58 protein-coding genes and 1 tRNA gene (2 of these 59 cut by a window edge) are annotated in these 55,650 nt (G+C 67.1%); 21 read left to right on the top strand and 38 right to left on the bottom strand.

What is annotated here, in order from left to right; all coding sequences use genetic code 11:
• Positions 1–115 carry the start of a TetR/AcrR family transcriptional regulator gene (locus tag FEK34_RS06140; protein ID WP_138446838.1) on the bottom strand. The gene continues 605 nt to the left of window position 1, outside the view, so the window shows 115 of its 720 coding nt (coding positions 1–115); the start codon lies at positions 113–115; the stop codon falls past the left edge of the window.
• Positions 116–207: 92 nt separating this feature from the next.
• Here FEK34_RS06140 and FEK34_RS06135 point away from each other — a divergent pair, with 92 nt between their 5' ends.
• Positions 208–885, top strand: a complete 678-nt coding sequence (locus FEK34_RS06135) for an NAD(P)-dependent oxidoreductase (protein WP_138446837.1) — start codon at positions 208–210, stop codon at positions 883–885.
• Positions 886–966: 81 nt separating this feature from the next.
• On the opposite strand, the gene rpsA is transcribed toward FEK34_RS06135, so the two are convergent.
• A complete protein-coding gene (rpsA, locus tag FEK34_RS06130) occupies positions 967–2,433 on the bottom strand; it encodes a 30S ribosomal protein S1 (RefSeq protein WP_014350347.1) in 1,467 nt (488 codons plus the stop codon).
• 167 nt (positions 2,434–2,600) lie between these two features.
• Here rpsA and FEK34_RS06125 point away from each other — a divergent pair, with 167 nt between their 5' ends.
• Positions 2,601–3,485: a class I SAM-dependent methyltransferase gene (locus tag FEK34_RS06125; RefSeq protein WP_138446836.1), complete on the top strand. Its 885-nt coding sequence runs from the start codon at positions 2,601–2,603 to the stop codon at positions 3,483–3,485.
• A gap of 17 nt (positions 3,486–3,502) precedes the next feature.
• Here the strand turns inward: FEK34_RS06125 and FEK34_RS06120 are convergent, their stop codons facing one another.
• The 3 genes from FEK34_RS06120 to FEK34_RS06110 all read right to left on the bottom strand — a co-directional run bounded on the left by FEK34_RS06120 (position 3,503) and on the right by FEK34_RS06110 (position 6,046).
• Positions 3,503–3,685, bottom strand: coding sequence for a hypothetical protein (locus FEK34_RS06120; RefSeq protein WP_138446835.1), 183 nt, complete (start codon positions 3,683–3,685; stop codon positions 3,503–3,505).
• A gap of 11 nt (positions 3,686–3,696) precedes the next feature.
• Entirely contained in the window at positions 3,697–4,581 is an 885-nt protein-coding gene (locus FEK34_RS06115) for an SPFH domain-containing protein (RefSeq protein WP_138446834.1), read from the bottom strand.
• Between the two features lie 76 nt (positions 4,582–4,657).
• Positions 4,658–6,046 carry an FAD-binding oxidoreductase gene (locus FEK34_RS06110; protein WP_138446833.1) on the bottom strand — a complete coding sequence of 463 codons (1,389 nt, stop codon included), beginning with the start codon at positions 6,044–6,046 and terminating at the stop codon, positions 4,658–4,660.
• A 71-nt stretch (positions 6,047–6,117) separates the two neighbouring features.
• Between FEK34_RS06110 and FEK34_RS06105 the strand changes: the two genes are divergently transcribed.
• A complete protein-coding gene (locus FEK34_RS06105) occupies positions 6,118–7,020 on the top strand; it encodes a LysR family transcriptional regulator (RefSeq protein WP_138446832.1) in 903 nt (300 codons plus the stop codon).
• A 20-nt stretch (positions 7,021–7,040) separates the two neighbouring features.
• Here the strand turns inward: FEK34_RS06105 and FEK34_RS06100 are convergent, their stop codons facing one another.
• From FEK34_RS06100 to FEK34_RS06085, 4 genes are all read right to left on the bottom strand, one after another.
• On the bottom strand, positions 7,041–7,793 hold the full coding sequence (locus tag FEK34_RS06100; RefSeq protein ID WP_138446982.1) for an amino acid ABC transporter ATP-binding protein: 753 nt from the start codon (positions 7,791–7,793) through the stop codon (positions 7,041–7,043).
• A 41-nt stretch (positions 7,794–7,834) separates the two neighbouring features.
• Positions 7,835–8,746, bottom strand: coding sequence for an amino acid ABC transporter permease (locus FEK34_RS06095; RefSeq protein ID WP_138446831.1), 912 nt, complete (start codon positions 8,744–8,746; stop codon positions 7,835–7,837).
• A gap of 1 nt (position 8,747) precedes the next feature.
• Positions 8,748–9,662 carry an ABC transporter substrate-binding protein gene (locus tag FEK34_RS06090; protein WP_432760928.1) on the bottom strand — a complete coding sequence of 305 codons (915 nt, stop codon included), beginning with the start codon at positions 9,660–9,662 and terminating at the stop codon, positions 8,748–8,750.
• Positions 9,663–9,818: 156 nt separating this feature from the next.
• Positions 9,819–10,835 carry an isocitrate/isopropylmalate dehydrogenase family protein gene (locus FEK34_RS06085; RefSeq protein ID WP_249358810.1) on the bottom strand — a complete coding sequence of 339 codons (1,017 nt, stop codon included), beginning with the start codon at positions 10,833–10,835 and terminating at the stop codon, positions 9,819–9,821.
• Positions 10,836–10,978: 143 nt separating this feature from the next.
• Between FEK34_RS06085 and FEK34_RS06080 the strand changes: the two genes are divergently transcribed.
• Positions 10,979–11,509, top strand: a complete 531-nt coding sequence (locus FEK34_RS06080; RefSeq protein ID WP_138446830.1) for a 2'-5' RNA ligase family protein — start codon at positions 10,979–10,981, stop codon at positions 11,507–11,509.
• Positions 11,510–11,557: 48 nt separating this feature from the next.
• Positions 11,558–11,929, top strand: a complete 372-nt coding sequence (gene trxA / locus FEK34_RS06075) for a thioredoxin (RefSeq protein WP_138446829.1) — start codon at positions 11,558–11,560, stop codon at positions 11,927–11,929.
• A 65-nt stretch (positions 11,930–11,994) separates the two neighbouring features.
• Here the strand turns inward: trxA and FEK34_RS06070 are convergent, their stop codons facing one another.
• From FEK34_RS06070 to FEK34_RS06030, 9 genes are all read right to left on the bottom strand, one after another.
• Entirely contained in the window at positions 11,995–12,423 is a 429-nt protein-coding gene (locus FEK34_RS06070; RefSeq protein ID WP_138446980.1) for an alpha-isopropylmalate synthase regulatory domain-containing protein, read from the bottom strand.
• Positions 12,424–12,929: 506 nt separating this feature from the next.
• Positions 12,930–13,409, bottom strand: coding sequence for a hypothetical protein (locus FEK34_RS06065; protein WP_138446828.1), 480 nt, complete (start codon positions 13,407–13,409; stop codon positions 12,930–12,932).
• A 373-nt stretch (positions 13,410–13,782) separates the two neighbouring features.
• Positions 13,783–16,554, bottom strand: a complete 2,772-nt coding sequence (gene polA / locus FEK34_RS06060; RefSeq protein WP_138446827.1) for a DNA polymerase I — start codon at positions 16,552–16,554, stop codon at positions 13,783–13,785.
• Positions 16,555–16,615: 61 nt separating this feature from the next.
• Complete coding sequence (locus FEK34_RS06055) at positions 16,616–17,347, bottom strand: ABC transporter ATP-binding protein (RefSeq protein ID WP_249358809.1); 732 nt, start codon at positions 17,345–17,347, stop codon at positions 16,616–16,618.
• The gene (locus FEK34_RS06050; RefSeq protein ID WP_138446826.1) at positions 17,344–18,312 is read right to left on the bottom strand and encodes an ABC transporter ATP-binding protein; all 969 of its coding nucleotides are present in this window, start codon (positions 18,310–18,312) and stop codon (positions 17,344–17,346) included. The genes FEK34_RS06055 and FEK34_RS06050 overlap by 4 nt, the downstream gene beginning before the upstream one ends.
• Positions 18,309–19,736: a branched-chain amino acid ABC transporter permease gene (locus FEK34_RS06045; protein ID WP_138446825.1), complete on the bottom strand. Its 1,428-nt coding sequence runs from the start codon at positions 19,734–19,736 to the stop codon at positions 18,309–18,311. The genes FEK34_RS06050 and FEK34_RS06045 overlap by 4 nt, the downstream gene beginning before the upstream one ends.
• Positions 19,733–20,770 (bottom strand): branched-chain amino acid ABC transporter permease, encoded by a 1,038-nt coding sequence (locus tag FEK34_RS06040; protein ID WP_104359446.1) that lies wholly within the window; start codon positions 20,768–20,770, stop codon positions 19,733–19,735. The genes FEK34_RS06045 and FEK34_RS06040 overlap by 4 nt, the downstream gene beginning before the upstream one ends.
• Before the next feature lie 93 nt (positions 20,771–20,863).
• Positions 20,864–22,060, bottom strand: coding sequence for a branched-chain amino acid ABC transporter substrate-binding protein (locus tag FEK34_RS06035; protein ID WP_138446978.1), 1,197 nt, complete (start codon positions 22,058–22,060; stop codon positions 20,864–20,866).
• Positions 22,061–22,287: 227 nt separating this feature from the next.
• On the bottom strand, positions 22,288–22,902 hold the full coding sequence (locus FEK34_RS06030) for an ANTAR domain-containing response regulator (protein WP_138446824.1): 615 nt from the start codon (positions 22,900–22,902) through the stop codon (positions 22,288–22,290).
• Positions 22,903–23,126: 224 nt separating this feature from the next.
• Here FEK34_RS06030 and FEK34_RS06025 point away from each other — a divergent pair.
• Positions 23,127–23,213: transfer RNA gene (locus FEK34_RS06025), tRNA-Leu, on the top strand.
• Between the two features lie 1,521 nt (positions 23,214–24,734).
• Positions 24,735–25,205: a hypothetical protein gene (locus FEK34_RS06015; RefSeq protein ID WP_138446822.1), complete on the top strand. Its 471-nt coding sequence runs from the start codon at positions 24,735–24,737 to the stop codon at positions 25,203–25,205.
• A 209-nt stretch (positions 25,206–25,414) separates the two neighbouring features.
• Here FEK34_RS06015 and FEK34_RS06010 read toward each other — a convergent pair whose 3' ends face one another.
• Positions 25,415–26,263: an SDR family NAD(P)-dependent oxidoreductase gene (locus tag FEK34_RS06010; RefSeq protein ID WP_138446821.1), complete on the bottom strand. Its 849-nt coding sequence runs from the start codon at positions 26,261–26,263 to the stop codon at positions 25,415–25,417.
• Between the two features lie 414 nt (positions 26,264–26,677).
• Between FEK34_RS06010 and FEK34_RS06005 the strand changes: the two genes are divergently transcribed.
• A complete protein-coding gene (locus FEK34_RS06005) occupies positions 26,678–27,580 on the top strand; it encodes an RNA polymerase sigma-70 factor (RefSeq protein WP_138446977.1) in 903 nt (300 codons plus the stop codon).
• A gap of 105 nt (positions 27,581–27,685) precedes the next feature.
• Entirely contained in the window at positions 27,686–28,033 is a 348-nt protein-coding gene (locus tag FEK34_RS31355; protein ID WP_138446820.1) for a Na+/H+ antiporter NhaA, read from the top strand.
• A 167-nt stretch (positions 28,034–28,200) separates the two neighbouring features.
• On the opposite strand, the gene FEK34_RS05995 is transcribed toward FEK34_RS31355, so the two are convergent.
• Together FEK34_RS05995 and qcrB are read right to left on the bottom strand one after the other, a co-directional pair.
• The gene (locus tag FEK34_RS05995; RefSeq protein WP_138446819.1) at positions 28,201–28,446 is read right to left on the bottom strand and encodes a hypothetical protein; all 246 of its coding nucleotides are present in this window, start codon (positions 28,444–28,446) and stop codon (positions 28,201–28,203) included.
• Positions 28,446–30,062 (bottom strand): cytochrome bc1 complex cytochrome b subunit, encoded by a 1,617-nt coding sequence (gene qcrB / locus FEK34_RS05990; protein WP_138446818.1) that lies wholly within the window; start codon positions 30,060–30,062, stop codon positions 28,446–28,448. Before qcrB ends, FEK34_RS05995 begins: the two co-directional genes overlap by 1 nt.
• A 425-nt stretch (positions 30,063–30,487) precedes the next feature.
• Between qcrB and FEK34_RS05985 the strand changes: the two genes are divergently transcribed.
• The 3 genes from FEK34_RS05985 to FEK34_RS30375 all read left to right on the top strand — a co-directional run bounded on the left by FEK34_RS05985 (position 30,488) and on the right by FEK34_RS30375 (position 32,652).
• Positions 30,488–31,678: an NAD(P)/FAD-dependent oxidoreductase gene (locus tag FEK34_RS05985; RefSeq protein ID WP_138446817.1), complete on the top strand. Its 1,191-nt coding sequence runs from the start codon at positions 30,488–30,490 to the stop codon at positions 31,676–31,678.
• A gap of 285 nt (positions 31,679–31,963) precedes the next feature.
• Positions 31,964–32,245, top strand: a complete 282-nt coding sequence (locus FEK34_RS30380; RefSeq protein ID WP_212748706.1) for a hypothetical protein — start codon at positions 31,964–31,966, stop codon at positions 32,243–32,245.
• 26 nt (positions 32,246–32,271) lie between these two features.
• Positions 32,272–32,652, top strand: coding sequence for a hypothetical protein (locus tag FEK34_RS30375; RefSeq protein WP_212748705.1), 381 nt, complete (start codon positions 32,272–32,274; stop codon positions 32,650–32,652).
• 129 nt (positions 32,653–32,781) lie between these two features.
• Here FEK34_RS30375 and FEK34_RS05975 read toward each other — a convergent pair whose 3' ends face one another.
• Positions 32,782–33,162 (bottom strand): DoxX family protein, encoded by a 381-nt coding sequence (locus tag FEK34_RS05975; RefSeq protein ID WP_138446816.1) that lies wholly within the window; start codon positions 33,160–33,162, stop codon positions 32,782–32,784.
• A 74-nt stretch (positions 33,163–33,236) separates the two neighbouring features.
• Between FEK34_RS05975 and FEK34_RS05970 the strand changes: the two genes are divergently transcribed.
• Entirely contained in the window at positions 33,237–34,100 is an 864-nt protein-coding gene (locus tag FEK34_RS05970; protein WP_138446815.1) for a sigma-70 family RNA polymerase sigma factor, read from the top strand.
• A gap of 543 nt (positions 34,101–34,643) precedes the next feature.
• On the opposite strand, the gene FEK34_RS05965 is transcribed toward FEK34_RS05970, so the two are convergent.
• Positions 34,644–34,892, bottom strand: a complete 249-nt coding sequence (locus tag FEK34_RS05965; RefSeq protein WP_138446814.1) for a hypothetical protein — start codon at positions 34,890–34,892, stop codon at positions 34,644–34,646.
• Here FEK34_RS05965 and FEK34_RS05960 point away from each other — a divergent pair.
• Both FEK34_RS05960 and FEK34_RS31100 read left to right on the top strand, forming a co-directional pair.
• Positions 34,803–35,084 carry a DUF4254 domain-containing protein gene (locus tag FEK34_RS05960; RefSeq protein ID WP_138446813.1) on the top strand — a complete coding sequence of 94 codons (282 nt, stop codon included), beginning with the start codon at positions 34,803–34,805 and terminating at the stop codon, positions 35,082–35,084. The two genes, FEK34_RS05965 and FEK34_RS05960, sit on opposite strands and share 90 nt — an antisense overlap.
• Before the next feature lie 698 nt (positions 35,085–35,782).
• Positions 35,783–36,538 carry a class I SAM-dependent methyltransferase gene (locus tag FEK34_RS31100; protein WP_349292410.1) on the top strand — a complete coding sequence of 252 codons (756 nt, stop codon included), beginning with the start codon at positions 35,783–35,785 and terminating at the stop codon, positions 36,536–36,538.
• Positions 36,539–36,715: 177 nt separating this feature from the next.
• Here FEK34_RS31100 and FEK34_RS05950 read toward each other — a convergent pair whose 3' ends face one another.
• From FEK34_RS05950 to FEK34_RS05940, 3 genes are all read right to left on the bottom strand, one after another.
• Entirely contained in the window at positions 36,716–37,300 is a 585-nt protein-coding gene (locus FEK34_RS05950) for a nuclear transport factor 2 family protein (RefSeq protein WP_138446811.1), read from the bottom strand.
• A 66-nt stretch (positions 37,301–37,366) separates the two neighbouring features.
• A complete protein-coding gene (locus FEK34_RS05945) occupies positions 37,367–38,374 on the bottom strand; it encodes an NAD-dependent epimerase/dehydratase family protein (RefSeq protein WP_138446810.1) in 1,008 nt (335 codons plus the stop codon).
• 205 nt (positions 38,375–38,579) lie between these two features.
• Positions 38,580–39,152, bottom strand: a complete 573-nt coding sequence (locus tag FEK34_RS05940) for a TetR/AcrR family transcriptional regulator (RefSeq protein WP_138446809.1) — start codon at positions 39,150–39,152, stop codon at positions 38,580–38,582.
• Positions 39,153–39,293: 141 nt separating this feature from the next.
• Here FEK34_RS05940 and FEK34_RS05935 point away from each other — a divergent pair, with 141 nt between their 5' ends.
• Positions 39,294–40,421, top strand: a complete 1,128-nt coding sequence (locus FEK34_RS05935) for an NDMA-dependent alcohol dehydrogenase (RefSeq protein WP_138446808.1) — start codon at positions 39,294–39,296, stop codon at positions 40,419–40,421.
• Positions 40,422–40,474: 53 nt separating this feature from the next.
• Here the strand turns inward: FEK34_RS05935 and FEK34_RS05930 are convergent, their stop codons facing one another.
• The gene (locus FEK34_RS05930) at positions 40,475–41,809 is read right to left on the bottom strand and encodes a hypothetical protein (RefSeq protein WP_212748704.1); all 1,335 of its coding nucleotides are present in this window, start codon (positions 41,807–41,809) and stop codon (positions 40,475–40,477) included.
• Between FEK34_RS05930 and FEK34_RS05925 the strand changes: the two genes are divergently transcribed.
• The gene (locus FEK34_RS05925; RefSeq protein WP_138446807.1) at positions 41,808–42,515 is read left to right on the top strand and encodes a TetR/AcrR family transcriptional regulator; all 708 of its coding nucleotides are present in this window, start codon (positions 41,808–41,810) and stop codon (positions 42,513–42,515) included. The two genes, FEK34_RS05930 and FEK34_RS05925, sit on opposite strands and share 2 nt — an antisense overlap.
• Positions 42,516–42,648: 133 nt before the next feature.
• Here FEK34_RS05925 and FEK34_RS05920 read toward each other — a convergent pair whose 3' ends face one another.
• The 5 genes from FEK34_RS05920 to FEK34_RS05900 form a co-directional block, all read right to left on the bottom strand.
• Positions 42,649–43,986: a lipase family protein gene (locus FEK34_RS05920; RefSeq protein WP_138446975.1), complete on the bottom strand. Its 1,338-nt coding sequence runs from the start codon at positions 43,984–43,986 to the stop codon at positions 42,649–42,651.
• Positions 43,987–44,120: 134 nt separating this feature from the next.
• Positions 44,121–45,626 (bottom strand): flavin-containing monooxygenase, encoded by a 1,506-nt coding sequence (locus FEK34_RS05915; RefSeq protein WP_138446806.1) that lies wholly within the window; start codon positions 45,624–45,626, stop codon positions 44,121–44,123.
• A gap of 30 nt (positions 45,627–45,656) precedes the next feature.
• Positions 45,657–47,309: an AMP-binding protein gene (locus tag FEK34_RS05910; protein WP_138446805.1), complete on the bottom strand. Its 1,653-nt coding sequence runs from the start codon at positions 47,307–47,309 to the stop codon at positions 45,657–45,659.
• Complete coding sequence (locus FEK34_RS05905) at positions 47,299–48,303, bottom strand: SDR family NAD(P)-dependent oxidoreductase (protein WP_138446804.1); 1,005 nt, start codon at positions 48,301–48,303, stop codon at positions 47,299–47,301. Before FEK34_RS05905 ends, FEK34_RS05910 begins: the two co-directional genes overlap by 11 nt.
• Positions 48,304–48,309: 6 nt before the next feature.
• On the bottom strand, positions 48,310–48,981 hold the full coding sequence (locus tag FEK34_RS05900) for a TetR/AcrR family transcriptional regulator (RefSeq protein ID WP_171048062.1): 672 nt from the start codon (positions 48,979–48,981) through the stop codon (positions 48,310–48,312).
• Between the two features lie 73 nt (positions 48,982–49,054).
• Here FEK34_RS05900 and FEK34_RS05895 point away from each other — a divergent pair, with 73 nt between their 5' ends.
• On the top strand, positions 49,055–49,279 hold the full coding sequence (locus tag FEK34_RS05895; protein WP_138446802.1) for a helix-turn-helix domain-containing protein: 225 nt from the start codon (positions 49,055–49,057) through the stop codon (positions 49,277–49,279).
• A gap of 134 nt (positions 49,280–49,413) precedes the next feature.
• Here the strand turns inward: FEK34_RS05895 and FEK34_RS05890 are convergent, their stop codons facing one another.
• Positions 49,414–49,875, bottom strand: a complete 462-nt coding sequence (locus tag FEK34_RS05890) for a VOC family protein (protein WP_138446801.1) — start codon at positions 49,873–49,875, stop codon at positions 49,414–49,416.
• 62 nt (positions 49,876–49,937) lie between these two features.
• On the opposite strand from FEK34_RS05890, the gene FEK34_RS30370 reads away from it, so the two are divergent.
• From FEK34_RS30370 to FEK34_RS05875, 3 genes are all read left to right on the top strand, one after another.
• The gene (locus FEK34_RS30370) at positions 49,938–50,582 is read left to right on the top strand and encodes a TetR/AcrR family transcriptional regulator (RefSeq protein ID WP_212748703.1); all 645 of its coding nucleotides are present in this window, start codon (positions 49,938–49,940) and stop codon (positions 50,580–50,582) included.
• Positions 50,583–50,730: 148 nt separating this feature from the next.
• Positions 50,731–51,321: a DUF1707 SHOCT-like domain-containing protein gene (locus FEK34_RS05880; RefSeq protein ID WP_138446799.1), complete on the top strand. Its 591-nt coding sequence runs from the start codon at positions 50,731–50,733 to the stop codon at positions 51,319–51,321.
• A gap of 53 nt (positions 51,322–51,374) precedes the next feature.
• A complete protein-coding gene (locus tag FEK34_RS05875; RefSeq protein WP_138446798.1) occupies positions 51,375–51,809 on the top strand; it encodes a hypothetical protein in 435 nt (144 codons plus the stop codon).
• 37 nt (positions 51,810–51,846) lie between these two features.
• Here FEK34_RS05875 and FEK34_RS05870 read toward each other — a convergent pair whose 3' ends face one another.
• The 5 genes from FEK34_RS05870 to FEK34_RS05850 form a co-directional block, all read right to left on the bottom strand.
• Positions 51,847–52,827 carry a thermonuclease family protein gene (locus FEK34_RS05870; protein WP_138446797.1) on the bottom strand — a complete coding sequence of 327 codons (981 nt, stop codon included), beginning with the start codon at positions 52,825–52,827 and terminating at the stop codon, positions 51,847–51,849.
• Positions 52,828–53,106, bottom strand: coding sequence for a hypothetical protein (locus FEK34_RS05865; protein ID WP_138446796.1), 279 nt, complete (start codon positions 53,104–53,106; stop codon positions 52,828–52,830).
• Between the two features lie 63 nt (positions 53,107–53,169).
• Positions 53,170–54,129, bottom strand: a complete 960-nt coding sequence (locus FEK34_RS05860) for an ABC transporter substrate-binding protein (protein WP_138446795.1) — start codon at positions 54,127–54,129, stop codon at positions 53,170–53,172.
• Positions 54,130–54,146: 17 nt separating this feature from the next.
• A complete protein-coding gene (locus tag FEK34_RS05855; RefSeq protein ID WP_138446794.1) occupies positions 54,147–54,854 on the bottom strand; it encodes a class II aldolase/adducin family protein in 708 nt (235 codons plus the stop codon).
• Positions 54,855–54,866: 12 nt separating this feature from the next.
• Positions 54,867–55,650, bottom strand: partial view of an LLM class flavin-dependent oxidoreductase gene (locus FEK34_RS05850; protein WP_138446793.1) — the 3' portion only. The gene runs 386 nt beyond the window's last position; 784 of the gene's 1,170 nt are visible here — the last part of the coding sequence; the start codon falls outside the window, past its right edge; the stop codon is at positions 54,867–54,869.

Raw genomic sequence — 55,650 nt, 5'->3', positions numbered from 1 at the left:
GCAGCGTCACGGCGTCCGGGCCACCCTCGTCGAGCAATCGCAGCGCGACCGTCTTGATCTCCTGCGCCGTCTGCGCGCGCAGCCGCTCTCGCCGACTCGTCGCTGCTTCCACCACGGTTGACACTCTACAGCGTGTGAGTACTATCTGGCGTGCAGTCACTGAACGCCGTGTAGTAATTGCACGGCATGTAGAGCGTGGGAGTCGGGATGGAAATCGGAGTGTTCGGCGCGACCGGGGTCATCGGTTCGCGGGTGGTCGAGGAGGCGCGGCGGCGCGGCCATGCGGTGCGGGCGTTCGCCGGTGACGCGGCCCGGATTCCCGCGGGGTCCGAGGGCGTCGACTGGCGAGTGGCGGATTGGCGCGATGCCGACAGTGTCGCGGACGCGATCGCAGGCCTGGATGTGGTGGTCAGCGCGGTGAACGCGGGGCACGGGATCGAGGACACCATCGCCAAAGCCGGCGATTTCGTGGTCGGCGCGCGGGCGATGGTGCGGGCGATGACCCGGCATCCGGAGATTCGGGTGATCGCGGTGGGTGGTGGCGGCAGTCTGGAGGTCGCCCCCGGCCTGCAACTGGTGGATCAGCCGGGGTTCGCCGAGGGGCTTCCGGACAATCTCGGGGTGCCGGTGGAGTATCACCGGGTGATCCTTGCGTTGCGGGAGGCGTTGAACGTGTATCGCCTGTCGGACCGGCAGTGGACGTATCTGAGCCCGTCGTCGGGGCGGATCGATCCCGGCACGCGCACCGGGCGCTACCGGGTGGGCGGGGATCAGCTACTCGACGCCGAAGCCGATATCAGTGCCGAGGATCTGGCGGTGGCGCTGCTGGACGAGGCCGAGGCGGCACGGTTCGTGCAGCGCCGCTTCACTGTCGCCGCAGCGTAACCCGCACCGAGAACGCCCCCTGAACAGCCCGAAGGCCCCGGTCCATGCAGGACCGGGGCCTTCGGTGTTGCTCTACCCGTATCAGGCGTTGCCGGAGAGCTTCTCCCGCAGAGCCGCGAGCTGGGCGTCACTGGCGAGCGAGCCGCCGGCGGACTCGGGCTGGCTGGAGGTGGACTGCGAACCGCTCTCGGAGGAGTAGTTCGACGAGCCGCCACCGTTCGCGGCCTCGGCCGCGGCGTCGGCCGCCATCTTCTCCATCTGCGCGGTGTGCATCTTGTGGCGACGCTCCGCCTCGGCGTAGCGGCCTTCCCACTCCTCGCGCTGCTTGTCGAAGCCCTCGAGCCATTCGTTGGTCTCGGGATCGAAGCCCTCGGGGAAGATGTAGTTGCCCTGCTCGTCGTAGCTGTCGGCCATGCCGTACTTCGACGGGTCGAACTCGGCGTGGTAGTCCTCGTTCGCCTGCTTCAGCGACAGCGAGATCCGGCGACGCTCCAGGTCGATGTCGATGACCTTGACCATCGCGTCGTCGCCGACGGCAACGACCTGGTCCGGGACCTCGACGTGGCGCTCGGCCAGCTCGGAGATGTGCACCAGGCCCTCGATGCCCTCTTCGACGCGCACGAACGCACCGAACGGAACCAGCTTGGTGACCTTGCCCGGCACGATCTGGCCGATCGCGTGGGTGCGGGCGAACTGACGCCACGGGTCTTCCTGGGTGGCCTTCAGCGACAGCGAGACGCGCTCGCGGTCCAGGTCGACGTCGAGCACCTCGACGGTGACCTCGGTGCCCACCTCGACGACCTCGGACGGGTGGTCGATGTGCTTCCAGGACAGCTCGGACACGTGCACCAGACCGTCGACGCCGCCCAGGTCCACGAAGGCACCGAAGTTGACGATCGAGGAGACCACACCCTTGCGGACCTGGCCCTTCTGCAGCTGGTGCAGGAACTCGCTGCGGACCTCGGACTGGGTCTGCTCCAGCCAGGCGCGACGCGACAGAACCACGTTGTTGCGGTTCTTGTCGAGCTCGATGATCTTGGCCTCGATCTCCTTGCCGACGTACGGCTGAAGGTCGCGGACGCGACGCATCTCGACCAGCGAGGCGGGCAGGAAGCCGCGCAGCCCGATGTCGAGGATCAGGCCACCCTTGACGACCTCGATGACGGTGCCCTTGACGGCCTCGTCCTTCTCCTTGAGCTCCTCGATCGTGCCCCACGCGCGCTCGTACTGCGCCCGCTTCTTCGACAGGATCAGGCGGCCTTCCTTGTCCTCCTTGGTGAGAACCAGGGCCTCGACCTCATCACCCACGGAAACGACCTCGTTGGGGTCGACATCGTGTTTGATGGAGAGCTCACGGGAGGGGATGACGCCTTCGGTCTTGTAACCGATGTCGAGCAGGACCTCGTCACGATCGACCTTGACGATGGTTCCCTCGACGATGTCGCCATCGTTGAAGTACTTGATCGTGGCGTCGATGGCGGCGAGGAAATCCTCGGCGGAGCCGATGTCGTTGACGGCTACCTGCGGCGAGGTGACGGTGGTGGGCATATGTGGATTTGCTCCGGACGGATTGTGGTCGGTTGCGGACATTGGATCTTTCGGTACTGTGCGACACACCGAAATTGGGCGCGGTGTGATCACTCGCGCGTTCAGCGTACGCGACCTGCATCGGGCCGGGCAAACCGGTCCCGTCGCCACGCCGATACTCTTACGGCGTGTCGGACGATCGCCATGCGCAAGCAAACGAACTGCTCGGAACCGTCGGTCCGGCACGTGCCCGAATCGATTCCACGGACAGTGAACGTGCCAGCAGGCGTTGGTGGGATGCCGACGCCGGCCAATACCACGATACCCATGCCGATTTCCTCGGTGTCGACTCCCCCGGCGGCGAATTCGTCTGGTGTCCCGAGGGACTACACGAGGGTGATTGGCATCTGCTCGGTGATATTGCGGGACAGCGCATTCTGGAGATCGGGTGCGGTTCGGCGCCGTGTTCGCGCTGGCTGGCCAGCAACGGCGCGTTTCCGGTCGGCCTGGATCTGTCGGCGGGCATGCTGGCGCACGGGCTGGCCGCGATGGCGCGCGGCGGGCCGCGGGTGCCGCTCGTGCAGGCCGGGGCCGAGGCGCTGCCCTTCGCCGGCGAGTCCTTCGACGCCGCCTGCTCGGCGTTCGGCGCGATCCCGTTCGTCGCCGATTCGGCGCAGGTCATGCGCGAGGTCGAGCGGGTGCTGCGCCCCGGCGGGCGCTGGGTGTTCTCGGTGAACCACCCGATGCGCTGGATCTTCCCCGATGATCCGGGGCCGGCGGGCCTGGTCGCGACCACGCCCTATTTCGACCGCACTCCCTATATAGAGGTCGACGCCGACGGCGAGCCCACCTATGTCGAGCACCACCGCACCATCGGCGACCGAGTCCGCGAGATCGTGGCGGCGGGCCTGATCCTGGAGGACATCATCGAACCGGACTGGCCGGAATGGCTGGAGCGGGAGTGGGGCCAGTGGAGCCCGTTGCGCGGCGCGCTGTTCCCCGGCACCGCGATCTTCGTCGCCCGCAAACCGGGCGGCACGCACGGAAATGACCGGACCACACGCTCATCGTGAGCGTGCGGTCCGGTCGTTCATTCGCCGTCGTCGGCCGCCGATCTGCCCGGCCGGGGTTTGCGCCCGGCGTTGTCCAGGGCCAGCCGCAGTGCGTATTCGATCTGCGCGTTGACGCTGCGCAGGTCGTCGGAGGCCCACCGGGCCACCGCTTCGTACACCGCCGGGTCGAGCCGGAGCAGGATCTTCTTACGTTCGGCCATCGGCTCGCCGGTCAGGAGTAGAGCGATCCGGCGTTGACCACGGGCTGAGTCGGTCGATCACCGCACAGGACCACCAGCAGGTTCGACACCATGCTCGCCTTGCGTTCCTCGTCGAGTTCGACCATGCCCTGGGCGGCCAGCTGCTCGAGCGCGAGGCCGACCATGCCGACCGCGCCCTCCACGATCCGGGTGCGGGCCGCGACCACCTGCGCCGCCTGCTGGCGCACCAGCATGGCCTGGGCGATCTCGGGGGCGTAGGCGAGGTGGGTGATGCGGGCTTCGAGGACTTCGATCCCGGCGAGTTCGGTGCGTTCGCGCAGTTCGACGGTGAGTTCCTCGGCGATCTCGGTGCCGTCGCGCAGGCTGGTGCGTTCGTCGTCGTGGGCGTCGTAGGGGTGGGTGGTGGCCAGATGCCGGACCGCGGCCTCGGACTGGGTCTCCACGTACTCCTCGTAGTCGTCGACGGCGAAGGCGGCCTTGTAGCTGTCGACCACTCGGTAGACGACCACCGCGGCGATCTCGACCGGGTTGCCGTCGGCGTCGTTGACCTTCAGCTTCTGGGTCTCGAAGTTGCGCACCCGCAGCGAGATGCTGCGCCGGTCGGTCAGCGGCAGCACCGAGTAGAAGCCGGGTTCGCTCACCGAGCCGATGTAGCGGCCGAAGAACTGCACCACCTTCGCCTCGTTCGGGTTGACCACGATCAGCCCGGTGATCGAGAGCAGCAGCACGACCAGCACGACCGCCCCGGCGATGCCGGCTCCGACTGCGGCGCCGTTACCGTCCCTGGCGCCGACGACGAAGGCGAGCACGGTGGCGCCGCCGACGGCGATGGTCAGCACCAGCCACGTCAGTAGCACCACGAACCCGTTGGCGTGGACAGCGGCACGAAGCTTCATGACATCCTCCCAGTATCAAAGTGATATCACGACAATAGCATGGTGCCGCCGTCGCAGACCTGGTTCGACCGGTATTTCAGCTCGCCGGACGGATATTGCGGTTGAAGCGGAACATGTTGCGCGGGTCGTAGGTCGCCTTCAGCGCGGCCAGCCGCCGGTAGGTGGCGGCCCGGTAGCCGCCCCGGGTCTGCGCTTCGTCGGCCACATCGCCGGCGCCGTAGAGGAAGTTGAGGCTGTGGCCGATCGTCCATGGCGCCAGCGCGGCGCGCACCGGTGCGCCGGGCTCGACCGGCCCCGCCGACGGATCCGGCAGGGTGATGACCCGCACCACGTAACGGGCCTCGCGGTGGTCGAGTGCCAGATCTTCGCCGCCCGCGCTCAACGCGCCGCCCAGATGCCGGATGTCGATGACGGCGCCGAGCCCGGAATCGGGTCCGGCCACCGCGAGCAACGCCTCCAGCGCTTCGGGCGTGAGGTCGTCCAGCAGGGCGTTGGTGGCGGCGTAGGCGTGCGGCTCGGCCGGATCGGAGTGGATGGTGTGCGATTCGGTGTAGGGCATGACGCGCAGGTCGTCCTTCAGCGGTGTGCCGATCGCGCGCAGCGGCGCGACCAGGCGGTCACCTTCCTCGGCGTCGCCGGTGATCGCTATCCGGATGGAGGCGACGAACCGGCCGCGCAGTGGCTGCGGCACCGGTGGGGTGTCCGGGAAGGCGAGCATGGCGACGGTGGAGGTCACCGTGTCGGGCACGGTCGCGGTCCATTCCCGCCACACCTCGAGCGCCCGCGACACCTGGGCGGTGTCGAACATCAGCTGGCCGCCGTAGACGCTGGTCACCGGCACCAGGCCCAGTTCCAGCGCCGTCACGACACCGAAATTGCCGCCGCTGCCGAGGACGGCGCCGAACAGTTCGTCGCCGGGGCGCAGTGTGCGCACGCGGCCGTCGGCGGTGACCAGTTCGATGGCGCGGACGTGGTCGGCGGCGTATCCGTAGGTGCGGCCGAGCAGCCCGAGCCCGCCGCCGAGGACATAGCCGATCACGCCGACCGACGGCGACGACCCGTTGAGTGGTGCCAGACCGTGCCGTGCCGCCGCCCCGATCAACGCGCCGGCCTGCACGCCCGCGCCGATGCGCGCGGTCGCCGCGCCGGCATCGATGTCGATGCCGGTCATGCGGCGGGTGCTGATGAGCACACCGCCGTCGGCGGCGACCGACAGGCCGTGCCCGGTGGCCTGCACCGCCACCGGCAGTTCGTGCCTGGCGGCGAATTCGACGGCGGCGCGCACGTCTTCGGTGTGCCGGGCGGCGACGACCACGGCGGGACGGTGCTGGTAGGCGGTCTGGAATCCGGAGACTTCGGTGACGTAATCCGGGTCTGCGGGACGGAGCACCGGCGCGGAGAACGACGCCAATTCCGCCTCGGCGGCCGGCGTGAGAGCGGTGTATTCGGCTGCGATGTTTCCCATGCCTTCGACGATGCCGCGCGGCGTCCGATAAGTGAAACAACTAGTTTGTCTTACTGACATAATCAACAGTTATGGAACTGCGGCAGCTGCGCTACTTCGTCACCGTGGTCGACGAAGGTGGCTTCACCCGCGCCGCGCAACGGCTGCATCTGACCCAGCCGGGACTCAGCGCACAGATCCGTCAGCTGGAACGTGAGCTCGGACAGCCGCTGCTCGAACGAGGCGTCCGTAAGGTCACACCGACGGAGGTGGGTGCCGCGGTGCTCGCCGATGCCCGCGCCGCGCTGGCCGCCGCCGAACGCATCGCGCACACCGTCGACGAGTTCACCGGACTACTGCGCGGCCAGGTGCGCGTCGGGCTCATCTCCGGCGCCGCGACCGAGGAATTCGACGTGCCCGCCGCGCTCGCCGCATTCCACGACGACCACCCGCAGGTCGGCATCGTCCTCACCGAGGACACCTCGGAGAACATGCTGGCCGCGGTGGGGCGGGGCGAGCTCGATATCGCGCTGATCGGATTGACCGGCGCGGAGCTGGATCCCGGAATCGCCATCGACGTCATCCTCGATACCGGAGTGGTCGCCGCGGTGGCGGGCGACGACGATGTCTCCGGCGCGGTCATGCCGCTGCGCGACCTGCGCGAGCGGCCGCTGATCTGCCTGCCGCCGGGCACGGGTCTGCACGGTGTGCTCCAGCGGGCCTGCGCCGCAGCGGGTTTCACCCCGGACATTGCCTTCGAGGCCGCCGCGCCACCGCTGCTGCTGCGCCTGGCCGCGCACGGGCTCGGCGTGGCCGTGGTCCCGGAACTCACCGACGCGGAGGCAGCGGCGTTCGGCGTGCGGACCCTGCCGATCGTGGAGCCGGAACTGCGCGGACAACTGGCCATCGCCTGGCGTACCGATCGGCCCGCCGCACCGGCCGCGAAGGTCCTGCTCGGCCAGCTGCGCATCGCGCTGGGGCGGCCGACGGGCTGAGCAGCACCAGCGCCGTTCGGTCAGAGCAGCCGCGACAGAAACGCCTTGGTGCGTTCGTGTTTCGGCTGCGCGAGCACCTCACGCGGCGGTCCGGCCTCGACCACCACTCCCCCGTCCATGAACACCAGCTGGTCGGCGACCTCGCGGGCGAAACCCATCTCATGCGTCACCACGACCATGGTCATGCCGTCGTCGGCGAGCTCACGCATGACGGTGAGCACCTCGCCGACCAGTTCCGGGTCCAGCGCTGAGGTCGGTTCGTCGAACAGCATCAGTTTCGGATCCATCGCCAGTGCCCGGGCGATCGCCACCCGCTGCTGCTGCCCGCCGGACAGTTGCGCCGGATACGCATTGGCCTTGTCCGCCAAACCGACCCGGTCCAGCAGTTCCTTGGCCCGCTCGACGGCCTCGGACTTGCGGATCTTCTTGACCTGCGTCGGCGCCTCGATGATGTTGGCGAGCGCGGTGCGGTGCGGGAACAGGTTGAAATGCTGGAAGACCATGCCGATATCGCGGCGCTGCCTGGCCGCTTCGCGCGGATGCAGCTCGTAGAGCTTGTCGCCCTTCTCGCGGTAGCCGACCAGCTCGCCGTCGACGTAGAGCCGCCCGGCATTGACCTGCTCGAGGTGGTTGATGCAGCGCAGGAATGTCGACTTGCCCGAGCCGGAGGGGCCGACCAGGCACAGCACCTGTCCGCGCTGCACCTCGAGCGAGATCCCCTTGAGCACCTGCAACGCGCCGAAGGATTTGCACACCCGGTCGGCGACGATCATCGGCCTGGCCGCGGAATCGGCTCCGCCCTGCACCGTTTCGCTCATTTCGCCTTCACCACATTCTGCGCGTCGGCCAGTTCCTGCAACTGTTTGGCGGTCAGCTGCCGCGACACCCCGCGCGAGAAGTAGCGCTCCAGGTAGTACTGGCCGACCATCAGCACGCTGGTGATGGCCAGGTACCAGGTCGCGATGACCAGCAGCAGCGGGATCGGCAGGAAGTTGACGCCGTAGATATCGCGGGCACGGCCGAACAGGTCGGTGCTGAGCGGGATCGCGGTCACCAGCGACGTGGTCTTGAGCATGCCGATCAGCTCGTTGCCGGTGGGCGGGATGATCACCCGCATCGCCTGCGGCAGCACCGTGCGGCGCATGGTCTGCGACCAGGTCATGCCGAGCGCGACCGAGGCCTCGCGCTGGCCCTCGCCGACCGAATTGATGCCCGCCCGCACGATTTCGGCCATATAGGCGGCCTCGTTGAGACCGAGACCGATCACCGCGAAGGTGAACGCCGCCTGCAAGCCCTGCACATCCAGTTCCACCAGCTGCGGCCCGAACGGCACACCGAGGCTGATCTGCTTGTACAGCGAGGGCACCAGTCCCCAGAACACCAACTGCACGAACACCGGGGTGCCGCGGAAAATCCACAGATACACCCACGCGGTCGAGCGCAGCACCGGATTCGGTGACAGCCGCATCACCGCGAGCAGTGCGCCGAGCACCACCGCGATCGCCATGGACAGCACCGTCAGCTCGAGGGTGACGACCGCGCCCTCGGCGATGCGGCTGTCGCGCAGATACCGCCAGTAGACGTCCCACCGGTAGGCCGGGTTGGTCGCAGCCCCGTAGATGAACAGCCCGACCAGCACCAGGATGGCGGTCGCGGCGAGCCAACGCCCCGGTCTGCGCAGCGGGACGGCCTTGATCGGCTCCGGCTCGGTCTGTGATTCGCTCATGTCATCCCTTCGGCGCGCCGTTGATAACGGACCTGGTGATCGCGCCCTCCTGAACACCCCAGTTCTCGGTGATCTGGCGGTACTTACCGTTGTCGATCAGATGTTGCAGCGCCTGCTGCAGGACCGGGGCCAGCGGTGATCCCTTGGCCACCGCCCACCCGTAGGGCGCGGCGTCGACGACCGGGCCCGCCGGTTCGATCTTGCCCTCGGTGAGCTTGATGGCGTATGCGGTGACCGGCGAATCGGCCGACATCGCATCCACCTGCCCGAGCACCAGCGCATTGGTGGCCGCGCTCTGCTCGTCGAAGCTCTGAATGATGATCGGGTCCTTGCCCGCCGCTTCGCAGGCCTTGCTCTTGGCCGGCAGCTCTTCCAGATGTTCGAAGGTGGTGGCCTGCACCGCCACCCGCTTGCCGCAGGCGTTGTCCGGGTCGACGGGCCGGTCGGCGCGCTGGGCCCACTGCACGCCCGCGCTGAAGTAGGTGACGAAATCGACCTGCTTCTCCCGTTCCAGCGAGTCGGTGATCGAGGACATGCCCACGTGATAGGTGCCTGCCTGCACGGCGGGAATGATCTTCTCGAACGCCGACTCGATGTATTCGGCGCGCAACCCGAGCACGGTGGTCACCGCGTCCATCAGGTCGACGTCGAAGCCGGCGATATTGCCGTCGCTGTCACGGTACTCGTTGGGCTGATACGGCACGTTCACCCCCACCTTCAGCACCCCGGACTGCCGGATGTCCGGCGGCACCAGCGCCGCGAGTTCGGGCACCTCGGTCACCGGCACCTTCGCGACGTCGGGCAGATCCTCGGTGTTGTGGGTGCAGCCGGTGACCGCGAGCACGATGGCACCGAGCACGGCGGCCACCAGCACCACCCAGCGTCCGTGCCTGCCGGATTCGGTTCGATCAGCCACCGCAGCCTCCACCTTCCGGTCCGGAGTACCCGACCCCACCCTTCTCGCAATGTAGGCGACCGAGCACCCGCGTACCGGACAGTAGCGGAGAATCCGGCCGCTGCGGACCAGTACACACCGAGCCGTCATCCGCGCTCGCCCGCCCCCGGTGCGCGCTCATCGCCGATGCACCCGCGCGCTCACCTGCTCGGTGAACTCACTCGTCGACGCCAGTCCACCGAGGTCGGCGGTCGCGATCCCGGCTTCCAGCGTCGTCGCGACGGCACGTTCGATGCGCTCGGCGGCCTGGGTGAGTACCGGGTCGGCGCGCCGAATTCCCAGCCAGTGCAACAACATCGCCGACGACAATTGCAGAGCGGCCGGATTGGCGCGATTGCGCCCGGCCAGCGTGGGCGCCGCGCCGTGCACCGCCTGGGCCATGGCGCGATCGGCCGAACAGTTCAGCGACGCCGCCAGCCCGAGCGAACCACTCAGCTCGGCGGCCAGATCCGACAGGATGTCGCCGAAGAGGTTCTCGGTGACCAGCACATCGAAATCGCCGGGCGCGCGGACCAGGTGGGCGGCGGTGGCGTCGACGTGCTCGTCGTCGACCCGCACACCCGGATACTGGTGCGCCACCTCGTAGCAGACGTCACGGAACAGGCCCATCGTCATCGGCAGCACATTGGCCTTGTGCACGATCGTCACGAGTTTGCGGCGGGTGCTCGCCAGCCGCATGGCCTCATGCGCGATGAGTTCGCAGGCCCGGCGGGTGACCACGCCGACCGACATGGCGACGTCCTCGGTGGGGCGGAACTCCCCCGTTCCGGCGAACATATTGCGGTCGGCGTAGAAGCCCTCGCTGTTCTCCCGCACGATCACCAGGTCGATATCGGGCGCGGCCGCACGGACTCCGGGGAATGCCCGGGCCGGGCGGATGTTGGCGTACAGGCCGAAATGCTTGCGGATCGCCCCGCCCGGTGCGACCCGGTGTTCGGGCGGATAGGAGGCGTTATCGTGCGGGCCGAGGATCCAGCCGTCCAGCTCGGCGAGCGCGTCGAGGGTTTGCTGGGGCAATGCGGTGCCGTACTCGGCGAGGGCGCGATGGCCGATCGACAGCGGCACCCAGTCCACGGCGGCCGCGCCGGACGCCGCCAGCGCCTCGTCGACCACCGCGCGCGCCGCGCCCACCACTTAGGGACCGATGCCATCGCCATCGATCAGGCCCAACCGCAGCCGTTCGCCACCTGTTCGCTTCGACTCGTGCACCCCGACATCCTGCCGTCGCGGTCGAACCGGCCCGCGTCCGGGTCCGTGGCGGCTAGTTTCTGCAGATCATGGTGCAGTCGGTGGAACTGGTGCTCGATGACACGGCCGAGGAGTACATCCGGCAACAGTGGTCGGCGCTGGCCGAGGCGGGCCTATCGGGCGTCATCCGCAAACCTGCCGCGGGCGACCCGCCCAAACGCCCGCACATCACCCTCGCGGTGGCCAAGCAGATCTGGCCGCGCATCGACCACGACCTGGAGAAACTGCCGTTTCACCCGTTCCCGGTGCGGCTGGGTGGCGTGCTCGTGTTCGGGGCCCGCCGGCCCATTCTGGTGCGTCTGGTCGTGCCGTCGGAGCAGTTACTGGCCTGGCAGCGCCGGGTACACGCGCTGGTCGCGCCGTGCCCGGGGGTTCCGGGCACTATGGCTCCTGATCAGTGGACCCCGCATGTCACACTGGCCAGACGCGTGCCACCACCACAGCTCGGCGCGGCGATTCTCGCTGTCGCGTCGGATCGTGATTTCACCGCGACCGCAGTGGGTATCCGGAGGTGGGACGGCGACGAACGGCGGGCCTGGCCGGTCGCCGGTGGAAGATAACACCGGCGACGGGCGTTGGACCCGGCAAACCCATACGAGAGGACGCCCATGGCAACGCAGACGCTGACCGAGCAGAACTTCGATGAGATCGTCACCGGAAACGACGTGGTGCTCGTCGATTTCTGGGCCGAGTGGTGCGGTCCGTGCAAGAGCTTCGCCCCGACCTTCGAGAAGTCCTCGGAGCAGCACCCCGATGTGGTGCACGGCAAGGTGGACACCGAGGCCCAGCAGGGACTCGCGGCGGCCGCCAACATCCGGTCGATCCCGACCATCATGGCCTTCCGCGAGGGCGTGCTCGTGTTCGCCCAGCCCGGCGCACTGCCCCCGGCCGCCCTCGAGGACCTGGTCACCCAGGTGAAGGCCCTCGACATGGACGAGGTGCGCAAGCAGCTGGCCGAGCAGCAGGCCTCCGCGGAGTAGTTCCGCACACCGTGACGACGGGTCCTGCCCTCCCGATCCGGGAAGGGCAGGACCCGTCTGTCGTATCAGGCGCCGAGGCGGTTGAGCCCGGCGATCATGGCGCGGACGGTGGATTCGGCACCGTCGCCGGCCAGTGCGGCGCCCCAGCCGCGGCGGCCGTTGAATTCGCATTCGACGAAGGTCGCGGTGGCCGAGCCGGTGCGGCGCTGATGGAATTGCAGGATCTCGACCGGGTAGCCCTCGTCGTAGAGGGCCGAGGTCATGGCCGCGACCGGGTTACCGGTGGCGACCACGGTGCGGAGGTGACCGGCGAATTCCAGGGTCGCGGTGAAGGTGGCGTTCCGGTTCCCGGCGGGCGACCAGTCACCGAGGCGGATCGGCCCGGCGCTTTCGCCGTAGCGGTCGCGGAACTGGTCGGGGGTCAGGCCGGCGCTTTCGGAGCGCAGGCTCCGTGGGGCGGCGGCGATCAGGTCATGGCTGTCGAGGGTGAGCATGGTCACGTAGGTCTTCCCGAGAATGCTTGAAGGCGGCAGAGGGGACCAGCAACTAACGTCAAACGGCCCGCAGCGAGGGGGCCGGTCCGAATCAGACCCCGCTGCGGCGGGTTACTACGAGCAGTAGCCGACGCGCCACCATCGCGGTGTGCGGAATTAGCGCAGCGCTGTCGCGGTCGGCGACATGCAGCGCGGCGCTGTGGCGGTCGGAGGGATTCGGCACGGCTCCGAGGATAGAGAGTCGATGCGGCGAAGGCAACCACATTCGCGTGCTGTTTTCTTCCGCGCCGGGCACTGTTCGCCCAGGTCATCGGGCGTTCGGGGGTTACGCGCGGGTAGGGCTGAGTCGCCGGGATCACCGTGTGGCCGCGCGTGTTCGAGGCGCGGCGGGTACACGCGGCGGCTGACCGGGTGGACCGTTGTGCCGATGCGGCCCGTGCCGCAACCGGTCGACCACCGGCGACCGGATCACGCCGATCGGCTGGATCCGGTCGCTCCCGCGTGCGTCAGGAACCGTAGAAGGTTCCGCTGATCATCCCGATCTTGTGTCCTTTGGACTCACAGCTGAAGCTCGCACGGAAGCCGACGCCGCAGGTCGCGCCCGCATGGGTGACGGTGGTGCCCCACGGCCCATTGCTGGTGCCGACCTCCTCGATCGGCGGGTTACCTCCGGGGAGGGCGAACGGGGTGCCCGGAGCGAAGCCCGGGTGGCCGGGTGCCCACGGCAGATCGATGACGACCTCGTCGACCTGGAACGGCAGCACGATGTCGGCGCCGGCGATATTCATCGTCATCCGGGCAGGCTGGGCCGAATTGCACCCCACGCTCCCATCCGGGCCGATGGCGCAGTCGAGGAAGCCGGTCGAGAAGTACACCGTGCTCTCGGCGATCGGCGCGGCGGGTGCGGCCTGGGCGACACCGGTGAACGCGATCGGGGCGAGCGTGGCCGCGCCGAGGGCCGCGGCGGCTTTGAGGAGTGCACGCATCAAGTCTCTCCTGACGTCGGAAAGCATTGTCTGGCAACTACATACGCCGAACACGCAGCGAACGCCGAACCGCGCCGCCGAGATCGGCCGTCCCCGGTGTCGTCGGACGACACCGGTCGGACGTTACACCCGCCACCGCCACGCCTGCTGCCGAACCGAGGGCACCGACCGCGGCTTTCCCATCGGGTATCAGGCGTGATCCGGCAGCAGTCGCACCAGACCGATTGGTTCCACGGTATCGGCGAATCCGATCGCCGATGATTTCCCATCCAGTGCTGGCCACACACGGGATTGGCTGCGCAGCACTGGGTATCGCGACAGACGCGCTGATGCCGCGTCCCCGGCTCGGAGTGGCTCCGAGCCGGGTGACGGCTCAGTGCGCGGCCGAGTCCCAGCTGCGTCCGGTGCCGACCGACACGTCCAGCGGCACCGACAGCTCGATCGCGGCCGCCATCTCCCGCCGGGCCAGCTCCTCCAAGGCTTCCCGTTCGCCCGGCGCCACCTCGAACAGCAGTTCGTCGTGGATCTGCAACAGCATCCGCGACTTCAGGCCGGCATCCTGAATCGCCTTGTGCACGTTGATCATCGCGACCTTGATGATGTCGGCGGCAGTGCCCTGGATCGGTGCGTTCAACGCCATCCGCTCGGCGGCCTCGCGACGCTGCCGGTTGCTGGAATCCAGATCGGGCAGATAGCGGCGGCGGCCGAACAGGGTCTGGGTGTAGCCGACCTTGCGGGCCTGTTCCACCACCTCGTGCAGGTAGTCGCGGATGCCGCCGAACCGGGCGAAGTAGACCTCCATCTGGTCCTTGGCTTCCTGCGTGCTGATCTTCAGCTGCGCGGACAGGCCGTAGGAACTCAGGCCGTAGGCCAGGCCGTAGGACATGGCCTTGATCCGGCGCCGCATCTCCGGATTCACCTCCGAGATCGGGATGTCGAAGGCCTTGGAGGCGACGAAGGTGTGCAGATCCTCGCCGGAGTTGAAGGCCTCGATCAGGCCGGCGTCGCCGGACAGATGCGCCATGATCCGCATCTCGATCTGGCTGTAGTCGGCCGTCATCAGCGATTCGTAGCCGGGGCCGACGACGAAGGTGTCGCGGATCTGGCGGCCGGTGTCGGTGCGGATGGGGATGTTCTGCAGGTTGGGCTCGGTGGAGGACAACCGGCCGGTGGCGGCGATGGTCTGGTTGAAGGTGGTGTGGATGCGGCCGTCGTCGGCGACGGATTTGAGCAGCCCGTCGACGGTGACCTTGAGCCGGGTGGCGTCGCGGTGGGCCAGTAGGTGCGCCAGGAACGGGTGCTCGGTCTTCTCGTAGAGCGATTCGAGCGCGTCGGCGTCGGTGGTGTAGCCGGTCTTGGTGCGTTTGGTCTTGGGCATGTCGAGCTCGTCGAACAGCACCACCTGCAACTGCTTGGGCGAGCCGAGGTTGATCTGCTTGCCGATCACGCCGTAGGCCGCCTCGGCTGCCTCGTTCACCTTGTCGGCGAACTGGCGTTGCAACGTTTCCAACTGGTCGACGTCGACGGCGATGCCCGCGTCTTCGAGGGTGGCCAGCACCTCGAGCAGCGGCAGCTCCATCTCCTCGAGCAGCGCGGTGGATTCGATGCCCTTCAGTTCGCCGTCGAGAGCCTCGGCGAGATCGGCGACGGCGCGGGCGCGCAGCATTTCGGTCTGTGCCAGTTCGGTGTCGACGGCGTCCTCGTCGTCGAGCAGCGACAGTTGCGGGGTCTCGTCGGTTTCGGCGCGCAGCTCCCGGTGCAGGTAGCGCAGCGACAGATCGTCGAGATTGAAGCTGCGCTGCCCCGGCCGGACCAGGTAGGCGGCCAGCGCGGTATCGCTGGTGAGCCCGGCCAGCGTCCAGCCGCGCCCGCGCAGGGCGTGGATCGCGGACTTGGCCTCGTGCAGGGCTTTGAACCGGGACGGGTCGGCCAGCCAGGCGCCGAGGCGGGCCTCGTCCTCCGGAATCATCCCGGTGACGTCGATGTAGGCGCCCTCACCGTCGGCGCCGGCGATGGCGATCGCCTTGACGTCGCCGTGCGCGGGCGCACCGGAACCGACCACCGACACACCGTGGCGCACCCCGGCCGGCGCATGATCGGTGAGCCAGTCGCCGACGCTGCCCGGCGCCAGCGAGGAACCGCTGATCTCGAAACCGGACTCGGCTTCCGGGCTCGGCGGGGCCAGTGTCTCGAACAGCCGGTCGCGCAGCACCCGGAATTCCAGATCGTCGAAGAGCCGGTGGATGCGTTCGCGGTCCCACGGCCCCTGGGCGAGCTGATCGGGGGTGTAGGGCAGCGGCACATCGCGCACCATCTCGGTGAGCTGACGGTTGAGCACCACGCTGCTCAGATGGGCCCGCAGCGCGTCGCCGACCTTGCCGCGCACCTCGTCGACCTTGTCGACCAGGGTGGCCAGATCACCGTATTCGCGGATCCACTTGGCGGCGGTCTTCTCCCCCACTCCCGGAATGCCGGGCAGGTTGTCGCTCGGGTCGCCGCGCAGCGCCGCGTAGTCGGGGTACTGGGCCGGGCTGAGACCGTATTTGGCCTGCACTTCCGCCGGCGTGAAGCGGGTGAGATCGGAGACGCCCTTGCGCGGGTACAGCACGGTGACGTCGTCGTTGACCAGCTGGATGGAATCGCGGTCGCCGGTGACGATGAGCACCCGGTAGCCCTGCGGCACCGCCTGGGTGGTGAGCGTGGCGATGACGTCGTCGGCCTCGTAGCCCTCGATCGCCATCACCGGAATGCCCAGCGCGCCGAGCACCTCCTTGGTGAGCTCGACCTGGCCACGGAATTCGTCCGGCGTGCTGGTGCGGTTGGCCTTGTATTCCGGGTAGGCCTCGGTGCGGAAGGTCTGGCGCGAGACGTCGAAGGCCGCCGCGATGTGGGTGGGCTTCTCATCGCGCAGCAGGTTGATCAGCATGGCGGTGAACCCGTACACCGCGTTGGTGGTCTGGCCGGTGACGGTTTTGAAGTTCTCCGCCGGTAGCGCGTAGAAGGCGCGGTAGGCCACCGAGTGGCCGTCGATCAGCAATAGCGTCGGCCGCTCCCCCGTGGCCGTCGCGGCGGCACTCGACGCGGTGCTCGGTGCCGTGCCGGATCCGGAAGAGGCGGGACGCGGGGCTGTCGTCGGTGAGCTCACCCCCCAGAGTGTAGGGACAGCCACCGACAAGTCGAACGGCCGACACCCGGGCGCCCGCCGCTCACCCCACACCCAGGTAGGCCGACTTCACCGCCGGGTCGACGAGCAGGTCCGCGCCGGTGCCGGTCTTGGTCACCGCACCGGTCTCCAGGATGTAGCCGCGATCGCTGCGTTTGAGCGCCTGCCTGGCGTTCTGCTCGACCAGCAGCACCGTGGTGCCCTGTTGATTGATCTCGCTGATGATGCGGAAGATCTGCTGGATCACCATGGGCGCCAACCCCATCGACGGTTCGTCGAGCAGCAGCAGGCGCGGGCGCGCCATCAGCGACCGGCCGATGGCCAGCATCTGCTGCTCACCGCCGGAGAGCGTGCCGCCGATCTGTTTGCGCCGCTCCCGCAGCCGCGGAAACAGCTCGAACACCCGATCCAGCGTCGCGGTGTATTCGGCCTTCTGTTTGAAAGGCCGCGCATAACAACCCATATCGAGGTTTTCCTGCACGGACATTCCGGGGAAGATGCCCCGGCCCTCCGGCGCCTGGATCAAACCGGCGACAACGCGTTCATGGGCCTTCATCCGGCTGATGTCGCGGCCTTCGAACACGATGCGCCCCTTGGTCAACGGCAGCAGCCCCGACAGCGCGCGCATGGTGGTGGTCTTGCCCGCACCGTTGGCGCCGAGCAGGGTGACCAGCTCACCTTCGGCGACGCGCAGCGAGATACCGTGCAGCGCTTGGATTCTGCCGTAGTTGACGTAGATCTCGTCGACTACGAGCATCGGTTCGGCTGTGCTCATGCGTCCTGTCCGTCCTCGTCGTCGGGCACACCGAGGTAGGCGGCGATCACCGCCGGATCGGCCCGGATGTCGGCGGGCAGGCCGTCGGCGATCTTGCGGCCGAATTCGAGCACCACGATCCGATCGGTCACCCCCATCACCAGCCGCATATCGTGCTCGATCAGCAGCACCGTGAACCCGTCGTCGCGGATCTTGCGGATCAGATCCATCAACGCCGATTTCTCGCTCGGGTTGAACCCGGCGGCCGGTTCGTCCAGGCACAGCAGTTTGGGTTCGGTGGCCAGCGCGCGGGCGATCTCGAGACGGCGCTGATCGCCGTAGGACAGGTTGCGCGCCTTCTCCACCGCGCGTGGTGCGATACCGACGAACTCCAGCAACGCCATGCCACGTTCGATGGCATCACGTTCCTCGCGCCGATGCCGTGCAGTCCGGAAGATCGCACCGGGCACCGAGGTCTTGTGCCTGGCGTCGGTGCCGACCACCACGTTCTCCAGTGCCGTCATCTCCCCGAACAGCCGCACATTCTGGAAGGTGCGTGCGATGCCGAGGCGGGTGATGGCATTGCGTTTGGTCTTGGTCAGCGGTTTGCCGTCGAAGAACACCGTGCCCGCCGACGGCCGGTACACACCGGTGATGGCATTGAAGCAGGTGGTCTTGCCCGCGCCGTTGGGTCCGATCAGGCCGAGGATCTCACCGCGGCGGATCTCGAAGCTCACGGCATCGAGGGCGGTCAGGCCGCCGAACTTCACCGTCAGCCTCTCGGTACGCAGCAGTGGCGCGCCCACCTCGGTCTCGATCTCGCGATGCGGTGCGACCGCCTCGGCGACCGCGGCCGCATCGGCCAAGGCCGGGTCGACGGCTTCGACGTCGACGGTGCCCGCCGACTCCACCTCCGGTTCCGGGACATACCCGGCGGCCATGTCCTCGTTGTCGAACAGTGCGTCGCCCGCGCCCGGCCCGGTCATCGCTTCGCTCCCACCGGCTCGCCGGACAGCGGTCTGCGCACCGCGAGGACGATCTGCCTGCCGTAGGCCAGCAGTTTCTGACGCACCGGGAACAGGCCCTGTGGCCGCAGGATCATCATCACCACCAGCGCGATGCCGAAATACAGGTACTTCAGGTCGCCGAGGGTCTGCGCGCCCTGCGGCCGGAACAGCAGCACGCTGCCGAGCAGGACCAGCCAGTACACCCCGAGCACCACCGTGACGGTGACGAACAGCCTGCGCACCCACACGCCGCGCTCGTGCATCCACCGCTTCCACGCCAGCGCCAGTCCGGCGAAGACCACCGCAAGCACACCGAGCTGGATGTAGCCGGCGGTCTCATCGGTGACCAGCTGCACCGACATCAACCGGTTGGGCAGGTAGACGATCAGGAAGGCCCCGACGATGACGCCGAGTTTGTTGCCCTGGCCGCCGATCACCACCGCGCACAGGAACAGCATCGAGTTGATGATGTTGAATCCGGTCGGGTTGATGAACTGCACCTGGCCCGCGTACAACGCACCGGACAGCCCGCCCACCGCGGCGCCGATCATGAACGCCCACAGCTTGAATTTGAACGCGGGCACGCCCATGATCTCGGCGGCGTCCTCGTCTTCGCGGATCGCGACCCAGGCCCGGCCCACCCTGCTGCGCTCCAGGTTGCCGACGATGAGCAGCACCAGGATCACGAAGATCATGCCGAGCCAGTACCACCAGGTGCCGGAGTTGGCGCGGTCGAGCAGGTTCGCGCTGTCGCTGTCACCGACGTTGCCCGCCGAGAACACCCCGGTCGGGCGCTCCTCGGATTCGCCGACGCGCGGGTAGGCGATGCCGGACAGGCCGAGGCTGCCGTTGGTCAGATCGCCGAGGTTGTCGGCCAGCAGTCGCACGATCTCACCGAAGCCGAGGGTGACGATGGCCAGGTAGTCGCCGCGCAGCCGCAGCGTGGGCGAGCCGAGGATCAGCCCGGACACCGCCGTCACCGCGATGGCCAGCGGCACACACGCCAACCAGGCCCAGTCGGAGTCGAGCCACCCGCCGTCGGTTTGATTCCAGGGGCTGTTCGGGCTGGTCAGCAGGCCGACGGTATAGGCGCCGACGGCGTAGAAACCGACATAGCCGAGGTCGAGCAGGCCCGCCTGACCGACCACCACATTGAGTCCGATGGCGATCAGCGCGTACATCGCGAACTGCGCCATCACCCCGCCGAAGCTGGTGCCGGGGGTGTCCAGCAGCGGCGGCGGGAACAGCGGAAGCAACGCCAGCGCGATGATCGCCGGAACCCCGACCGCCCACTGCGCCGGCCGGCTCAGCCCTTCCCACCAGCCGCGTATCGCGTCGCCGGCGCCGTGCATGGGCCGCGGCGGGGGCTTGGGCGCCTCGATCGTCGTGGTCTTCTCATTCATGCGCGGGCCCTCCCGAGACTCTCACCGAGGATGCCCGTCGGCCGGAACATCAGCACCAGCACGAGCACCACGAACGCCACCACATCGCGCCATTCGGTGCCGAACAGGATCTGCCCGTAGTTCTCGGCCAGCCCCAGCAGCAGTCCGCCGAGCAGGGCGCCACGCAGATTGCCGATGCCGCCGAGCACCGCCGCGCTGAATGCCTTGATGCCGAGGACGAATCCGCCGGAATAGATGATGCCGTTGGGGATCTTGAGCGCGTACAGCAGCGCCGCCGCGCCGGCCAGCACACCGCCGATGAGGAAGGTCAGCATGATGACCCGTTCCCGCGACACCCCCATCAGCGTGGCGGTATCCGGGTCCTGGGCCACCGCGCGGATGCCGCGTCCGAATTTGGTGCGGTTGATCAGCATCTCCGCCGCCGCGGCCAGCACCACCGCGGCCACCACGATCACGATCGTGACATTGGTGACGTCGGCGCCGCCGAAGCTGAACTGCACCGTCGGCTCCACCAGGATGATCGGCTGCTGGGCATTGGTGCCGCCCAGATCCGGCCACAGCTTCGGCAGGATGAAGTGCACGAATTCCTGTAGCACGAAAGACATTCCGATCGCGGTGATCAAGAAGATCAACGGTTTGGCGCCGCGACGGCGCAGCGGCCGATAGGCGACCCGCTCCAATCCCACCGCCGCCGCACCCGAGACCGCCATCCCGAACAGCATCGCCAGGCCCAGATAGGTGACGGTCAGGATGACGCCCTGGGAGTACACATCACCGCTGGGTGAGAACCCCAGCAGCATCAATCCCACGTACTGCCCGAACATGCCGAGCATGAACACTTCCGAATGCGCGAAGTTGATCAGCCGCAGCACGCCGTACACCAGCGTGTAGCCGACGGCCACCAGGGCGTAGATCGCGCCGTAGGACAGTCCGTCGACGGTCAGTCGCCAGAATTGATCGATCACCCCTTCGTAGTTGAAGTCGATCGAACCGTCGGCAAGCGGTAACGCGCCGACGTAAACGGTAGGAGTCATCCGTGCCAAGCCCTCATCGCTGTCGCCCCTGATGGATCGGCGCGTACCCCGACCCTCCGGCAGGGTCGTGGGTACGCGCCGGTGCCGCTCCCGTTACTTGACCTCGTACACCCAGATCAGCGCGTTGGACAGTTCGCCGTCGGGGTTCCACTTGTACTGGCGGGCCAGGCCGGCGCCGTCATAGGTGCGCACGAATTCGAGCAGATCGGGCCGAGTCAGCTTGCCCGAGTCGATGCCCTTGGCCAGGATCGTGGCCAGGTCGTAGGCCTCCACCGAGTAGACGCCGGGGGCTTGACCGTTGAGCGCCTCGTACTCGGTGGTGAATTCCTTCGGGGCCGGGCCGCACGGGCACGACAGCACCGCGCCCTTGGCCGAACTACCCGCCTGGGAGACGAACTGCGGGTCGTTGCTGCCGTCGGCGGAGACGAAGGTGGCGTCCACCCCGCCGGACTTCAACTGCTGGGCCAGCGGTGCGGCCTCGGCGTAGTAGCCGGAGTAGAAGATCGCGTCCGGGTTCGCGCTGGCGATCTTGGTGACGGTCGCGGAGAAGTCCTTGTCACCCTCTTTGATGCTGGCCGCGCACGCCGGATCGGCCACCGGACCGAGCGCGGCAGTGACGCTGGCGGCCAGACCGGTGCCGTAGTCGGTGTTGTCCTGGACGACACACACCTTCTTGTAGCCGGCGGTATTGATCATGTAGTTGGCCACCGACGGGCCCTGCACGTCATCGTTGGCCAGACCGCGGAAGAAGCTGCGCCAGCCGTTCTGGGTGAGCGAGGCGTTGGTGGCCGACGACGACACCGCCACCAGGCCCGCATCGCTGAGGATCTGGCCGGTGGCCTTGGTCTCGCCGGAGAAGGCCGGGCCGACCAGGCCGATGATGGTGGGATCGTTGACGATCTGCGGGATGACCTGCGACGCCTTCTGCGGATTGCCCTCGGTGTCGAACTGCTTCAGCACGATCCGGCAGCCCGGGTTCGCCTTGTTGTGCTGCTCGATCGCCAGCTTCGCGCCGTTGACGATATTGATGCCGAGCGCCGCGTTCGGCCCGGTCAGCGCGCCCGCCATGGCGATGGAGGTGCCTTCCGGACAGGTCGCCGAACCGTCACCGGCGGGATCGGCGGCCGCCGCGGTATCGGTGGAGGGAACTTCCTTGCCCTGGGCGTCGATCTGCATCACCGGCTGAATGGACAGGCCCCCGGTGTCGGTCCCGGTGGCCTCCGAATCCCCCGTCGATTTCTCGCTGCATCCGGTCAACACCAGGGCTGCGGCCGCGCCGACCCCCAGCACTCGCACCGTACGGTTTCGCCACGTCGAACTAAGCACGATTCACCTCTGCGTTCCTGTGCTCCCCCGGGCAACCGAGGAGGCCGACCACTCAGCCTGCGCAGAAACATAGCGTCGGCACGTTAGATCCGCATCACATTCGGATCATGCAGATGACATCGTGTCGAATTCTTTTTCGCGATCATGTTTCCATGATGTAAATCGCGTCGTGTATACCGCCCGAGCGGCGGTCACTGCGGGGCCAGATTCTCCAGAACCACTTCCGCGACCGCCTTCATGGTGGTACGGCGATCCATCGCGGTGCGCTGAATCCATTTGAAGGCCTGCGGCTCCGACAGCCCCTGGGTCTGCATCAGCACGCCCTTGGCCCGCTCGACCAGCTTGCGCGTCTCCAACCGCTCCGACAGGCTCGCGACCTCACCCTCGAGCGCGGTGATCTCATGGAACCGGCTCGCCGCCAACTCGATCGCCGGCACCAGATCCGACTTGGTGAACGGCTTCACCAAGTAGGCCATCGCCCCGGCGTCGCGGGCCCGCTCGACCAGATCGCGCTGACTGAACGCGGTCAGGATCACCACCGGCGCAACACGTTTGGAAGCGATCTCGGCGGCCGCGTCGATCCCGTCGCGGCGCGGCATCTTCACATCCATGATCACCAGATCCGGCCGGTGCTCCACGGCCAGATCCACCGCCTGCTGGCCGTCGCCCGCCTCGCCGACCACCTGATAGCCCTCTTCGGTGAGCATCTCGACCAGATCCATGCGAATCAAGGCCTCGTCCTCGGCGACGACGACACGCTTGGCCCCGGCGCCTGCCTTCGCGTCCGCGCCCGCAGTAGTGCTCATAGAAGACCCCTCTGGTTCGATGCTCGAGCCCCGACACGATCGACCGCGGCCGGGACCGGACGAACCAGCCCATCGACCCACCGTCACGCAATCGAGTGATGTAAAGAGTACCTTTCACTTCTGCATAGAACGCATATACCCAGCGCAAACCACCCCCCGGCCGGCACCGGGGCCGACCGGTTGGGCGATTACCCCCTCCACCCGCTATCATTTGCACCCGGTGCGCCGAGTTGGCGGAACTGGCAGACGCGACGGTCTCAAAAACCGTTGTCCTCACGGACGTGTGGGTTCGAGTCCCACACTCGGCACCAGGGCTCGACCGCCTCTCCGGGGTTTTTTGCCGGAGAGTGGGAGCCGCGAGATCTGTATCGCGGACCGGCGGTCACGACGCCCACCACATCTGGACGTACCCGGTGAGTTACCCGGATTCTCGCGAGATCAGTCGTCACCTCGATGCCGCAGCGCAGACACCCCACCGAACCCTCGCGACATTCGCTCCGACGCTGAGCGCCGGCGACGCTGCCGTGTGGCGCTGCCCGCGCCGAGCGGCACTGCCCAGCCCGCCGTCGCGGCCCGATCGAACACCCACCGGAACTCCGCCGACTCCAGGTGCCACGCTGACGGGTCGGGAGCACCAGCGCGTCGAGCCGACGCCCCTGCACAGGGTCGGCGAGCTCCTCCGCCAGAATCTCCGGGACCGGCACCCCACGAGCCGTGTGGTTCTTAGTGTCGGTCACTACCGTGCCCGCAACCCGGACATAGGTTGCAGACCGCGTCACCCGGATACGACGGGCGTCCAGATCGGGTACCAACGATCCTCAATACCCGACCGCGGGTTCCGCGTCGCCGCCATCACGCAGCCTCACCGCGTCGGCTCGCCTGCTCCTGCTCCTGCTCTGCGATCCAGGCCAGCACCGCAGATTTCCGCCATACCCGGCGGCGGGGCCCCAATTTGAAACTAACTGGGCCGTAGCCGATATGTGCCCACCACCGCCACGTAGCCTCCGGAATCCCTGTCAATTTCTCGCAGTCCTTCGCCCGCAAGTAAACGTCGTTCTCGTTCATATTTGACTCCTGCTCGATCTCTCGGGTTTCTGACACCGAAAGCTGCTCCGCCTCAGAGGGTTACGAACAACTGAGACGACCAGCGCAATTCGGGTCGTCAATCAACGCTCTATAGGACCGGAGTCGTCAAGCGATCAATCCCACCCAAACCCCCGTTTCGCAACAATTCGGCCGAGAGTCGCCGCGGCAGTCGAATTCGCCCCGCTCGGAATCCGCATCGCGCTCGAAAATTCGCTCTGCCCCTGGACTGGATAAGCCGCGGAACGCGACCCTGGCGTTGGGCTCAACAACGGCCGTTTGCGGCGCGCGGCCGTTCGGCCGCTTCCGTCATGTGAGCTGGCCCGGTGTTCGGGTCTCGCCAAAGACGAACAGCGGCGCGGTGAACAGACGTGCGCGGATGAAGGACATTGGGAACGCTCCTAACATCGAATGAAGCGGTACAACCCTTCAACTCCGTCGGCGATGGCCGTTTTCAACACCGCATGACAAACGACGGCCGAAGGAGTCGACATAGCGCTCGCCTTGTCGCAGCCGACCGGGCGGATCGCTCCTTCGAGGCAGACGAGCCGGGGCCATCTACGGCCGTTAATTGGCCCCGCCCACCGTGACCGACATCTTCGGCGCGGCGACCGCCGCCGCCCAAGTCGCGCCGCCCCGGACGAGAACGTCTGGCCGCCGACCTCGACCGGGACGCCAGGCCCGGCATCGGCGTCATGACCGCAGGTTGATGGTCGTCGCAGGTTACGCCTGAACGCGAAGATGGCCGTATGTCAACGACAGATGATGTGATGGTGAAGGTTTGGGCACCCACTGACCTCGACAACGAGGCCAGACGGGCGTACCTGGAGGACCTACAGGATCATTTCAATCAATGCCAAGGCGCATCTGCTGCCGTACCTCTACAGAAGAGTCTCGACCCGCTCATCAACGTTCCTGAGTACATCTGGTTGATCGGCTCTGGGAGCGGCGTCATCATCGCCGCGATCAAAACGCTGCCGGCCTTCCTGCGAGCGCGCCGCGGAGACGTGACAGTCGAGGTCGAAACCGTTGTGGGCACCCAACCCGGCGAGCATGCCACCCATGTCCAGACGACTACGAAATCGGTGACCGTAACCGCAACGAACACAACGGATGCGCTCCAGGCGATCGAGTCAGCCCTGCGTGATCGCAGGGATCAGGAAGTCGCATCCAGCGACTCCGCTGGCGACGACACCTCCGCGCCCGACCCGGCTAACTGACCTACCTGATTTGCTCTGGCGCTGCGAGACACCTGTATATCTCGGGCTCATCGGAGCATGCCGGAGCTGAGCCGCCGGCGCGATAGACCAATCACCTCCCGGATCCCACCCAGCCACATCCGGGCGTCGAAGTAGCATTCCGGATTCTCGCCGCGCTCACATTGAGTTCGCCGACCGGACTCAACGCATCATCCGCCTGTCCGTGGGACCTACGGGTTCTGGGAGTACGTGTTGGCAAAGGCCGCAACCCGGTCGGTTCCGGTTGCTCGATCCGCCGAATCATCCTGGAGGTCGATGCCGCCGGCCAGCCACCCGCCGTCGATGGTGAACACACTGCCGGTGATGAACGAGGCACTGTCACTGGCCAGAAATGCGACCAAGTCGGCGACCTCCTCGCTACGGCCAGGTCGGCGCAGCGGAAAACGGCTGCCTACGTTGAGTTCTTCGCCGATCTTCCGGGTGAGTTCATTGCTGGCGATGTATCCCGGGCAGATGGTGTTGACCCGGATGCCGACCGATCCCAGCTCGAGGGCAGCCGACTTGGCCAGGCCGATCACACCGTGCTTCGAGGCCGAATACGCCGAGGACATCCGCACACCGGTGAGCCCGGCCGCCGACGAGGTGACCACAATCGAGCCACCACCCCCATCGCGCATGGCGCGACCTGCTGCCTGCACACCGAGAAGTACACCGCGCAGATTCACCGCCAGCGTGCGGTCCCATTCCTCCAACGGGTAGTCCAGAACACCGGCCCAGTGCCCGGTTGCGGCATTGAGATGGGCGACATGGAGGGCTCCGTACCGGGCAACCGTCTCACGGACCATCGCGTCGTTGTCCTCCGGCGACGCCACGTCGACCCGCATGCCGAACGCCTCACCCCCCGCGGCCACGATCTGCTCGGCCGTCCGCTCAACGCTGTCGAGGGTGCGTCCGGCGCAGCACACCCGCGCTCCCCGAGCCGCCAGCGTTACCGCAGTCGCCGCGCCGATCCCCGACCCCGCGCCGGTCACGACTGCAACCTTCCCTGCCAGCGACATCATTCCCTCGGTGATAGTCATCAATTGCTTCCCGTCTCTTACAAGCTCGTGGCATCGGTCCGAGATAAGACGTCAGCGACTCGGCACCCGTGACACCGCGACTGCGTGATGAGCACCACAACTAGGTGAACGGCATCCGCCCCTACTGCTCGTAGCTACCACCAGTACCAGCGGTAGCTTCACCCGCGCCCCGGCCCGCAGACCGCCTTCCCGCCGCCTCGCCGTCTCGAGCGTGCCCCTCGGGCGCTGCCCGCACCGGCGGCGTCACCTCGGCATACTGCGGGCCCGCCCTTTCAGGGGGGGTCTACGAGGGTGCCGATTTTGCGGACCTTCCTCTATCCGGTGTCACACATGGAGACTGGCCGGCGTCTTATGGAGGACACAGTCGACAGACAGGAGCCGCCCATGGCAGACAGGCTGCGGACCGCGCCGCATATGGCGGCTGCTCACGAACGAGGCCAATTGCCGAGCCCTGCTACCGAGGTGTTCGTCGCCCACCGCAAACTGCTGTTCACCGTCGCTTACGAAATGCTCGGCTCAGTCGCCGACGCCGAGGACGTCCTGCAAGAGAGCTGGCTGCGATGGGTGGGCGTCGATCTCGACACAGTGCGGGACCAGCGTGCCTACCTGGTGAGGATCGTGACCCGACAGGCGCTCACCCGGCTGCGTACCCTCACCCGGCGTAAGGAGTCATACGTCGGCACCTGGTTGCCCGAGCCGTTGCTGACCACGCCCGACGTGGCCGAGGACGTCGAGTTGGCCGACAGCATCTCGATGGCGATGCTGCTCGTGCTGGAAACACTCACCCCCACCGAGCGGGCGGTGTACGTCCTGCGCGAGGTGTTCGATATCCCATACAGCGAGATCGCCGAGGCCATCGGTAAGTCCGCGGCTGCGGTTCGGCAGATCGCACGCCGCGCTCGTGAGCATGTGGCAGCTCGCCGACCGCGAGTTGATGTGAGCCGAGCGGAGCAGCGTGCCGTGGTTGAGCGATTCCTGCTGGCATTGCGGACAGGGCACGTATTGGGCCTTATGGAGGTCCTGGCTCCGGATGTGGTCCTGATCGCCGACGGCGGGGGGCTCGTGGCAGCCACTCGGGTTCCCATTCACGGAGCCGAGCTGGTGGCGACATTGCTCGCGCGCGTCCACCGGGTGGCCGCGACCGTCGAGACGACGACCGTGTTTCTCAATGGCGCTCCCGCAGGCCGGATCGAGATCGACGGTGAGACGGCCGCACTGAACCTCGTCGTAGACAACGAGCGGATCACCCAGATCTACGCCGTAGCAAACCCGCGCAAGCTGGCACAGCTGGATGAACCGGCCGAACTTTCCCGGTAACCCGGCCGAGCACACACACACAACCTGGCGGGAAGAAGTCCAGACAGCCCGCCGGGACCGTGCCTTCGGACTGCTACGGGAACGACCCATAGCGGAATCCGACCCATGCAGACCACTCCAGCCCGATTGGGAATCACTTTCCTGCTCGCCCTCGCGGTCGTCGACGATCTGCTCGCCGTCACCGTTTTCGCCGTCTTCTACACCGACGAACTCCACCTCGGCGCCGAGCAGGTGGCCCGCTACCTCATCCGAGGCACCGGGAAGATCGATGCCTGCCTCACCACGCACCCCATCATCGTCAACGGTCACCAGGTACTCATCATCCGTATGAACGGCGAGATGAACGGCGTCATGGCCTTCCACGTCGAGGAGGCCCGAATCACCGGTATCTACTATGTCCGGAACCCGGAGAAGCTGACCCGCATCGAATCCGAGATTTCGCTGCCCCGGTAGGTCGCACACCACAATAGAAATACGTGAACACGGCATCGACAACCATCACACCGACACCAGCCGACGAATGAAGGTGAGCAAGTCGCCCGTCCAGATCGCCACGGGTGTGTGCTGGCGATCTGCTCCCCGTAGGCGGCGGCGCCGGACCGCCGCCTTGATCGGGTTGGTCAGTCCTGGGTTGTGTGGGCGCAGATCACGTTGAAGGCGCGGGCGGCGTCTTCGGGGAACACGAGCACCCGAATGCGAACGGTGCCGCCCACGGCCCGAGGTGCGGTCGTGGTGGACCGGATACCCCGGGCGCGCAGCACTTCTCGCACACAGTGCGCTGCCTGTTCACTGCTGACGGTGGCTATGGGAAACAGCAGGCCATAGTCTTCGGTGACCGGCTCGTTGCGCCCGAATCGCGACACCATCACGCCTCCTTTCCCGCGCCGGCGGCACGGTGCTGATAGTCGCGGAGCACAGTCAACTGCCGCCGCTCTTCGGCATGCTCGATCGCCATGAGCTGTTCGGCTTCGGTTTCCGGGTCTGCGCGCAGAAACGATCCAGGTCCGGGGGTGCCCGCCGCGCCGAGGGTGTTCATCTTCTTCGGCACCCGGGCGCCCTGGTATTCGAGCGGAATCGGTTGGCCGTGGTCGTCGACCGCCCCCAGATGCTGGTGCATTTCGATGTACTCACCGTGCGGGAGGCGTGTGATCACACCGGTTTCGATGCCGTGGGCCAGCACGGCGCGATCGCTGCGCTGCAAACCCAGACACATTCGATACGTCAGGTAATAGGCGGCGGGCGGGCCGATCAATACCGCGATCCGGAAGAACCAGGTAGTCGCGTTCAGCGACAGATTGAAGGTCAAGGCGAGGATGTCGTTGACGCATGCCAGCGTCAACACGAGGTAGAAGGTGAGCGCCATCGCGCCGATCGCGGTGCGCACCGGCACATCCCGGGGGCGCTGTAGCAGATTGTGGTGTGCTCGGTCCTTCGACAGGCGCTTCTCGATCCATGGATATACCACCAGGATCGCCAGGACCAACCCCATGACGACCGCGACCCAGAACGCCGCGGGAACCGTATAACCGCCCACATACAGCTCCCACGGCGGCATCAGACGGGCGATGCCATCGGTCCACATCATGTAGAAGTCCGGTTGCGAGCCCGCCGAGACATGAGCCGGGTTGTACGGGCCCAGATTCCACACCGGATTGATCTGCAGCAAGCCGCCCATCAGCGCCGCCGCCGCCAGGGTGAACATGAAGAAGGCGCTCTGATCCAGCGAGAAGACCGGAACGATGCGCGTGCCGACCACATTGTTCTCGGTGCGCGCGGGCCCGGGAAACTGCGTGTGCTTCTGGTACCAGACGATGCCGATGTGGGCTATGACCAATGCCAGCATGAGCGCCGGGAACAGCAGGACATGGGTGATGTACAGGCGCGGAATGATGATCTCGCCGGGGAAGTCACCGCCGAACAGCATCCAGTGCAGCCAGGTCCCCACCACCGGAACGGAGATCGTGATACCGGAGAACGCCGCCCGCAAACCCGTCCCCGACAACAGATCGTCGGGCAACGAATATCCGAAGAAACCCTCGAACAGCGCGAGTATCAGCAGCAGGCAGCCGATGACCCAGGTGATCTCTCGCGGGCGGCGGAATGCGCCGGTGAAGAAGATCCGGCACATGTGCACGATCATCGATGCCACGAACAGCAGAGCGGTCCAATGGTGCACCTGCCGCACGAACAACCCGCCACGCACCTCGAAGCTGATATTCAGCGTCGACTCGTACGCGCGCGTCATCGTCGTCCCGCGCAACGGCTGATAAGCACCGTCATAGACGACCTCGCTCATCGACGGATCGAAGAACAACGTCAGATACACGCCGGTGATCAACAGGATGATGAAGCTGTAGAGGGCGATCTCGCCGAGCAGAAACGACCAATGCGTGGGAAATACCTTGTTGATCGAACGCCGCACGAACGCAGCGCCGCGATAGCGCTCGTCCGCGGCATCCGCACCGCGGGCAATGGTGCTCATGACTACGAAGCCTCCCGATCATCGATGACAGCTGCACACCAGACCGAGCAGCACGGCGGAATGTGACATCTTGTGGCGTAGCTCATATTCGACGGCAGTGGCGACACTCGTCCGAGCCGCGGGAAGCGTCCGGCACCGCCGAAGGTCACGCCGACCGTCTCGCTGTGCGGCGTGATCCGATGGAAATAGCTGCGCCCGCCTCCGACGACCTGCCTCTGCCGGTTCGATGCGGTGGAGCATCCGGCTTCGAGGACAACGCTGCGGCGCTTCATCATTGGCTCCCGTCTTGTTCCAGCACCCCATGAACGAGACGGCCGCTGAATCCCTGACAGGCCCGCACGGTGACATAGATCACTCGCGCGGGCTGTCAGAAATCCCGCTCGGCCGGTGTCTTGTGCTCGAACCCTCGAAGCGAAGGAGACACCATGAGCAACACCATCGATGTGGTCGTGATCGGCGGCGGATACGCCGGGGTGATGGCAGCCAATCGCCTGACCCAGCGCGACGATGTCCGGGTGACCGTGATCAACCCCCGTCCGGCCTTCGTCCCGCGGCTGCGACTGCACCAGCTGGTCGGCGGCACGCACGACGCGGTCGTCGACTACACCGACATCCTGGCCGACAGTGTCCGGCTGGTCACCGACAGCGCAACCCGCATCGACGCCACCGCATGCAGCGTGACCCTGGCCGAGGGCGCCCCCATCGGTTACGACTACCTCATCTACGCGGTCGGCAGCCGCGACGCGTCCCCGCAGGTACCGGGCGCGGCCGAATTCGCCTACCCCATCGCGACTCTGGAAGCCGCGCAACGGTTACGGTCGACACTCTTCGACACCCCGATGACCGCGCCGGTGACCGTGATCGGTGGCGGTCCGACCGGGATCGAGGTCGCCGCGGAGCTGGCCGAGCAAGGCCGCAACGTCACCTTGGTCTGCGGCAAGGTCCTCGGTCCCTACCTGCACCCCAAGGCCCGGCGCACCGCCCGCAAATACTTCACCAAACTTGGGGTGAACGTCATCGAAGGCGCCGAAGCCATGGTCACGGCGGTGTCCCGGGAGACCGTGGAACTCGCCGACGGGCAGACGATGGCCAGCGCGGTCACGGTCTGGACAGCCGGCTTCGACGTCCCCGACCTGGCCGCGCGCAGCGGATTGAGCACCGACACTGCCGGGCGACTGCTCACCGACGAAACCCTGACAAGCGTCGACGACGAACGCATCGTCGCCGCGGGCGACTGCTCGGCACCGTCGGACCTTCCGTTCCGAATGAGCGCCTACACCGCCTACTGCCTGGGCGCACACGCCGCCGACACCCTCCTGCACCGGATCGCAGGCGAGCAGCCCACCCCGATCGACCTGTCGTTCCCCGCCATGTGCCTCAGCTTCGGCCGTCACGCCGGCATCTACCAGCTCGGCCACAAAGACGACACCCCGATGCGGCTGTACTTCAGCGGCTTCGCCGGCAAGAAACTCAAGGAATTCGCCTGCACGGCCGGCATCAAACACCTGACCACCGAAGCCCACAAGCCCGGCTCCCACCACTGGTTCACCGACGGAAAGCACCGGCCGACGCTGCTGGAAACCAAGCGCGACAGCGAATCAGCGCCGGTCGCCTGAGGTCATCACAGACACCGGCCGCCGGTGCGCTGCGCACCGGCGGTCACCCAGTTTCGAGGAGTAGACGTGAATCTCCGGCGTCGCCCGTTACCGATGTCTCGACCTCCCGATGGCCGACGGTGGCGGGAACCGTCGTCGCACTCACGGCGATCATCGGCGTCCTGCTCGTCGCGTTCGCATGGCCATCGGCCCGCTCATCGGTGCATGACGTGCCGATCGCCGTCGCCGGGCCACCCACCGCCGTCGCTCAGATCCGCTCAGATCCGCACCGCGCTGGAGCAGCGAATGCCGGGAGGATTCGACATCACAGCCGTCCACGACACCGCGGCAGCCGAACAACTCATCGGCGACCGGGAAGTGTACGGAGCGATCGACCTCAGCTCCGGCACACCGCAAGTCCTCATCGCCACCGCCGCGAGCACCGCCGTCGCCCAAACACTGCAAGCGATGACAGCGGGCCTCGGCCAAGCCGGCGGGCCCGGCACCTCGACCGTTGTCCGCGAACTCGCCGCCACGCCCGCCGACCCCGCGGCGCCGGACTGGCCGCCGGTGCGCTGCCGCTGGTGATGGGAGGCCTACTCGCCGCGGTGCTTATGACCAGCCTCGTGCACGGCACCAGCCGCCGGGTCGCCGGTGCCCTCGCCTTCTCCGTCACCGGCAGCCTCACGGTCGCAGCGATCCTGGAATTCTGGCTCGGTTCCCTCAGCGGGTCCTACCCAGCCAATGCCGGCGCCATCGGCCTGGCCATCGCGGCGACCTCACTGACGATTCTCGGGCTGGAATCACTGTTCGGATATGCCGGGATGGGAATCGGTGCGGTCACCATGATGCTCGTCAGCAACCCCATCTCCGAAACCGCGACCGCGCCCGAAAAGCTGCCCGGATGGTCGGGCACGCTCGGCCAACTCTTGCCGCCCGGCGCGGGCAGCGCCGTGTCATTCCTGCGGTACGGGCCGCTCGCAGCCACGGAGTGATCGCCGACCACAATCTGCAATGAAGCCGGCGTCACCCGACACCCGCCAGGTCGCCAAAACCGGATGACACCTCGTTGAGATTCCGGCACAGTCACGGCGAGGCATCCGGCCGGTTCGACCACAGTCGAGTCAGGCGAAGGGCTCGAGGCTGAAACGGCCCACGGCCACGAAGACCGCCATGGCCAGATAAAACACCTCGGCGACGGCCGTTGCCCACAAACCCCGCCGGACCCGCACCACTATCGCACCGAGGAAAAGCAGGGCCGTGCCGGTGGCCGCCACCGGCACCAGGATCGGCGCGATATCGAGTGCGGCGGGCAGGATCAGCCCCGCAGCACCCAGAAGATCCACGAACCCAAGCGCTTTCAATGCGGCCGGGCTGAAATCCTTGGCCCACGCCGCATAGTCTCCGGCGGCCACGATCTTGTCTTTGGGGATCACCAACTTAGCGCTACTGACCAAGAGCACGGCCGCCAGCACACCGGCGACGATCCACAGCGCAACGTTCATGGTTTACTGCCTCCACTGTTGTGTCGGAATGGCTTCCTGCTTCTCTGACGGATCACGGCGAGGAAACCAGACACATGAACGGAAACGACGTGCTCGTGCAGCGTTTCGAACAACATCGCAGCCACCTGCGAGCGGTGGCCTATCGGATGCTCGGCTCGTTGAGCGAAGCCGACGACGCCGTCCAAACGACCTGGCTCAAGGCCGCCGGGGCCGACACGAGCGGCGTCGCGAATCTGGCCGGCTGGCTGACGACCGTGGTCGGCCGGGTATGCCTGGACATGCTCAGATCGCGCGAGGCACGCCGCGAAGACTCACTCGACGAACTCGGCACGGAGCTCGGGACGCGGACTGGGGCCGATCCCGAGCAGGAGGCTGTGCTGGCGGACTCCGTCGGCACCGCGCTACTGGTGGTGCTGGACCGGTTGTCACCGATGGAGCGAATCACTTTCGTCCTGCACGATCTGTTCTCGGTGCCGTTCGCCGACATCGCTCCGATCGTCGACCGCAGCCCGGCGACCACCCAACGGATAGCCAGCCGGGCACGCACGCGGGTACGTGGTAACGCCGAGTCGAGCAGCGATGACCGGATGCGGCGATACCGCGCCGTCGAAGTGTTCCTGGGCGCTGCTCAGAACGGCGAGTTCGAGGCGCTGCTCGCCATGCTCGACCCCGATGCGACCTACCGCACCGACGAGGCCGCGCGCCTGTTGGGCGCCGGGATGGACCTCGAAGGTAGCCGAGCCATCGCCGAAGCGTTCTGCGGCAAGGCACAACCTGCTCGCGTGATCTTCCTCGACGGTGAGCCGGGCTTGGTGCTGGCGCCACGCGGCACACTGATGCTGGTCATGATCGTGAGTTTCGCAAGCGAGCGCATCATCGGGATCGACGCGGTTGCGGACAGAGACCGATTGTCGAGAATGGCTCTCACGGTGCCGTAACCAGGCGCTCAGTGCGCAAGTCTCCCGCGCCACGAATGATCCGCCTCTCGCCGCCGACATCCCGCCGTCAGTTCTAGACCCTTTGTTCGCTGCGAGACGCCGAGCCGCGCACCGTCACATTCGCCACACCAGAGCCAAGGCATTTGGTCGTCGCCGCCCTCGACGTTCCGGTTCTCACGCGCAGTCGACAACTCGTGGCAGCAGACACGGCACGGTCCGTGGCGCCTCCGTGGTCCGGAGACCGAGGAATGGCGGTGTCGACGCCGTGGGCGGCCTACCGAGCCTCGCGCGTGATCCCGAACGGTTACAGCGCGAATGCAGCTTCGAACGTCAATTTGCCGCTACGAAAAGGAATACCAGATTCGGTCCCATCTATACCGCCCCCGCCGGGGAATCGAACCTGCGACCACCCGGGGCCACGGTGCGAACCGACCAGCGCGTTCCTCATCTCCGGATGCCGTAGACACAGATCACGGCGTCCATACGGAATGTCCACGTTGTCCGACGCAGCCGAGCTGCATGCCTGGCCAAGATTTCACGGTCTTACTTTCGTTGCCCGCTACCAAGTCGCGCATGGTCGAATTCGCCGTCGCTGACGCCGGCGACGAACGCCGCCCACTCGTCGATTCCTGACGGTCTGGTGACCTTTTTGGCGACGCAGACCGGCCCGGCGCGCAGCGGGCACCCCGCGAGACCGAGCGTATCGACTGGCGACGCGCCCAGCTGGTTCACGAGATCGACCGCTTCGTCGTCCTGGCCGTGCCCGTCCCCTTTCCCGGCGCTCGCATCCACACCGAAACAATCGGGCGCGTCATCGACCGCATCGCAGAACTCACCGCGATGACCTATGTCGCGTTAACCGCACCGTCCGACACCGCATATGTCGACGCGTGCGCGCAACTGGATGAGTTGGCGTCGGCGTACCAGGATCTCGTCGACGATCTCGCCGCAGGAACCCGGCGGCTCCCCGACCACGGACTGTGATCACGGCAGTAGGCCCAGAACCTAGTCGCGATGTGTCCGAATCGCCCCAGAGTGGCGCGCCTGGAACTCTTTCGCCAGTAGGTCAGCGGGTCCTGAGCCGAGTGGCGACGCCGAGCGATACCGGGAGACATCGCAGTTCCGGCGAGCGGTCGCCGATCCGAAAGCCAACCCGACGGCGGCATTGCACCTCATGAACGGCTGCTTCGGCCGGTGCCGCGTCCGCGGCACCGGCCGGACGCGCCGCCGACACGGTGTAACGGCCACCCTGCCGCGAGGAACGGCGGCAGGTACCCATCCCTACCACCCAGGGCGTCCAACACGACAGCGCGCGGCGCGGAGATAGCCGGGATGTAGGGCCATCAGGCGAAGTGCCTCGAACGTCGGGATCACAAACAGGAGCGTGCGCACACTTCCACACCGTGCACACGCTTCCGGCGGTGCCGGGTTCCGCGACTGCCGCGACCCCCCTCGGCCGACTCCGGCTGGACCGTTCCGAGGCGACTCGTCGAGACATTTAACCGAGGCAGAAACCGTTCTGTCCGCTGCTCAGTCCGCAACCAGTCCGCAGCAGCATCTGAGCGTGCCGATACCCACCAACGAGACCAACGAACAAACTCGCTGGTCAGCGCGATACCACCATAGAAGCCAACACTTTCCGATCACTGCAAACGTCGAAAGCGACGGTCTCAAAAAAACCGTTGTCCTCACGGACGTGTGGGTTCGAGTCCCACACTCGGCACCAGGGCTCGACCGCCTCTCCGGGATTCTTGCCGGAGAGTGGGAGGCGCGAGATCTACGTCGCGGACCGGCGGTCACGACGCCCACCACCTCTGGGCGTACCCGGTGAGTTACCCGGATTCTTACGAGATCAGTCGTCACGTCGATCCCGCAGCGCAGAGACCCCGCTGAGTGACTCGTCCACCCTCGGGCACTGCCGCATCAGGTCGGCTTCCTCGATACTGGCGTCGTGGCAACCGAACGCGACTACGACACCGATCCGCAGCGGTTCCGCCTCGGCGCCAGATCGACCGCCACCCACCTGCGGCCCGGTCTCAGCCTGTACGACAAAGATCGCCCATCTGCTGACCGAGCGCCACTGCCGGCGCGTGCTCGACCTCGGCTGCGGCGAAGGCGCGCTGCGCGCCGCCGCGGACAAGATGACGGCACCACCGTGGGTGGTGGGCCTGGACGCCTCGGCGACCATGCTCTCAGCGGTTCCGCCGCCCGCGGTCCGAGCCGACGCCGCAGAGATTCCGTTCGCCGACAACGCCTTCGATGCGGTCGTCGCGGTCAACATCCTCGACCACCTACCGGACCCGCTGCCCGCCCTCCGCGCCGTCCACCGGGTGCTCGACCACACGGGGTGCTGGTGGCCGGCGCCATCAGCCGCCGGGCCACCAAGGCCGCGCGCACGCTGCCCACGCCACTGCCAATCACCAAACGGGGCGGCCTAGTGATCGGCAGCAAGAGCTGACCGGATACCGGCGTCCTCCCGGACTCCGCCGAGGGACTGGCTCCGGAAACCGATATCGGCCATCTGTCCGGGGAACCGCCCGATCCGATGACGGTATCAGCGAGGGCAGGATCGGCGAGTCGCGTTTGTCGTCGGTAAACCGGGCGACCACTCACCGTCACGCCGGCGACCGGAGCTCCGGCATCGCGGTGTCCGGCCACAACGGCGCGGGGGTCTGCCCGAGTGGGTACCAGCCGGGCAGGTGTCCGGCCGCGGCGGCGCTGTTCTGCATGCGTTGCGCGAACTCGGCGCTGACCTTGCCGGACTTCAGCAGCCGCAGGTACAGGTCGGCGACATGTCCGTAGTCGAAGAAGTCGCGCTGCCAGGCCCATTTGCCCGCACCCGCGTAGCGGAACCAACTGCCGCCCAGACCGTAGACCTCGTGCTGGGTGCCGTCGGTGTCTTCGGTGACCTGTTTCCAGAACCCGAGGACCTCGCCTGCTTTCTCGTCGATCAGCACCCGCTGATAGGGGTAGCGCCACCCGAGCAAGCCGTCCATCTCCTGACCGAAGGCGATATCGCGGATCTCGTCGATCCCGACGCACATCACGTCGTGGTGCGGGCCGATGTTCCAGCCGTAGGTCGCCTCGGGGACGAAGAAGTCGGCGAGGCCGCGCCAGTCCCCCACGCGCTCGGCCTCGATGTTGGCCTGCAGCCAGTGTTCGACGACGGCTTCGATCTCGGCACGGGGAAATCCGGTCATGTGTGAAAGTTCCTCTCCAGGTTGCGGTTACGCCCACCACCGCTGATGGCAGGCGAGCGATCCACGTCAACGTTGCTTCGCCGCGCGGGTGTGTCGGATCCGGCGCCGGTCGGCGAGCAGGTCCTGCAGGGTCTGCCGGACCGGCCGGAAGGTGATGCCGAGGTCGCGTTCGGCGGGCGAATTGTCGGCGGGTGGTGCGTCGATGAGGTAGCGGATGCCGGCCTCGCCGAGTTTGTTCATACTCGGCGGCAGCCGATGCCGGAACCGGTCGGCGAGTGTGCCCAGCCCGACCAGCACACTGTCGGGAATGGGGTAATGCCGCACCGGGCGTCCGGTGATGGTCGTGAGGTGGGCCGCCAAGTCGGCCCCGGCCACGTGGTGACCGCCGAGTACGTACCGCCGGGGGCCGCGATCCGGTTCCAGGAGCCGGGCATGAGCCTCAGCGAGATCGCGGACATCCGCGATGGTGATGGCCGCGCCGCGACCCGGTATGCCCGATCGGATGAACGCGACTACGGCCTCGCCGGATTCGCCGAACTGGTCCCCCGCTGCCGGACCGAGCACGGCGCTGGGATAGGTCACGGTGACCGGAGCGCCCTGCTGCTGCAGGTCCCGTGCGTATTGCTCCACCAGGGCTTTCGACCTGGCGTAGCCGTCACGACCGCCGCCCGGGGGCAGGTCGGCGTGCAGTAGCGGGCATCGCCGGTGCCACAGGGCCGTCACGCTCGATACGTACACAATCGGGTCGATGCCGCAGGCAACCGCTTGTCCGAGTGTGTTTTTCGCGCCCGCGAGGTTGGCCTCGATCATGTACTCGGCCGCGTCGGGCTCCAATGCCACCATCGCCGCGGCGTGTACGACCGCGTCGCACCCATCGAGCGCTACACGGACCCGTTCCGGATCGGTCATGTCTCCGACCACCATGTCGGTGGCATCGAAGTTCAGAGCCGCGGCGATCGGCGCCAGCCGCGCCGGATCACGGACGAGCAGGCGCAAGGTATGGCCGTGGTCGTGGACCGCCTTGGCTGTCCAGGCACCGACGAAACCAGTTGCCCCGGTGACCAACACCCGCATCCACGCCTCCTGCTCCGCGGCGCTACCGCATCTGTCCGACCTGCCGATCACCGGGAGGCGGCAACGGTTTCGCCGTCGCTGACCAGGCAGCGGCAACGGCGCCTACTGCATGCCCCCGGTCGGTTGTGAGCCAGGCTACAACTGCACTTGACAGGTGTCTAGCCAGTTGGAAAATCGGGATGCGTCCGGCCGGGGCGGGCGAGCGTCATTCCCCGTGCAGAAGCAGCGCGGCCACCGAGGTCAATCGTTCGGCCATTGCCTCGTAGGTGTAGTAATCCATCCCGGCCTGAATCATGGCGCCGCTGACCGCGATATTGAGCGCATCTACCACGTTGTCGCCACAGTCCTCGCCTGCGGCGAGCCGCAGGCGACGCACCATGGCGAGCCCGATCCGGTTGCGGATCTGCTCGACATCCGGGTCACGGCTGAGCACAGCGGCCGAGGCCGCGGTGCTCAGCTCCGGTTCCGCGGCCATGAGCGCGCCCAGTTCGGTGAAGATATTCGACAGCCGCTGCAACGCGGTGGCGCCGGTCACCGGTGCCTGACACCACTGCTCGATGCGGCGCCGGTAGGCCTCGGCGATCAGATGCTGCTTGGCGGAGAAGTATCCGTAGGCCGTGGCATGGGTGACCTCGGCGCGCCGGCAGACCTCGCGCATGCTGATCTGGTCGTACCCCTTCTCGCGCAACACTTCCAGCCCCGCATCGAGCAGCCGGTCCACCGTCTCCGCCGACCTGCCCGCCAACGCCCGCCTACCAGGAACAGCAGTCTCCGCCATAACGCCTTACAGTAGGCTTGACACCTGTAAGGTGCAAGGCAGCCCGGAGTCACCGCGTTGCCCGGAAGCGCGGCCGGGCACATTCGGCCGCTGTGCCCCGCTCAGCGGCCCGGTATCCACTGCACGACGAAGAGGCAGACAATGAAGACCACAGGCGCGCTCATCTGGGAATTCGACCAACCGTGGTCGGTCGAGGACATCGAGATCGGCGACCCGCGCAAAAACGAGGTCAAAGTCCAATTGGAAGCGGCCGGGATGTGCCACTCCGACCACCACCTGGTCACCGGCGGCATCCCGATGATGGGTTTCCCGGTCCTCGGCGGTCACGAAGGCGCCGGGATCATCACCGAGATCGGTGAGGGGGTAGACGATCTCGCCGTCGGTGATCACGTGGTGCTGTCATTCATCCCCTCCTGTGGCACCTGTCCGTCGTGTCAGTCCGGGCTGCGCAACCTGTGCGATCTGGGTGCGTTGCTGCTGGGCGGTGCTTCGGTCAGCGACGGGTCATTCCGAATCCAGGCCCGCGGCCAGGACGTATACCCGATGACCCTGTTGGGCACCTTCTCTCCGTATGCGGTCGTGCACCGCAGTTCGGTGGTGAAGATCGACGAGTCGATCCCGTTCGAGGTGGCGTGCCTGGTCGGCTGCGGCGTCACCACCGGCTACGGATCGTCGGTGCGCTCGGCGAATATCCGCCCCGGTGAAGATGTCGCGATCATCGGCCTCGGCGGCGTCGGCATCTCCGCACTCCAAGGCGCGGTCCACGCCGGCGCGCGCTATATCTTCGCCGTCGACCCGGTGGAATGGAAACAGCAGCAGGCGTTGAAGTTCGACGCCACCCACGTCTACGGCACGATCGAGGAAGCTACGGCGGCGTGCGCCGAGATCACCTGGGGCGGAATGGCCAAGAAGGTCATTGTCACCGTCGGTGAAGCCCGTGGCGAAGACGTCGATTCCTGGCTCGGCATCACGGCCAAAGCCGGCACCTGTGTAGTCACCGCCATGGGCAGCCTCACCGACAACCAGGCGACATTGAACCTGTCGATGCTGTCGCTGCTACAGAAGAACCTGCAAGGCACACTCTTCGGCGGCGGCAATCCCCATTACGACATCCCGCACCTGTTGTCCATGTACCAGGTCGGCAAACTCAACCTCGACGATATGGTCACCCGCCAATACCGGCTCGAACAGATCAACGAGGGATACCGCGACATGCTCGAAGGCCGCAACATCCGCGGCATCATCCGCTACACAGACGCAGACCGTTGAGTACCCGGCAGATTCCGGCACCAGAGCTCAGGTACGTCCTGTTCCAGCCGGCACTATCGAGGATTCGTGGCGGGGGTCGAACTCGGCCAACCAGCCTCCAGGTCCGCCGGAAGCAGTTGCTCGGTAAGCAGGCGGCGGACCCGAAGGAACCGATCGGGGGTGTTCAGCCATGAGCGCACCAGTTGCCAGCCGAAGTAGTAGCCGAGCACATACACCGACATGCCCGGCGCTCGGATCGAGTTGAACGCCGCGGCGATCTCGTTGCCGTCGTAGAGCCCCCACCGTGCCAGGTAGCCGGCGAGTTCGGCGTCGGGCCTGCCCTCGTCCGCCAGGAAGGCCACGTTCGCCAAGACGCCCCAGAGCGTGTTCTTGACCTCGTGTATCGAGGCCAAGTCGCTTCCATCGGGCTGGATACGTTCAGCGGCGAAAACGTTGTCGGTCAACCATTCCCGAGCCTCGTCGCCGGGGAAGATGATCGATTCGGCGTGCAAACCCAGGCCCTCGCCGAGGGCGAAGGGTGGCGACAGCATGAATCGCACCTGCTGGTCGATCACGCCCTGCCCGTCGACGAGATGGATCTGTTTGAGCAGCGCCTCGGCGATGTGTCCGGGATGAACCTCGTGGGCAACGAGATACAGCAGATCAGCCAGGTTGAACGGGATGTCGGTATTGATGTACAGGGTCGCTTTCCTCCCGCCTTCGTAGGCGCCCGCGCCCCAGAAGTGCGTGCCCGTCACCAACTCGCAGTCGACGACTTCGTCCGGCGGAAGTGACACGATCATGGCATCGGTCCGGACTCGCGTCTCGGCAATGGCCTGGCCGACAATCACCGGAAGCTGCCGCTGCACTCGCTCCGCGGCAAGGGCGTGGGCAGCCTGCCAGGCGTGCAGTCGATCGCTCAATGACCCACGGCCTGCGGGCAACGCGGCGTCGAGCCGATCATGTGCTTGTTCGAACTCGGTCTCGGGCACCCAGCTCACCTCCAGCCCCAGACATTCCCTGGCGTAGTCGGCCAGCGGCAACTGCCCGCCGCACTGCCGTCGCGCAACCGCACGCATGGCCCGAATCTGCGCGGCCAGGTAGCGCGAGCGCGCGGGCTCGAAAGGAAGTGTTGCCAACAACCGGTCGGCGTCATCGACCAGTTTCTCCGGCGGCAGCGGCTGCTCGCCGGCCACCTCCGCACTCCATTGCGATGGCCCCTGATAAATGAGCACAGTACCACCGGTATTGCTCGTGACCTGGCGGTTCAGGCGCAAGGCCAGCAGCGAGTAATCGCGGAACCAGTCCTGTCCACTCATGTCGTCGATTCCTCCGTAGCTATGTCGCCGACTCACCCGGTAAGCTAGCTGTACGTTTTTTCGTACAGCGCACGATGGGAGCGCGGGCATGCCGGACCGACCCCGGACCGTCTGGCTTCGCGGTGAGAGTTCGCAGCGCAAGCCCCGGCTATCGCTGGAACGGATCGTCGCCGCGGCCGTGTCGCTGCTGGACGCCGAGGGAGTCGCCGGCTTCTCGATGCGCCGGCTGGCCGCTCGCCTCGACTGCGGCACGATGTCGCTGTATGCCTACGTCGATACCAAAGACGACGTGTTCGACCTCGCGATCGATGCGGTTTTCGCCGAAATCGAACTGGATTCACCGGACACCGAAACACGCACGACAGCGGATGCTTGGCGGCACTATCTCACCCGGCAACTCGTCCAGACCCGCGGCGTACTGCGCCGCCATCCGTGGATCCTGGGCCTGATGAGTGGCAGGCCACTGCTCGGCCCCAACGCTCTCGCCCGCTCCGAACGCTTCTACACCGCCCTGAGTAGAGCCGGGCTGACCGGGCAACCGCTGCTCGCCGCGGTCGGAGCGCTGAGCTACTTCGTCGACGGATTCGTCGCCGCCGAGAACGTATGGCGATCCACGATCAGCGACCCCGGCGAGGAGCTCGTACTGCGCCGCGACGCTCAGGCACATATCGACGAGCATGCCGAGATCTATCCGACCTTGTCCGCGCAAGCACAACTCGAGTTCTGCGATTTCGACGAATCGTTCGCTCTCGGACTGACGATCATCCTCGACGGAATCGAAGCTCAGCTGCCGTAATCACCCTGCGCGCCCGAACATGCTCAGGATTTTCTCGGCCAGTACTCCGAACAAGACTCCCACTGCGGTCGGCCCGGCCCAGGCGCCCGTCGCGAAGCCGGAAACGACCACCGGTCCTGACGTACGGCGAGGCTCAGGGCAGGGCGGAGCAGTTGCTCGGAGCGGGCGCACCGGCGAGGCGCTGGGTGAGCCAGTCGTGGGCGGCGACGGTGGCGGGCAGGTATGCCAGCAGGTGGCCGATCGCGGTGCTGGGGAACAGCGGCGGCAGCCAGGCGGTTCTGTCCAGTTGCACGGTCGCGCCGTGTGCGCACCAGTCGACGGCGAGCTGATGAACCTGCTGATAGGTCAGGACATCGTCGTTGGTACCGGCGGCGATCAGGACAGGTGCGACCGGCTTGCGCCGGCCGATGCGCTGCTCGTCGACAATCGCCGACAATTCCGGTGAGCTGTCGATGATCTCAGCCGGTGTGCGGCCACCGGCGGTGTACCAGGTTGTCGGCCGCAGCATGGTGCGGAAGACGGCTTCGCCGATACAGGTGTTGGCCAGCTCGGCCATCATCTGCTTGCCGGCGGGGTTGGTGGCCGCGTCGACGATCGGCGCGGTGTCGGGATAGTCGGCGACGATGCCGTTGAGCACGTATCCCAGCAATCCGGTCCCGAAGCCACCGATCACACCCGGGACGATCCCGTTGACGGCAGGGGCGCTGAGCATAACCGCACGCAGATCTGCGGGCGGGGCCCCGGTGTAGGTGCCACGCAGGTCCAGTTCGGGAGCGTATTCACCCTGTAGCTCGGCGGCGGCTGCTGCGGCGCCGCCGCCTTGGGAGTAGCCGAAAATGGCACTGGGACGCGAGATTCCGGTCAGTGCTTCGGCGGCGCGGATCGAGTCGAGGACGGCGTGGGCTTCGGCGGCCCGGTTGACGTAGTCGTGCACGGCGGGGGTGCCCAGGCCGTGGTAGTCGGTCATCACCACCGCCATGCCGCGTGCGAGCAGCGCGTACGCGGTGATCACCTCATAGCTGACCCAGATGTCGAGGGGAAAGGTGTAGTGGATCAGCTCGGCCAAGGTTTTCGACGGTGCACACTGGTCGCCTTGGCCCTGGGTGCCCGGCGCGACCGCGATCAGCGGGCGGGGCCCCGGCCCGTTCCACGGCAGGGTGGGTTCGAGGTAGGTGCCGGTGACCGCGGCTGGATCACCGTGGGTGTCGGCGCTCAGGTACATGATGCGCGTGGCGTTCGCGGGAACCTGGCCTTGCTGCCCGGGGATGGCCCATGCCAGCGAATACGGCTCGCTGCGCAGGATGTGGCCTGGCTTTGCGTCCGGTAGCGGTGTGGGCGGGAGGTAGAAGTCCGCAGTCTGGGACGAACCCGAGGACGATCCCGATGCCGAACCGGAACCCGGCGCCGACGCGCCTGGTCCGGCGCCGACGCTCGACACCGCGGCGACCGCCAGGACCAGCGCGCCGAGCATCGCCAACGGCCTGCGCCTGCCAACGGGCCGTCGCTGCGCTCTGACCGGTTCTGTGAACATCTACTCCCCTTTTCTGAATCGAATTCAATATGAATTCGATTCAGATTCCCATGGAAGACGGATAGTGTCAACGGTCACATTTGCCGGGTTGTCACAGGCACCGCGCCACGATCTGCGGTCGCTGTGATCAGGAAGTCGCGGTCGTCGGGTTCGGTGAGCATGGCCGTCATCGTTGTGCGGTCGAAAGGCCATAGGTCGATGGTGTTCTGGTCGGTGAAGTACCAGGAGTTGCAGCCCGTGTTCCACACCGTCGGCCCCATCGCCTGTGTGACGGCGTCGTTGAACCGGGCCGTCGCGGCCTCGGTGACTTCGACGGTGTCGAGCTCACCGGTGGCGAACCGCTGCAGCCAGCGGGTGATGTAGCGGGCGGTCAGTTCGGCGGAGTATTGCAGCGAGATCGATCCGGTCGGCGAGTTCGGGCCCAGCACGGTGAACAGATTCGGGAAACCCGGGATGGCGGTCATCCGGTAGGCGCGGGGACCTTGCGCCCAGGCCTGATCGATGGTGAGTCCGTCGCGGCCGCGCAGGTTCATCGGACGCATGTAGTTGTGTGGGTGGAAGCCGGTCGCGAAGACGATGAGGTCGACCTCGTGGTGCCTGCCGTCGCCGGTACGGATTCCGGTGGGGGTGATCTCGGTGATCTCGTCGGTGACCAGCTCGGCGTTATCGGCCTGAATGGCCCGGTAATAGGTACCGGAGATCACCTGCCGTTTGCACAGCGGCTCGTAGTCGGGTGTCAGCGCCGCACGCAGATCCTTGTCGCGAACCTGGACGCGCAGCGACAGTCGGGCCAGTTCTTGCACGGCCCGTCGTCGCCAGGTCGGCCGCAGGGCCACATCGGCGAGGATCCCCGAGGCCCACAGCGACAGGTTGTACACCCGGTCGTGCAACGCCGGCGACGCCGCGAGCAGCTTGGCCACCAGCCGGGATTGGGGCAATCCCATCGGCGCCCACAGCACCCACTGCGGGGTCCTGGTGAATTGGGTCAGCTGCGCCGCGTCCGGCTGTAGCGCCGAAACGACCTGCACCCCGGTTGATCCCGATCCGATCACCGCGATCCGCTTGCCCGCGGTGACGATCGCATCGTCCCATCGGGCGGTGTGCACGACAGACCCCTCGAAACTGTCGAGCCCGGGCAGATCCGGGGTGAACGGATGATGCAGCACCCCGGTCGCGGCGATCACGAAGTCGGCCGTGAACTCCGCACCGCCGGCGATGGTGACCGTCCAGCCGCGCCCGTCGAAGGCGGCGTCGGCGACCTCGCTGTTCAGGCGCAGATGCGCACGCAATCCGAACCTGTCCACGACCTCCGCGTGATAGCGCTGAATCTCCGGGCCGGTGGCCCAGACCCGGCTCCAATCGGGTTTGGGCGCGAAGCCGAACTGGTAGAGCTGCGAGGGCACATCACAGGTCAGCCCCGGGTAGCGGTTCCAGAACCACACCCCGCCGACATCGGATCCCTTCTCCAGGATCACGAAATCGTCGAACCCGGCCTTTTTGAAGGTCACCGCGGCCGAGATCCCGGCGACGCCCGCGCCGATGATGACGATCTTCGGTACACGAATCGGCTTGCTTGCCATCAGTTTTCGCCTCTCCGGGCAGAAGGGTGATCAGGACCCGGCCGCCGCGTGCAGTTGTGCCCGCAGGACCTTGCCACTGGCGTTGCGTGGGATCTCGTCGAGCACGACGAACCGTTTGGGCACCTTGTAGCGTTCGAGACCTCCGCGCACATGAGCTTTGAGCTCATCCTCACTCGGCACCTCCGCGCCCGGGGCGAGCACGACGAAGGCGTTGAGCACTTGGCCGAATTCGGCGTCGGGGACACCGATCACGACCGCGTCGGTGATGTCGGGGCGGGCGGCGAGGCGATCTTCGACCTCGCCGGGGAAGACGTTCTCCCCGCCGGAGACGATCATGTCGTCGGCACGTCCGTCGATGAACAACCGGTGCGCCGTGTCGAAATGCCCCATGTCGCCGGTACTGACATGGCCATGGATGACCTCTTTGGTCGAGACCTTCGCGGCGGGGTCAGGAGTGTAGCCGGTGTATTCAAGGCCGCTGCGCACGAAAATCTCCCCGATCTCACCTATCGCGGCTTCGGTGCGGTCGGCGCGCAGGATTCGCACCGACACCCCGAGTGCGGCCCGGCCGATGGTGTCGGGGGCGGCGACCAGATCGGCCGGGGTGGCGATGGTGACCAGACCGGCTTCGGTCGAGCCGTACCCGTTGACCATGATCGGACCGAACGCCTCGATCAACTTCGAGATCGTGGTCGGCGAGATCGGTGCCGCACCGGTCACCATGACCCGCAGATGCCGCCGCGCCGCAGCGGCGTCAACCGGGTCGGCGGCGCTGAGCAACCGCTGCAACATCACCGGCACCGCCATCACCACGGTGGCCTGGTGACGAGCGATGTCGGCCAGCGCGGTCGCGGCGTCGAAACGCCGGCGACAGATCACGGTGCCACCCAGCGCCAACGGACCCAACAACGACAGCAACCCGAAACCATGAAACATCGGCGGCGCCACCAGCGCCCGATCCGTGGACCGCAGCCGCAGGATCGCCATCGCGGTGAGCGTGAGCAACACGATCGCGTGCGGTTCGACCGCACGGGGCACCCCCTTGGCCAGGCCGGTCGTCCCCGACGTCAACAGCGTCAGCTTGACCGCGTGGCGTACTCGCGGCGGTGCGGGATGACTCCGGGCAGCCAGATCCTCCAGCGTCACCACGCCCATAGGTTCGGCATCGGGTTCACGCCATGCCAGCACCCGCAGGCCCGCGAAGTTCGCCTTCTCCACCGTGGCGGCGTACTCGTCGTCGTAGATCAGCACATCCGGGTTGTGCCGGGCCAGGATCGCGTGCAACTGCGGGGCGGGCAGCTCGGTGTTGATGAAGATCAGCTCCGCGCCCAGCTGCGCGCCCGCGGCCATCGCCTCGGCGAACCCGCGATGGTTGCGGCAGATGATGCCCACCGATTTCGGCGGCGCCGGGCACGCGGCGAACAGGGCCGCGGCGATCGCTTCGGCCCGCTGCTGCAACTGCCGATAGGTCAGTTGCCCGGTGTCGTCGATGATCGCGACCTTGTCCGGGTGCCGGATCGCGGTCGCCGCCAGCAACATCGCCGGTGTCGGGCCGTAGCGGTAGAAGCCGCGCGCCAACGCCGCGGCCTTGCGCGGGCCGACCGGGGTCAGCATTCCCGACGAGAGCACCGCCGGGATCGCCGAACCCCACTGACGCAGACTGTGGCTCAGATCAGCGGACATTCGTGCGCACCTGCCCGTTGGCCTTCGGATCAGTGATCGCCGGCGCGGTGCTCGCGGTGTGGGTCACCGGAGCAGGCGGGCGCAGCCGTGACAGCGAGGCCTCGGTGTCCCCGAGGTTGCGGAAGATCCGCTCGACGACCAATTCCAGCGGCCACCGGAACACGGTCGCGAGTATCGCGGACGGGAACCCATAGATCGGGGTCATTGTCCGCGGCTTGCGCACCACCGCCTTGGCCAGTACCTTCGCCGCATCATCGGGAGTCTGACCGGGCAGCACCCGCATCCATCGGCTCGGCGCACTCATTCTGGTGTGGAGCAAACCACCGTAGAACGTGGTCAGGGTGACCCCGTCGGCGCGGGCCTCCATCGCGACCGCGCGCATCCACCAGTCGAAGGCCAGCTTCGACGACAGGTAGAAGCCCCACTTGGGGGCGTTCGGGAACATGATCCCGACAGTGGAGACGTTCACGATGTGACCGCTTCCGCGCGCCCGCATCCCCGGCAGCAGCGCCAGGGTCAGCCGCATCGGCCCCAGATAATTCGCCCCCGTGGTGGCGGTGATGTCCTTGGGCCGGTCGTAGGACAGGTGGATCGAACGGCGCAGCGACTTGCCCGCGTTGTGGATCAGCACATCGACTTCGCCGAGGTCGTAACGCACCGACGCGGCGAACTCGGCGACCGACTGCTCATCGGTCAGGTCCAGGCGGTACGGATAGGCCTCGCCCCCGGCAGAATTGATCTCCTCGGCCACCTCGAGTAGCCGATCCATCGACCGCGCGGCGATCACCACCCGGGCACCGGCCGCGGCGAACCACCGTGCGGTAGCCTCGCCGACCCCGAACGACGCCCCGGTGATCACGACCACCTTGCCCGCAACCTCACGACGCAACGCGTCTCGGCTACGCAACCCGCGCGGCCCGATGACCCAGGCGATCGCTCGCGCGAACGGTGTTTCGACGATCCGCGAGGGACCGGTCGGCAGAACTTCAGACATAAGTGATCACTCCGTCGTCTTCGACATGGTGGACAAGGAGCCGAGGAACGCCACGGCTTGCGGGTCCGACAGCGCGGCGTCGATCGCCCGCTGCGTCAGCTCGATATTCGGGTCGGTGCGCAGCGCGGCAAGGATCGTGCCGAACATGTTCCCGACCACCAGGTCTTTGACCTGGTCGCGACTGATGTCGCGGGTGCGCGTCCAATGCAGCACCAGCCCTTCGATGTAGGCCACGAACCCGGCCATGGCCGCACGCAATACCGGCGACGAGTCCGAACCGGTCACCTCGATCACCAGGGCATCGGTCAGCTGCATCCGATAGCGGTCACGAATCTCGCGGACCTCGGCGTCGGCCACATCGGCGAACAAGGCCTCGAACGCCCTCGGCTGCTGCTCGGCCTCGTCGAGCAGCAGATCGATACCTCGGGTCAAGCGGTCCAACGCGGGGCCGCGCATAGCCAGCAGCGCACCCCAGAGTTCGTCGGCGGCCTGTTGGAGTACAGCCAGGTAGAAGCCTCGCTTGCCGCCGAAGTGGTAGCTGATCGAACCGGCCGCCACCCCCAGTGAGCGCGCCAGGTCGACAATGGAGACCTCCTCGTAGCGGTCGCTACTGAACGCGGCCTTCCCGGCCTCGAGCAGTGCCGCCCGCGAGGCCTCGCCGCGCCGATTGCCGACCATCACACCTCCAGGTTCTTGAATCAGATTCAGTAACTTGAGGGTAAGCGTCGGCATCTAAGCCGTCAAGAAGTATTTGAATGGGATTCAACAACTTGAGGTTCAGGGCGGCAGCGGTGCCGCGGAGCTCCGCACTTGGTACGCCGACACCGGCCGCGAACTCTTCCCGCACCCCAACTCCGTCCGCTACCGCCCGCACCGCATCGAGGAAGTCACCGGCCGGCCCCTCTCTGATCCCCGCGCCGTGCTAGAGCTCGGAGCCGCCTTGCGGGCATTGCACTGCTCGAATCCCCGCCTGTGACAGATACATCCACCAGTTCACCTGCCTCTCGACCCACCGGCCGCGCTTCCGAGCCCCAGGTATTTCTACGAATGTCGGCGCCGGGGACGGCGAACGGCGTCCGGCTCGACACCGCGACCACCCATTCGTCAAGTTCAGCGGGCGGGTTCCCAGGTTTCCGGATCTGCGATGGGCGTGCCGTAACCAGGGCGGCCCGATTGGTCGATGCCGTGTTTCGCCCACGTGTACATGTGGATTTCCAGGCCGTCCGGGTCGTTGAATACCAGGATCCAGCCGATCGAAGCGTCGATGACGGGTGAATGGGTGATGCCCAGGCCGTCCAGGTGCTCGGCCCACTGTTCCAGGTCGGGGCGGTCGTTGACGGCGTAGCCCACCGGGTCGAAACCTTTGCAACCCGCGGCCGCCTCGGGATTCTCCCGCAGCGCGACCATGCCGAGGCCGGGGATGTCGCCGACCACGCCGCGGACCACATCGTCGCTGCTGTCGGCGAACTGCATGGTCGGGCGGAAGCCGAAGACTTCGCGATACCACCGCACCGATCGGGGCAGGTCGGAAACCGGGATCTTGACGTGATGGATGCCGGCGAGGTCGGGCATCGAATCCACCTCCTCGATTTGACCGCAGTGGCACTGCGGTGAATATTGTTAGAATCCTCCGTGTGAGCCAACCCGTCAAGAGGACGTACCGGGCCGGAAAACGCGCCGAGGGGGCCGCGGCGACCAGAGCCGCGATCCGGCAGGCGGCCGGCGAACTGTTCGTCGAACGCGGATATGTGGCCACGCCCATGCGGGAGATCGCGCGCCGGGCGGGGGTCGGGGAACGCACGCTCTACGACGCGTTCCCGAACAAGCTCGCGCTGTTCCGGCACGTGCTCGATGTGGCGACCGTCGGCGATGAGGAGCCGGTCGCCGTGGCGGAGCGTCCGGAGGTTCGGGCCGCCCTGGCCGAACCCGATCCGAAGGTGGCCGTCGACCTGATCGTCGACTACACCGTCGGCCTGCTCGAACGCGCCGGAGATCTCATCATGGTCGGCGTGGACGCCGCATCCGCCGATCCCGCCATGAAATCCGGGGCCGACGCCGGAGCCGCCGCCACCCGCGCCTTCTGGGCAGCCTTCGTGCACAGCCTCGCCGAACACGGCACCCTGCGCCCGGACATCGACATCGACACCGCCGCCGACAGCCTGTTCGCGCTCGCCTCACCACACGTCTTCCGGCTGCTACGCCGCGAAAGCGCTTGGCCGGCCGCCAAATACCGCGACTGGCTGACTAATGCAGTGACAGCGCACCTGCTCACGCGATAACCACAGCCCTCGATCGATCGGCCAAGAGTTCCGCTCATGGCCGTTCTCGGCCGACACCCGTCGGGCTCTGACGATGTAGGCACACGTACTCGGGTGCGACACTGGATTCGGTGACAGTCCGCAGCACTGCTCAGGAGGTGCCGACGCCATGGCCGAGACTCCCGATCCCGACGATCTGCTCCTCAGCGACGACGAACGCACGCATGCCCTCGACGCGCTCGGCAAGCATTACGCCGACGGTCGATTGGATACCGCCGAGTTCTACGACCGCTCGGGCGCGGCGGCGTCCGCGCGCACGTTCAGCGCACTCGGCGACGTCTTCACGGGCTTGCCGGGCGGCGTGCCGCTGAACCGCGTCGACGGTCACGTGGTGAAGGTCCCTTTCTCGGGTGACGCGGCAGTCGGCGGAGGCGAGCTGGTCGCGGGATCGTCCGCGGCGGCCGAACTCTCCGCACTCCGGGCCCGCGGCAACACCATCGAATCGCTGGACTGGATCATCGTCGGCATCACCCTGGTCGGTTTCCTCGTCCTGCAGGTGATCGTGGGCTGGGACTATGCCTGGATCGTCTGGCCGTCGCTGATCGTCACCCTGAGCGTGCCGAGGATGATCCTGCGATTCAGCGACACCGACGAAGAGGTCTACGAGGATCTGAAGAAGTCCGAAGCCCGAGCCCGCAAGCAGCGGCTCGCCGAGGCCGCGAAGCGGATCCGGGAACTCGAAGGCGGCCACGGCACCTGACATGCCGGGCACGAATCCGGCGAAGCCGACCGACCGACACACAGGAGCTATTCATGACCAACGCTGTCCAGCGCCTCTGGCGGCAGCGGGAAGTCCCCATTGCGGAGGGGGTTTACACAGCCGAGGGGCGCGCATGGAAGGTCTGGCTCGACCCGGCGGCCGACTGCGGATTCACCGTGGGTGAGCCGATCGATGTCGATGCCTTGCTCGCCGACAGCCCCGGTAACACGACCTCGACCGACGCGACGTTCCAGACGGTGGAGATTCCCGGTGAAGGGTATCTGTGCTGCGGGGAAGGAGATCTCGGAGCGGAAGGCTACGTCGCGAAGGTGGACCGGGAGGGGGACCTGGTCTGGGTCGTCCATTTCGACGACTCCAACCCGTTCATCGCACTCGAGCTCGACGGCGACCGAGCCCACTGCCTATCCAGTTCCGGCGTGCGCATCACTGTCGGTGTGCAGGGGCCATGGTCCGGCCCTCCGCTGTGAAATCCCTTGGGCCGCAGGCCAGGTGGACCCGGAACCGCTAGTTGCCGTCACACCCGATGCCGTCGCCGTCCCCGTCGAGGCGGTGCGGATCGCCCGGCGCCACGATCACCGGCCCTGGATAGTCGCTGCAGTCGGTGTCGGGACCCAGCCGTTGCGACGGCAGCCCGGACTGCACGGGAGGGTCCTGCGTCGGAACCGGCTCGGGGTCGGGCACGAACGGCGCGACCGGAGGCGGCGGTGGCGCGCTCGGCGCCGGTGGCGGGTTCGGAACCGGTGGCGGGTTCGGCAGCGGCGGAGCGCTCGGCACCGGCGGCGCACTCGCCTCAGGCTCGGGTCGGCCGAATACCGGGCACGCACTCCACGCGCCGACGCTTGCCGAACGCGCTGTCGACTGGGCTGCGCCGATCGTGGGCCAATGCTTGTCGTTGGGCGGATACAGCACTGCCTCCGCATGCCCGGACTGCACCATCGCCAGATTCACGAATTCGCCCTCGGCATTCCACAGGTACAGCAGGTGCCGGTCGTACCGGTCGAGAAGTTCTCGATCGCGCTGCACCCACACCGTCGATCCCGGTGGGGCGAGGCGGGTGAGTTCGGCGGTGGCTTCCGGCCCGTAGCACTGGGCGGATTGATCCGGGTCTTTCGTTTCCGGGCTGTTGATCTCCAGCAGCCGCACGTGCACCGCATCCGCCGACGTCAGCACCGGGCCTGCCGCGACGGCGGCGACCTCGAGGGTGTCACCGTCGACGATCCGCCGGACCACCGCCTGTTGCGTGTCGCCGGGAACCTGGGCGGGTGCGGCGATGTCCGTCCGACCGGTCGGGGCGCCCGCGCTGGTCACAGCTTCGGTCTCGTCGACCGGCGGCGGCGAGGACGCCGCGGGACCGGGAGTCGTCGGCGCCGTACTCTGCACAGTCGCGGTTCGTTCGGGCTCCGGATCGGGCGCCACCCCGATACCGATCCCGACCAGGGCGGACACTCCCGCGACGGCGGCGACAAGTTTCGCCCTGCCTGCCATCTATCGGCCCTCCGGACGGCGCAACATGCGCTGCAGTTGCTGTTCGAGGTCCGCTCGGCCCGCGGCTTCCGCCGTGAGATCCCGGTCGCGATCCCACTTGATGAGCAGCCATCCGCACCACACCGCCAGCGGACCGAACACCAGCACCACCACCGGCTCGAAGTCCACCATGGCCGCAAACGCGAACATCGTGCCGAGAACCAGCCCGATCCACGCGAACGCGACTGCGAGCCTGCCCTTGCCAGCGACACGCCGACCGCGCCGCGCGGTTTCGTTCACCGCTCCTCCTGAATGCCCGGAAAAAGCCGAGCACTCAGACCATCGGGGCGGCGCGGGCCGGCGTTACCGCACGCTGATCGGAGCGGAGGGGGTGGCGTGGGCCGTCACCGCTTCACCGATCCACGGGAGGACCGCGTCACGCACGCGCACGGTGCGCGGCAATAGCCCATTGGCGGCCAGTAGGTCGGCGGCGCGCTGCTGTTCGTCGAGGAAGGCCTCGTCCACCGGATGGATGCCGAAGGGGCGGCCGCGCAGGGCCGCTTCCCAGGCGTCGAGGTCGGCGGCGACGCCGTTGGCGTGTGCGTCGTCGACGAAGTACTGGGCGGCCGCCCGGGGGTTCTCGGTGATCCACGCGTCGGATTCCTGAAGGGCGGCAAGGATTTCGGTGACGGCCGCGCGGTTCGATTCGGCGAAGTCTCGGCGGGTGAACCACAGCGAGGGATGGCTGAACAGCGGTTCGGTCGCCACCAGGGTGTGCAGGTCGGTGGTCGCCTCCACTGCGGCCAGGCCGGGGTAGGCGCCTACCCACGCGTCGAGTGAGCCGTCCAGCAGGGCGGCGCCACCGTCGTGGACGTCGGTGTCGACCGGGATGATGTCCGACCAGCGCAGCCCGGCCTGGTCGAGCGCGAACAGCACCAGGGTGGTCTGCCAGGAGCCGTGGGCGATGCCGACCCGCTTACCGCGCAGGTCCGCCGGGGTGCGAATGCCGCTGTCCGCCTTGCTGACCAGCCTGCCGTTCTCCACCCGCGGCCCGGAGATGCCGAGGTAGACCAGGTCGCGGCCGTGCGCGAGGCCGGTGATGGGCGGGGTGAATCCGGTGCCGATCACGTCGTAGCCGCCCTCGGTGAACAGCCAGTCCGAGTGCAGGGTCGGCAGGCCGGAGCGGGGGTCGACGCGCTCGCCGGCGGGCAGGGTACGCAGATCGACCCATTCCACGCCGGGCAGGCGGCGCTCGAGGATGCCGCGGTGACGCAGCACGAACAGTGAGTTGTTGTGCGGGAAGTAGCCGACACGAATAGACATGGAGTGCTCCTGGGGGATCAGAGGAGGCCGCGGCGGCGGGCCGCGGCGGCGAGGCCGGTGCGGCCCCACTGCACGGCGAGGTTGGAGGGATCGAATTCGACCGAGCCGCCGAGGGTTTCGGCGATCGCCTGATACTGCGCGCCTTCTTCCAGCAGGACGACGAACTTCGCGAGTTCGAGCAGCCCGGCCCGGCCGATGACGTTGGCGCCGCCGTTGGCCTCGAAGATCGCGACCAGGTCGGGGTCGACGGCCAGCCGCTCGAGAATGAACTCCCCCGCGCCGATGCTGCGATCGATATGCGGCACGATCTCGCGGGAGAGCGTGAGCCGCTGAGCGGCGGCGTAGCGGATCGGCAGCGTGCGGTGGGTCTGCGCCCACGCACCGAGCCAGGGGCTGTGCACGTGCACGATCGAGGTGATCTCGGGGTGGCGGCGGAACACGTCGGCGTAGCCGGTGACGAAGCCGGCCGGCCCGGTGCCGTCGAGCACCGTGCCGTCGAAGGTGGCCACGATCGGGCGCACCGTCTGGTCCTCGGCCCAGGGGCCGGGGGCGTTGAGCGCGAGGGCGATCTCCTCGCCGGGCACCCGTTCGATGAAGTTGACGGTGCCGTTGCCGGTGACGGTGCCGGTCTCGCGGAACACCCGCAGGGCCCGCTCGGCGTCCCGGGTTGCGGCGGCGGCGAATTCGGCGACGGCGGCGGGCAGCCTGGTCTCGGTGGTGGTCACGGTGTTCTCCTCTTATCGGACGGTGGTGAGCGCGGTGGACTGGGTCTGGGCGGTGAGGCGGGAGTGGCCGAGCAGCGGCAGCACCTCTTCGCCGACGCGGTAGGCCTCCTCGAGATGCGGGTTGCCCGCGAGGATGAAAGCGTCGACGCCGAGATCGATGAGCTGGTCGAGCCGTTCGGCGACCTGCTCGTAGCTGCCGACGAGCCCGAAGGCCGGTCCGCCGCGGATCAGGCTGAACCCGCACCACACGTTCGGCGCCACCTCGAGATCGCGGTATCCAGTGATGGTCTCGGGTACCCAGCCCTTGATGCGGGCCGCGCCGACCGAGTCACCGCGGGCCGCGCGTTCGGCGGCGCCGCGGTCGACGAAGGCCCAGCCCTGTTCGATCTCGGCCCAGGCGGCTTCCTCGGTGTGCCTGGCCACGATGTCGATGCGGACCGCGAATTTCGGTGTTCGGCCCAGCTTGTCGGCATGGGCACGGACACCGTCGAACTTGGCGCGCAGATCGTCGAACGGTTCCAGCCAGGACAGGTAGTAGTCGGCATGCCGTCCGGCGGCGGCGACGGCGGCACCGGACGAGCCGGAGAAATACACCTCGGGGAAGGGCTGTCCGGCCAGGCCGGGCGGCAGCGCGGCACCATCAGTGGTGAAGAAACGGCCGTCGTGGTCGTAGGGCTCGCCGTCCCATACGCCGCGCAGGACGTCGAGGAATTCGCTGGTGCGCGCGTAGCGGTCGTCGTGGGCGACCTTGTCGCCCCACCACAGCTGCGCCGGTCCCCCGCCACCGCTGATGATG

This window comes from Nocardia cyriacigeorgica, from assembly GCF_005863245.1.
Taxonomy (GTDB): domain Bacteria; phylum Actinomycetota; class Actinomycetes; order Mycobacteriales; family Mycobacteriaceae; genus Nocardia; species Nocardia cyriacigeorgica_C.
This window is presented reverse-complemented; position numbering and strand designations above follow the sequence as displayed.

Coding starts and splice junctions, on each gene's coding strand:
- FEK34_RS06135 (WP_138446837.1), top strand. CDS start 208: ATGGAAATCGGAGTGTTCGGCGCGACCGGGGTCATCGGTTCGCGGGTG.
- rpsA (WP_014350347.1), bottom strand. CDS start 2,433: ATGCCCACCACCGTCACCTCGCCGCAGGTAGCCGTCAACGACATCGGC.
- FEK34_RS06120 (WP_138446835.1), bottom strand. CDS start 3,685: ATGGCCGAACGTAAGAAGATCCTGCTCCGGCTCGACCCGGCGGTGTAC.
- FEK34_RS06115 (WP_138446834.1), bottom strand. CDS start 4,581: ATGAAGCTTCGTGCCGCTGTCCACGCCAACGGGTTCGTGGTGCTACTG.
- FEK34_RS06110 (WP_138446833.1), bottom strand. CDS start 6,046: ATGGGAAACATCGCAGCCGAATACACCGCTCTCACGCCGGCCGCCGAG.
- FEK34_RS06105 (WP_138446832.1), top strand. CDS start 6,118: ATGGAACTGCGGCAGCTGCGCTACTTCGTCACCGTGGTCGACGAAGGT.
- FEK34_RS06100 (WP_138446982.1), bottom strand. CDS start 7,793: ATGATCGTCGCCGACCGGGTGTGCAAATCCTTCGGCGCGTTGCAGGTG.
- FEK34_RS06095 (WP_138446831.1), bottom strand. CDS start 8,746: ATGAGCGAATCACAGACCGAGCCGGAGCCGATCAAGGCCGTCCCGCTG.
- FEK34_RS06080 (WP_138446830.1), top strand. CDS start 10,979: ATGGTGCAGTCGGTGGAACTGGTGCTCGATGACACGGCCGAGGAGTAC.
- trxA (WP_138446829.1), top strand. CDS start 11,558: ATGGCAACGCAGACGCTGACCGAGCAGAACTTCGATGAGATCGTCACC.
- FEK34_RS06070 (WP_138446980.1), bottom strand. CDS start 12,423: ATGCTCACCCTCGACAGCCATGACCTGATCGCCGCCGCCCCACGGAGC.
- FEK34_RS06065 (WP_138446828.1), bottom strand. CDS start 13,409: ATGCGTGCACTCCTCAAAGCCGCCGCGGCCCTCGGCGCGGCCACGCTC.
- FEK34_RS06055 (WP_249358809.1), bottom strand. CDS start 17,347: ATGAGCACAGCCGAACCGATGCTCGTAGTCGACGAGATCTACGTCAAC.
- FEK34_RS06050 (WP_138446826.1), bottom strand. CDS start 18,312: ATGACCGGGCCGGGCGCGGGCGACGCACTGTTCGACAACGAGGACATG.
- FEK34_RS06045 (WP_138446825.1), bottom strand. CDS start 19,736: ATGAATGAGAAGACCACGACGATCGAGGCGCCCAAGCCCCCGCCGCGG.
- FEK34_RS06040 (WP_104359446.1), bottom strand. CDS start 20,770: ATGACTCCTACCGTTTACGTCGGCGCGTTACCGCTTGCCGACGGTTCG.
- FEK34_RS06030 (WP_138446824.1), bottom strand. CDS start 22,902: ATGAGCACTACTGCGGGCGCGGACGCGAAGGCAGGCGCCGGGGCCAAG.
- FEK34_RS06015 (WP_138446822.1), top strand. CDS start 24,735: ATGTCAACGACAGATGATGTGATGGTGAAGGTTTGGGCACCCACTGAC.
- FEK34_RS06010 (WP_138446821.1), bottom strand. CDS start 26,263: ATGACTATCACCGAGGGAATGATGTCGCTGGCAGGGAAGGTTGCAGTC.
- FEK34_RS06005 (WP_138446977.1), top strand. CDS start 26,678: ATGGCGGCTGCTCACGAACGAGGCCAATTGCCGAGCCCTGCTACCGAG.
- FEK34_RS31355 (WP_138446820.1), top strand. CDS start 27,686: ATGCAGACCACTCCAGCCCGATTGGGAATCACTTTCCTGCTCGCCCTC.
- FEK34_RS05995 (WP_138446819.1), bottom strand. CDS start 28,446: ATGGTGTCGCGATTCGGGCGCAACGAGCCGGTCACCGAAGACTATGGC.
- qcrB (WP_138446818.1), bottom strand. CDS start 30,062: ATGAGCACCATTGCCCGCGGTGCGGATGCCGCGGACGAGCGCTATCGC.
- FEK34_RS05985 (WP_138446817.1), top strand. CDS start 30,488: ATGAGCAACACCATCGATGTGGTCGTGATCGGCGGCGGATACGCCGGG.
- FEK34_RS30380 (WP_212748706.1), top strand. CDS start 31,964: ATGCCGGGAGGATTCGACATCACAGCCGTCCACGACACCGCGGCAGCC.
- FEK34_RS30375 (WP_212748705.1), top strand. CDS start 32,272: ATGACCAGCCTCGTGCACGGCACCAGCCGCCGGGTCGCCGGTGCCCTC.
- FEK34_RS05975 (WP_138446816.1), bottom strand. CDS start 33,162: ATGAACGTTGCGCTGTGGATCGTCGCCGGTGTGCTGGCGGCCGTGCTC.
- FEK34_RS05970 (WP_138446815.1), top strand. CDS start 33,237: ATGAACGGAAACGACGTGCTCGTGCAGCGTTTCGAACAACATCGCAGC.
- FEK34_RS05950 (WP_138446811.1), bottom strand. CDS start 37,300: ATGACCGGATTTCCCCGTGCCGAGATCGAAGCCGTCGTCGAACACTGG.
- FEK34_RS05945 (WP_138446810.1), bottom strand. CDS start 38,374: ATGCGGGTGTTGGTCACCGGGGCAACTGGTTTCGTCGGTGCCTGGACA.
- FEK34_RS05940 (WP_138446809.1), bottom strand. CDS start 39,152: ATGGCGGAGACTGCTGTTCCTGGTAGGCGGGCGTTGGCGGGCAGGTCG.
- FEK34_RS05935 (WP_138446808.1), top strand. CDS start 39,294: ATGAAGACCACAGGCGCGCTCATCTGGGAATTCGACCAACCGTGGTCG.
- FEK34_RS05925 (WP_138446807.1), top strand. CDS start 41,808: ATGCCGGACCGACCCCGGACCGTCTGGCTTCGCGGTGAGAGTTCGCAG.
- FEK34_RS05930 (WP_212748704.1), bottom strand. CDS start 41,809: ATGCCCGCGCTCCCATCGTGCGCTGTACGAAAAAACGTACAGCTAGCT.
- FEK34_RS05920 (WP_138446975.1), bottom strand. CDS start 43,986: ATGCTCGGCGCGCTGGTCCTGGCGGTCGCCGCGGTGTCGAGCGTCGGC.
- FEK34_RS05915 (WP_138446806.1), bottom strand. CDS start 45,626: ATGGCAAGCAAGCCGATTCGTGTACCGAAGATCGTCATCATCGGCGCG.
- FEK34_RS05910 (WP_138446805.1), bottom strand. CDS start 47,309: ATGTCCGCTGATCTGAGCCACAGTCTGCGTCAGTGGGGTTCGGCGATC.
- FEK34_RS05905 (WP_138446804.1), bottom strand. CDS start 48,303: ATGTCTGAAGTTCTGCCGACCGGTCCCTCGCGGATCGTCGAAACACCG.
- FEK34_RS05900 (WP_171048062.1), bottom strand. CDS start 48,981: ATGGTCGGCAATCGGCGCGGCGAGGCCTCGCGGGCGGCACTGCTCGAG.
- FEK34_RS05890 (WP_138446801.1), bottom strand. CDS start 49,875: ATGCCCGACCTCGCCGGCATCCATCACGTCAAGATCCCGGTTTCCGAC.
- FEK34_RS05880 (WP_138446799.1), top strand. CDS start 50,731: ATGGCCGAGACTCCCGATCCCGACGATCTGCTCCTCAGCGACGACGAA.
- FEK34_RS05875 (WP_138446798.1), top strand. CDS start 51,375: ATGACCAACGCTGTCCAGCGCCTCTGGCGGCAGCGGGAAGTCCCCATT.
- FEK34_RS05870 (WP_138446797.1), bottom strand. CDS start 52,827: ATGGCAGGCAGGGCGAAACTTGTCGCCGCCGTCGCGGGAGTGTCCGCC.
- FEK34_RS05860 (WP_138446795.1), bottom strand. CDS start 54,129: ATGTCTATTCGTGTCGGCTACTTCCCGCACAACAACTCACTGTTCGTG.